Annotated in this window: 40 protein-coding genes, 1 tRNA gene and 1 other RNA gene; 23 read left to right on the top strand and 19 right to left on the bottom strand. The window is 66.2% G+C overall.

From position 1 onward, the window contains the following. Positions 1–846: 846 nt before the first annotated feature. A complete protein-coding gene (locus tag ACD584_RS20125) occupies positions 847–1,284 on the bottom strand; it encodes a hypothetical protein (protein ID WP_011037360.1) in 438 nt (145 codons plus the stop codon). A gap of 310 nt (positions 1,285–1,594) precedes the next feature. Between ACD584_RS20125 and ACD584_RS20120 the strand changes: the two genes are divergently transcribed. Then, positions 1,595–1,753 (top strand): hypothetical protein, encoded by a 159-nt coding sequence (locus tag ACD584_RS20120; RefSeq protein WP_157382683.1) that lies wholly within the window; start codon positions 1,595–1,597, stop codon positions 1,751–1,753. Between the two features lie 7 nt (positions 1,754–1,760). Then, on the top strand, positions 1,761–2,564 hold the full coding sequence (locus ACD584_RS20115) for a glutaminyl-peptide cyclotransferase (RefSeq protein WP_011037361.1): 804 nt from the start codon (positions 1,761–1,763) through the stop codon (positions 2,562–2,564). A 257-nt stretch (positions 2,565–2,821) separates the two neighbouring features. Here ACD584_RS20115 and ACD584_RS20110 read toward each other — a convergent pair whose 3' ends face one another. Together ACD584_RS20110 and ACD584_RS20105 are read right to left on the bottom strand one after the other, a co-directional pair. Next, complete coding sequence (locus tag ACD584_RS20110; RefSeq protein WP_070691330.1) at positions 2,822–3,622, bottom strand: amidohydrolase; 801 nt, start codon at positions 3,620–3,622, stop codon at positions 2,822–2,824. A 145-nt stretch (positions 3,623–3,767) separates the two neighbouring features. Beyond that, positions 3,768–4,916 carry a pyridoxal phosphate-dependent aminotransferase gene (locus ACD584_RS20105; protein WP_011037363.1) on the bottom strand — a complete coding sequence of 383 codons (1,149 nt, stop codon included), beginning with the start codon at positions 4,914–4,916 and terminating at the stop codon, positions 3,768–3,770. A gap of 196 nt (positions 4,917–5,112) precedes the next feature. Between ACD584_RS20105 and ccmA the strand changes: the two genes are divergently transcribed. The 12 genes from ccmA to ACD584_RS20045 all read left to right on the top strand — a co-directional run bounded on the left by ccmA (position 5,113) and on the right by ACD584_RS20045 (position 14,100). Continuing rightward, on the top strand, positions 5,113–5,757 hold the full coding sequence (gene ccmA, locus ACD584_RS20100; RefSeq protein WP_011037364.1) for a heme ABC exporter ATP-binding protein CcmA: 645 nt from the start codon (positions 5,113–5,115) through the stop codon (positions 5,755–5,757). Next, positions 5,754–6,449 (top strand): heme exporter protein CcmB, encoded by a 696-nt coding sequence (ccmB, locus tag ACD584_RS20095; protein ID WP_011037365.1) that lies wholly within the window; start codon positions 5,754–5,756, stop codon positions 6,447–6,449. The genes ccmA and ccmB overlap by 4 nt, the downstream gene beginning before the upstream one ends. 76 nt (positions 6,450–6,525) lie before the next feature. Continuing rightward, positions 6,526–7,275: a heme ABC transporter permease gene (locus ACD584_RS20090; RefSeq protein WP_070691323.1), complete on the top strand. Its 750-nt coding sequence runs from the start codon at positions 6,526–6,528 to the stop codon at positions 7,273–7,275. Then, positions 7,272–7,442 carry a heme exporter protein CcmD gene (ccmD, locus tag ACD584_RS20085; protein ID WP_076035661.1) on the top strand — a complete coding sequence of 57 codons (171 nt, stop codon included), beginning with the start codon at positions 7,272–7,274 and terminating at the stop codon, positions 7,440–7,442. Before ACD584_RS20090 ends, ccmD begins: the two co-directional genes overlap by 4 nt. Continuing rightward, positions 7,439–7,897, top strand: coding sequence for a cytochrome c maturation protein CcmE (gene ccmE / locus ACD584_RS20080; RefSeq protein WP_011037368.1), 459 nt, complete (start codon positions 7,439–7,441; stop codon positions 7,895–7,897). Before ccmD ends, ccmE begins: the two co-directional genes overlap by 4 nt. A gap of 123 nt (positions 7,898–8,020) precedes the next feature. Continuing rightward, positions 8,021–9,958 (top strand): heme lyase CcmF/NrfE family subunit, encoded by a 1,938-nt coding sequence (locus ACD584_RS20075; protein ID WP_076035660.1) that lies wholly within the window; start codon positions 8,021–8,023, stop codon positions 9,956–9,958. Next, positions 9,951–10,553 carry a DsbE family thiol:disulfide interchange protein gene (locus ACD584_RS20070; RefSeq protein ID WP_076035659.1) on the top strand — a complete coding sequence of 201 codons (603 nt, stop codon included), beginning with the start codon at positions 9,951–9,953 and terminating at the stop codon, positions 10,551–10,553. Before ACD584_RS20075 ends, ACD584_RS20070 begins: the two co-directional genes overlap by 8 nt. Beyond that, positions 10,550–10,984 (top strand): cytochrome c-type biogenesis protein, encoded by a 435-nt coding sequence (locus tag ACD584_RS20065; RefSeq protein WP_040941232.1) that lies wholly within the window; start codon positions 10,550–10,552, stop codon positions 10,982–10,984. Before ACD584_RS20070 ends, ACD584_RS20065 begins: the two co-directional genes overlap by 4 nt. Next, complete coding sequence (locus ACD584_RS20060; protein WP_175611444.1) at positions 10,984–11,997, top strand: tetratricopeptide repeat protein; 1,014 nt, start codon at positions 10,984–10,986, stop codon at positions 11,995–11,997. Before ACD584_RS20065 ends, ACD584_RS20060 begins: the two co-directional genes overlap by 1 nt. 121 nt (positions 11,998–12,118) lie before the next feature. After that, positions 12,119–12,193, top strand: a non-coding RNA gene (locus ACD584_RS20055) — sX9 sRNA. 128 nt (positions 12,194–12,321) lie between these two features. Continuing rightward, a complete protein-coding gene (locus ACD584_RS20050) occupies positions 12,322–13,464 on the top strand; it encodes a homoserine O-acetyltransferase (RefSeq protein WP_076035657.1) in 1,143 nt (380 codons plus the stop codon). A gap of 21 nt (positions 13,465–13,485) precedes the next feature. Then, positions 13,486–14,100 carry a cold shock and DUF1294 domain-containing protein gene (locus ACD584_RS20045; protein ID WP_014507919.1) on the top strand — a complete coding sequence of 205 codons (615 nt, stop codon included), beginning with the start codon at positions 13,486–13,488 and terminating at the stop codon, positions 14,098–14,100. Positions 14,101–14,146: 46 nt separating this feature from the next. On the opposite strand, the gene cydC is transcribed toward ACD584_RS20045, so the two are convergent. Further along, the gene (cydC, locus tag ACD584_RS20040; protein ID WP_076035656.1) at positions 14,147–15,823 is read right to left on the bottom strand and encodes a thiol reductant ABC exporter subunit CydC; all 1,677 of its coding nucleotides are present in this window, start codon (positions 15,821–15,823) and stop codon (positions 14,147–14,149) included. Further along, positions 15,820–17,553, bottom strand: a complete 1,734-nt coding sequence (cydD, locus tag ACD584_RS20035; protein WP_076035655.1) for a thiol reductant ABC exporter subunit CydD — start codon at positions 17,551–17,553, stop codon at positions 15,820–15,822. Before cydD ends, cydC begins: the two co-directional genes overlap by 4 nt. Positions 17,554–17,712: 159 nt before the next feature. Between cydD and ACD584_RS20030 the strand changes: the two genes are divergently transcribed. From ACD584_RS20030 to ACD584_RS20010, 5 genes are all read left to right on the top strand, one after another. After that, positions 17,713–19,305, top strand: a complete 1,593-nt coding sequence (locus tag ACD584_RS20030; protein WP_076035654.1) for a cytochrome ubiquinol oxidase subunit I — start codon at positions 17,713–17,715, stop codon at positions 19,303–19,305. A gap of 15 nt (positions 19,306–19,320) precedes the next feature. Continuing rightward, a complete protein-coding gene (gene cydB / locus ACD584_RS20025; RefSeq protein ID WP_076035653.1) occupies positions 19,321–20,472 on the top strand; it encodes a cytochrome d ubiquinol oxidase subunit II in 1,152 nt (383 codons plus the stop codon). A gap of 78 nt (positions 20,473–20,550) precedes the next feature. Continuing rightward, positions 20,551–20,652 carry a cytochrome bd-I oxidase subunit CydX gene (gene cydX / locus ACD584_RS20020; RefSeq protein ID WP_011037379.1) on the top strand — a complete coding sequence of 34 codons (102 nt, stop codon included), beginning with the start codon at positions 20,551–20,553 and terminating at the stop codon, positions 20,650–20,652. 62 nt (positions 20,653–20,714) lie between these two features. Further along, a tRNA-Pro gene (locus ACD584_RS20015) sits at positions 20,715–20,791 on the top strand. 85 nt (positions 20,792–20,876) lie between these two features. Then, the gene (locus tag ACD584_RS20010; protein ID WP_012438181.1) at positions 20,877–22,145 is read left to right on the top strand and encodes an MFS transporter; all 1,269 of its coding nucleotides are present in this window, start codon (positions 20,877–20,879) and stop codon (positions 22,143–22,145) included. Here the strand turns inward: ACD584_RS20010 and ACD584_RS20005 are convergent. Continuing rightward, entirely contained in the window at positions 22,126–24,039 is a 1,914-nt protein-coding gene (locus tag ACD584_RS20005) for a CocE/NonD family hydrolase (RefSeq protein WP_076035652.1), read from the bottom strand. The two genes, ACD584_RS20010 and ACD584_RS20005, sit on opposite strands and share 20 nt — an antisense overlap. Before the next feature lie 572 nt (positions 24,040–24,611). On the opposite strand from ACD584_RS20005, the gene ACD584_RS20000 reads away from it, so the two are divergent. After that, positions 24,612–25,112 carry a hypothetical protein gene (locus tag ACD584_RS20000; RefSeq protein WP_228438079.1) on the top strand — a complete coding sequence of 167 codons (501 nt, stop codon included), beginning with the start codon at positions 24,612–24,614 and terminating at the stop codon, positions 25,110–25,112. Positions 25,113–25,182: 70 nt separating this feature from the next. Here ACD584_RS20000 and ACD584_RS19995 read toward each other — a convergent pair whose 3' ends face one another. From ACD584_RS19995 to ACD584_RS19935, 13 genes are all read right to left on the bottom strand, one after another. Then, positions 25,183–26,427 (bottom strand): glutamate-5-semialdehyde dehydrogenase, encoded by a 1,245-nt coding sequence (locus ACD584_RS19995; protein ID WP_076035650.1) that lies wholly within the window; start codon positions 26,425–26,427, stop codon positions 25,183–25,185. Positions 26,428–26,594: 167 nt separating this feature from the next. Next, positions 26,595–27,749 (bottom strand): glutamate 5-kinase, encoded by a 1,155-nt coding sequence (gene proB / locus ACD584_RS19990; protein ID WP_076035649.1) that lies wholly within the window; start codon positions 27,747–27,749, stop codon positions 26,595–26,597. A 58-nt stretch (positions 27,750–27,807) separates the two neighbouring features. After that, entirely contained in the window at positions 27,808–28,068 is a 261-nt protein-coding gene (locus ACD584_RS19985; RefSeq protein WP_012438175.1) for a YciI family protein, read from the bottom strand. Next, positions 28,068–28,475 (bottom strand): cupin domain-containing protein, encoded by a 408-nt coding sequence (locus ACD584_RS19980; protein ID WP_076035648.1) that lies wholly within the window; start codon positions 28,473–28,475, stop codon positions 28,068–28,070. Before ACD584_RS19980 ends, ACD584_RS19985 begins: the two co-directional genes overlap by 1 nt. After that, positions 28,472–29,767, bottom strand: coding sequence for an argininosuccinate lyase (locus ACD584_RS19975; RefSeq protein ID WP_076035647.1), 1,296 nt, complete (start codon positions 29,765–29,767; stop codon positions 28,472–28,474). The genes ACD584_RS19980 and ACD584_RS19975 overlap by 4 nt, the downstream gene beginning before the upstream one ends. A gap of 75 nt (positions 29,768–29,842) precedes the next feature. Then, entirely contained in the window at positions 29,843–30,793 is a 951-nt protein-coding gene (gene argC, locus ACD584_RS19970; protein ID WP_076035646.1) for an N-acetyl-gamma-glutamyl-phosphate reductase, read from the bottom strand. After that, the gene (locus ACD584_RS19965; protein ID WP_076035645.1) at positions 30,790–31,401 is read right to left on the bottom strand and encodes a GNAT family N-acetyltransferase; all 612 of its coding nucleotides are present in this window, start codon (positions 31,399–31,401) and stop codon (positions 30,790–30,792) included. Before ACD584_RS19965 ends, argC begins: the two co-directional genes overlap by 4 nt. Positions 31,402–31,406: 5 nt before the next feature. Next, the gene (locus ACD584_RS19960) at positions 31,407–32,750 is read right to left on the bottom strand and encodes an acetylglutamate kinase (protein WP_076035644.1); all 1,344 of its coding nucleotides are present in this window, start codon (positions 32,748–32,750) and stop codon (positions 31,407–31,409) included. A 48-nt stretch (positions 32,751–32,798) separates the two neighbouring features. After that, the gene (locus ACD584_RS19955) at positions 32,799–33,899 is read right to left on the bottom strand and encodes an acetylornithine deacetylase (RefSeq protein ID WP_076035643.1); all 1,101 of its coding nucleotides are present in this window, start codon (positions 33,897–33,899) and stop codon (positions 32,799–32,801) included. Positions 33,900–34,143: 244 nt separating this feature from the next. Beyond that, positions 34,144–35,337 (bottom strand): argininosuccinate synthase, encoded by a 1,194-nt coding sequence (locus ACD584_RS19950; RefSeq protein WP_011037391.1) that lies wholly within the window; start codon positions 35,335–35,337, stop codon positions 34,144–34,146. A 30-nt stretch (positions 35,338–35,367) separates the two neighbouring features. Further along, a complete protein-coding gene (locus tag ACD584_RS19945) occupies positions 35,368–35,838 on the bottom strand; it encodes an OsmC family protein (RefSeq protein ID WP_016944481.1) in 471 nt (156 codons plus the stop codon). Further along, positions 35,835–36,854, bottom strand: coding sequence for an N-acetylornithine carbamoyltransferase (locus tag ACD584_RS19940; RefSeq protein WP_076035642.1), 1,020 nt, complete (start codon positions 36,852–36,854; stop codon positions 35,835–35,837). The genes ACD584_RS19945 and ACD584_RS19940 overlap by 4 nt, the downstream gene beginning before the upstream one ends. Positions 36,855–37,163: 309 nt before the next feature. Then, entirely contained in the window at positions 37,164–37,679 is a 516-nt protein-coding gene (locus ACD584_RS19935; protein ID WP_029216968.1) for a hypothetical protein, read from the bottom strand. Between the two features lie 155 nt (positions 37,680–37,834). Here ACD584_RS19935 and cysS point away from each other — a divergent pair, with 155 nt between their 5' ends. The 3 genes from cysS (at position 37,835) to ACD584_RS19920 (ending at position 41,183) form a co-directional block, all read left to right on the top strand. Further along, the gene (cysS, locus tag ACD584_RS19930; protein WP_175611443.1) at positions 37,835–39,202 is read left to right on the top strand and encodes a cysteine--tRNA ligase; all 1,368 of its coding nucleotides are present in this window, start codon (positions 37,835–37,837) and stop codon (positions 39,200–39,202) included. Between the two features lie 293 nt (positions 39,203–39,495). Beyond that, the gene (locus ACD584_RS19925) at positions 39,496–39,933 is read left to right on the top strand and encodes a SufE family protein (RefSeq protein WP_055826228.1); all 438 of its coding nucleotides are present in this window, start codon (positions 39,496–39,498) and stop codon (positions 39,931–39,933) included. Continuing rightward, entirely contained in the window at positions 39,930–41,183 is a 1,254-nt protein-coding gene (locus ACD584_RS19920) for an MFS transporter (RefSeq protein ID WP_076035640.1), read from the top strand. Before ACD584_RS19925 ends, ACD584_RS19920 begins: the two co-directional genes overlap by 4 nt. The last annotated feature ends 553 nt before the right edge of the window (positions 41,184–41,736 follow it).

Genomic DNA, 41,736 nt, shown 5'->3' with positions numbered 1-41,736 from the left:
TACAAGACGTGCAATAAAAAAACGGCCCTGCGAAGGGCCGTTTTTCGTTATCGCTTGGATCATGTCTGCGTGAATCACGCGATACATTGAAGTAAGCGCGAGACATTAACTGTGGCTCGCAGCGAACCGGCACGCGAGGCAGCTTTAGAGCGGCCAACGGAACACCGCTGTGCGGGCGCGGCCGGCTTTGTGGTTCCATCAGCACACAACCACGTTGCCAGGTGCGATGTCCTCACCGCTTGCGGGACCGTGTGGCGGCATGGATGCCGCCACCGAGACTACATGGACGTACTTGCGGCGTGTCCCGCAAGCGGTGAGGGCAACGCGCCCTCGACTAACCAAGCTTTTTTTGACTACATCCAAATGCGGCTAAGACTCGACATTTCGATTGTCTTCTCCTGTCTTGGAGTGGTTGGACAGTGCGGATAGATCACTTGCACAGCGGCTGATCTGCGGCTTGGCTGCAGGGCCCTGGCCCGCCCACCGTCGCAGGACACGCTGCAAGTACGTCCATGTAAGCTCTTCTACGGCATCCATGCCGCATAAGGTCCCGCGCGCCGGTGGGCGGGCAAGGACCAGTCCAGAGTGTCGGTGTGCATGTGCGAGCAGTGCATGCCGTGCGGCCGTCCGACTAGTTGCCGGTCTGATCAAGTTCACTCGATCCGCGCAATGTCGCTGCCATCCCGACATCATTTCACTCGTCAATCAAAGTCAGTGCGGCCAACGCACTGCCGCCATCGCTACAGACCTCTAGAGGCTTTGTTACCTATCTCTAGGTAACAAAGCCTCTCGCGTACAGATGCGCTTGTTGTGTGCAGTGCCGTCTTCAGCGCGATCTGCCGCGTCTTACTTGCGACGCTCGATCACGAAGTTGCCTACATTGACGCCCAGGTCCACACCTTCACCCGTCCCGGCCAGGGCTAGCGAGATGTCGCCTTTGGTGACGACCTGTGCGGTACTGGACTTGACCACGCCGGCATGCGCCTCGGCGGCCGCATAGGTGCCCAGCAGATCATTGAGGCTGTATGCACCGGAGAAGGTGCCGCGGCCGCCGGTGATCTTGGACTTGCCGACTGTCAGGCCACCGCCCTTGCTGGAGATCTTCACCGGAATCACCGCACCGTTGTCGCAGGTGATGGTGCCGGTGCCGCTGGCGGTCTTGTAGAACACCGACCAGCCTTCGAGATTGAACGACAGTTTGCAGTCGATGTTGCCTGCTGCCTGGGCCTGCGGCGCGAGCGTGGCGACGCCCAGCAGCGCGAACAGAGAGAACGACTTGATCATGTGCAGCTTCCGGTGATGGACGTGGCGCGAGCCTAGCAGCGCCGGTGTGGCGGCCGCGACAAGGTCCCCGCGCCGTGCAAGCACCGGTTCAGCGAATCGTTGGGGCGCGTGCAAGGCGCAGACGGCGCAGTTCACCGCGTGGCATCCCGTGCCGGTGGGCGCCGCCGTCGGAGCGAAGCGCTGGCGGCGCGAAGGCGCAAGGCCGAGCCGCCGCTGGGGGCCGTTGCTTTGTCGACTGCCCTATCGGAATCGAAGGCGTCACTGACCTCGCGTCCGGCATCTTCGATGCATAGGTGCGCTTGATGCAGCCTTGAGCAGCCGGATCGAGGGACGGTTAGTCGCCGCGCACCGGAACCAATGGGATCACTGGCTCTGCATGCCGCATCCCAACGCGCAGGTGGCTTTGCATCCAGCGTTGATCGAGCAGATCGCGGTGCGGTTGGCTTCGGTCTTGGCCGGCATGGGATGATCACCTCATGCCACGTCTCGTCCCTGCCCTGCTACTCATCCTCGCACTCCTGCCGGCCATGGCAGTTGCCCGCGACCCGGTCCCGACGCAGGGCTATCGCGTGGTCAAGCGCTATCCGCACGACACCACTGCCTTTACCGAAGGCCTGTTTTATCTGCGCGGCCATCTGTACGAAAGCACTGGCGAGACCGGGCGTTCGAGCGTGCGCAAGGTGGACCTGGAAACAGGGCGCATCCTGCAACGCGCCGAGGTGCCGCCACCGTATTTCGGCGAAGGCATCGTGGCTTGGCGCGACCGCCTGATCCAGCTGACCTGGCGTAACCACGAAGGCTTCGTCTACGACCTGGCGACGCTGACGCCACGCGCGCGTTTCCGCTATCCGGGTGAAGGCTGGGCGCTGACCAGCGATGACAGCCACCTGTACATGAGCGACGGCACCGCAGTGATCCGCAAACTGGATCCGGACACATTGCAGCAGGTCGGCAGCATCAAGGTCACCGCCGGCGGCCGGCCGCTGGACAATCTCAACGAGCTGGAATGGGTCAACGGCGAGCTGCTAGCCAATGTCTGGCTGACCTCGCGCATTGCGCGCATCGATCCGGCCAGCGGCAAGGTAGTGGCCTGGATCGACCTGCAAGCGCTGGTGCCGGACGCCGACGCACTGACCGACTCCACCAACGATGTGCTCAACGGCATCGCATTCGACGCCGAGCACGACCGCTTGTTCGTCACCGGCAAACGTTGGCCGATGCTCTATGAAATCCGGCTCACACCACTGCCACACGCCGCGGCCGGCAAGCACGCGCAGTAGCTGCGAAGCGCGGAGCGAACAGGGAGAGTCGCCCACCACTTCCGAGTGATTAGCGGCTGGCAGCCCAGGCAAGCGCAATGCAATGTCAGGCTCTAGCCGTCGCGCGCCGAAGCGGCCTACGCCTTAACGGAAACGCAGGTGTTCCACGGCGAGCCGCTTTCAGCTGCTCCAGGCGGAAGCATCCCGCAGATAAATCAGGCGTCAGCACTCCCGCCCTTGCAAATCCCCAATCCCGACTCCCCAATCCCCACTCACACCTACTCGCCCAGCACAAAGCTGTCCGCATCCAGCATCGCCGGGAAGCGCGCGCGGTGCTCAGCGAGCGCGACTGCGCTGATCGTGGTGGTCACCACCTGTTCCTGTTCGCGGATTTCCACTTGCGGCTGGCCGAGGAAATCGATCACCGCGCTGTCGCCGGCGTAGTGCAACTGGTTGCCGTCCACCCCGACGCGATTGACCGCCGCCACGAAGCACAGGTTCTCGATCGCGCGCGCGCGTAACAGTGTCTTCCAGGCGTAGGCACGTGCGGACGGCCAATTGGCGACGAACAATTGCAGATCGAAATCCAGTTGGCCCGGGCGCTCCACATCGAAGCGGTTGCGGCAAAACACCGGAAAGCGCAGGTCGTAGCAGACCTGTGGGTTGATCCGCCACCCCTTCCACTCGACGCAGAGGCGCTCGCGCCCGGCCGCATAGCGCAGATGCTCGTTGCCGAAGCGGAACAGGTGGCGCTTATCGTAGTACTGCAACGCCCCATCCGGCGTGGCCCACAGCAGCCGGTTGAACACACCGTGCTCGGTGCGCAACTGCACACTGCCGGTGATCGCCGCCCCCAACCGCGCGGCCTGAGTGCGGATCCACGCAACGGTGGGCCCGTCCATGGCCTCGGCCTTGTCGATGACCTCGTTGGAAAACCCGCTGGTGAAGGTTTCCGGCAGGATCACCAGATCGCTCTGCCCGGCCAACGGCTCCAGCAACGCGCCGTAATAGTCGCGATTGCCAGCTGTATCGTGCCAGCGGGTGCTGCCTTGAACGAGGGAAATGCGCAGGTCGTGCATGGTTGGCTCGGGAATGGGGAATCGAGGGTGGGGAACGGGAAAAGCGGCACCAGCAGGCGCGAGGTCAACGGGCAGAGATCAGGATCACGCCAGGCGATGGCTATGCTTTGCGACTCCCCAATCCCGATTCCCGAATCCCAGCTCCTCAAAGCTGCTGTAACCGCGCAATCGCCGCATCCAACGTGGCATCGTTCTTGGCGAAACACAGCCGCGCCAGGCGTTGCCCGGCCGGTGCGGTTTCGTAGAACGGCGACAGCGGAATCGCCGCCACGCCCTTCTCCACCGTCAGCCACTTCACGAACTCGGTGTCGGGCAGGTCGCTGATGGCCGAATAGTCAACCAGCTGGAAATAACCACCCGGCACCGGCAGCGGGACCAGCCGTGTGGTCAGCAGCTGCTCGCGGAAGCGGTCGCGCTTGGCCTGATAGAACGCGCCCAGTTGTTCGTCGTGCTCGGGTTCGTCGCGCAGCATCGCGGCAAACGCGTGCTGCGCCGGGCCGAAGCTGGTGAAGGTGTTGTACTGGTGCACCTTGCGGAATTCAGCACTCAGCGCGGGCGGCGCGATGGCATACCCGATCTTCCAGCCGGTGCAATGGTAGGTCTTGCCAAAGCTGGAAATCACGAACGCGCGCGCGCGCAATTCCGGCCAGCGCAGCACCGACTCGTGCCGGCGGCCGTCGAACACGATGTGCTCGTAGACCTCGTCAGACAGCAGGAAGATGTCGGTGCCATGCAGCAGCTCGGTGAGGGTCTGCATGTCGGCGGCCGAGAGCATCGCGCCGGAGGGATTGTGCGGCGAGTTGATCATCAGCAAGCGCGTCTTCGGCGTGATCGCCGCGCGCAGCGCATCCCAATCCACGGCAAAGGTCTGCGGGTCCAGTGCCACGTGCACGGCGCGTGCCCCGGCCAGATCGATGGCCGGCTCGTAGCAGTCGTAGGCCGGGTCCAGCACGATCACTTCTTCGCCCGCGCGCACCACCGCGTGGATGGCGTTGAAGATGGCCTCGGTGGCGCCGCTGGTGACGGTGATTTCGGTGTCGGCATCCACCTGCGCGCCATAGCAGCGCTGCGCCTTGCCGGCGATGGCCTGGCGCAACGCGGCCACACCGGTCATCGGCGGGTACTGGTTGTGCCCGGCGGCCATGGCCTGGCCGAGTGCGTCGACCAGCCGCTGCGGCACCGCGAAATCCGGGAAGCCCTGGCCCAGGTTGACCGCGCCGTGCTCGGCCGCCAGCTGCGACATGACGGTGAAGATGGTGGTGCCCACCTTGGGCAGCTTGGTCGTGACGGGCATCGCGCGTTTCCGGTCGACAAACAGGGGACCGCGAGTGTACGCAACCCGCCCAGCCAGTGCGCCGGGCGATGCGCAAAACAGCGTTCCCGGACACATCACACCGCATGCGCGGCCCCGGGCCGTACGCATCGCCGCTACAATGCGCGCCCTGTCCCGCCCTTCCCATGCCGTCCTGCGACGGGAGCCCGCTGCGCCGATGATCGATCCGCTCCACACTGCGCCGCCGTTGCTGGCTGCGCGCGCGCTGGCCTTCAGCCGCAACGAGGAGCCGGTGTTCGGCCCGCTGGACTTCCATGTCGATGCCGGCGAGGCCTTGCTGGTGCAAGGCGACAACGGCGCCGGCAAGACCACGCTGCTGCGCGTGCTGGCCGGGCTGCTGCACGTGGAGCGCGGCGAGATCCTGATCGACGGCAAGACCGCTCGCCGTGGCGACCGCAGCCGCTTCATGGCCTACCTCGGGCATCTGCCCGGCCTCAAGGCTGACCTCAGCACGCTGGAAAACCTGCATTTCCTGTGCGGCCTGCACGGCCGGCGGGCCAAGCAGATGCCTGGCAGTGCACTGGCCATCGTGGGCCTGGCCGGCTACGAGGATGCGTTGGTGCGGCAGCTCTCGGCCGGCCAGCGCAAGCGGCTGGCGCTGGCCCGGCTGTGGCTCTCGCCGGCCCCGCTGTGGTTGCTGGACGAACCCTATGCCAACCTGGATCTGGAGGGCATCACCCTGGTCAACCGGATGATTTCCGCGCATCTGCGTGGCGGTGGCGCGGCCCTGGTCACCACGCACGGCGCCTATGCCGCGCCGCCGGTGCGCACGCGCATGCTGACCCTGGAGGCCGCCGCATGAGCGCGCATTCGCCGCAACCCTCGCTGTGGCAGGCCGGGCGGGCGCTGGTGCGCCGCGACCTGCAACTGCTGTGGCGCCGCCGCAGCGATGCGCTGCAACCGGCGCTGTTTGCGCTGCTGATCGTGGTGCTGTTCGCGCTGGGCCTGGGCGGGCGCCCGGACCTGTTGGCGCAGGCCGCGCCGGCGGTGCTGTGGCTGTCGGTGCTGCTGGCCGGGCTGTTGTCGCTGGATGCGCTGTTCCGCAGCGATGTCGAAGACGGCTCGATGGAGCAATGGCTGCTCGCGCCGGTGCCGCTGGCCTGGTTGATCGCGGTGCGCGTGCTGTTGCACTGGGCCACCAGCGCACTGCCGCTGATCGCGGTGACCCCGTTGCTGGGCGAATTGCTGCACCTGCCACATGACCAACTGCCCGTGCTGCTGGCATCGTTGGCCCTGGGAACACCGCTTCTGAGCCTGCTCGGCGCCGTGGTTGCAGCGCTGACAGTCACCATGAAACGCTCTGGTATTCTCGTGGCGCTGCTGGCGTTGCCGCTGTATGTGCCGGTGCTGGTGTTCGGCGCCGGCAGTGTGGCGGCCAGCGGACAAGGCCAGGATGCGGTGGGTGCGTTGTTGTTGTTGGGGGCCGGCCTGGTGATCGGCGTGGTTTTGGCACCGCTGGCTGCGGCAGCCGCGATCCGTATTTCACTGAGCTGACCAATGCAGTCGATGCGGCGTTGATGCGACACTCCGCTCCGCGAGCAATTGTCATACCGAGAGCCATCGCCATCGCATGAACGTCGTCGCCCGCTGGTTCCACCACGTTGCTTCCCCGCCGATCTTCGACCGTTTTACCGCGCGCTGGGCGCCGTGGTGCTATGCGCTGGCGGCGGTATTGCTGGGCATCGGCATCTGGCAGGCATTGTTCGCGGTGCCGGCCGACTACCAGCAGGGCGATAGCTTCCGCATCCTGTATATCCACGTGCCCAGCGCATGGATGAGCCTGTTCGTGTTCGGGCTGATGGCGCTGTACGCGGCCATCGCGCTGATCTGGCGCATCAAGGTGTGCGAGATCCTGGCCATGGCCTGCGCGCCGATCGGCGCCGCCTTTACCGTGATCACCCTGCTCACCGGCAGCATCTGGGGCAAGCCGATGTGGGGCGCCTGGTGGGACTGGGACCCGCGCCTGACCACCGAATTGATCCTGCTGTTTCTGTACCTGGGCGTGATCGGGCTGTATCACGCCATCGACGACCGCCGTCAGGCCGCGCGGGCCGCGAGCCTGCTGGCAATCGTCGGCGTTGCGTTGCTGCCGGTGATCCGCTATTCGGTGGTGTGGTGGAATTCGCTGCACCAGGGCCAGAGCATCCGTCTGCTGGGCCCGTCCAGTATCGATGCCAGCATGCTGCTGCCGCTGTGGCTGATGGTGATCGGCACCAAGTTCTGGTTTGCCGGCTCGCTGCTCACGCGGGCGCGTGCCGACAACCTGCGCCGCGAAGCCGGCAAGGCGTGGATCATGCGCGATGCGGAGGGCACGGCATGAATTATCTGCCCTATGTGATTGCGGCCTACGCGGTGTTCGCGCTGGTGCTGCTGTGGGATTTGATCGCCGTCCGCTGGCAGGTGCGCAAAGCCTTGAAAGTAGCGCAGGCGCGGCGCCTGCGCGAGCGCAAACGCACACTGCCCACCGATGTGGAGCTGACCCGATGAACCCGCAACGTCGCCGCCGTCTGTGGCTGGTGCTGGCGCTGGTGCTGGCCGGTGGCCTGGCGACCACGCTGGTGGCCATGGCCCTGCAGCGCAACGTGGCGTATCTGTACACGCCGGCCGAGGTGTTGCGCGGCGAGGCCGGGGAGCATGCGCGTTTCCGTTTGGGTGGCATGGTGGAAAAAGGCTCGTTCCGGCGCGAAGCCGGCTCGCTGGAAGCGCACTTCCGCGTCACCGACGGCGACGCGCAATTGCCGGTGCGCTATGACCGCATCCTTCCCGACCTGTTCCGCGAGGGTCAGGCGGTGGTGGCCACCGGCCGCATGCAGCAAGGTGTGTTCGTGGCCGAGGACGTGCTGGCCAAGCATGATGAGACCTACATGCCCAAGGAAGTCGCCGACAAGATGGGTAGTGCGCATCGCAAGCACCAGGTCGCGCCGGCGAAGGTGACCCAGTGACGGTGACCTCCTTGGTAGACCGCGACGCACAGATCGACGGCACCGCGACTGACGGCCATACGCTGCCACGCAGACGCGCGGTATCGCCGGCCATCCGACGTTGTAGGAATGACAGGCAGGCCGATGCTGCCTGAACTCGGTACCTTCCTGCTGGTGCTGGCGCTGCTGGTGGCGCTGGTGCAGGCCGTCGTGCCGCTGGCCGGCGCACAGCGCGGGCGCAGTGCCTGGATGGCGGTTGCCCGCCCCGCCGCATTGGTGCAGCTGGCACTGATCGCTGCGGCGTTCGCGGTATTGACGCACGCTTTCCTGGTGCAGGATTTTTCGGTGCGATACGTGGCCGAGAACTCCAACTTGCTGCTGCCGTTGATCTATCGCTATTCGGCGGTCTGGGGCGCACACGAAGGCTCGTTGCTGCTATGGACGCTGGTGCTGGCGCTATGGACGGGCGCGGTGGCGATCTGGTCGCGGCAGTTGCCCGCCCAGGTGATCGCACGCGTGCTGGGCGTGATGGCGCTGGTGAGCATCGGCTTCCTGGCGTTCCTGTTGTTCACCTCCAATCCGTTCGCGCGGTTGATGCCGGTGCCGCTGGAAGGCGCCGACCTCAATCCGCTGCTGCAGGACCCGGGCCTGATCATCCATCCGCCGATGCTTTATTGCGGGTATGTGGGCTTTGCGGTGCCGTTCGCGTTCGCCATTGCCGCGCTGCTGGAAGGCCGCATGGACGCACGCTGGCTGCGCTGGACGCGGCCATGGACCAACATTGCCTGGTCGATGCTTACCGTAGGCATCGCGCTGGGCAGCTGGTGGGCGTATTACGAACTGGGCTGGGGTGGCTGGTGGTTCTGGGACCCGGTGGAAAACGCCAGCTTCATGCCCTGGCTGGTCGGAACTGCGCTGCTGCACTCGCAGGCGGTCACCGAAAAACGCGGCAGCTTTGCCAGCTGGACGCTGCTGCTGGCAATCGCCGCCTTCGCGCTGTCGCTGCTGGGGACCTTCCTGGTGCGTTCGGGTGTGCTGACCAGCGTGCATTCGTTTGCGGCCGATCCCTCGCGCGGCGTGTTCATCCTGGTGTTCCTGCTGAGCGTGGTCGGCGGCTCGTTGCTGCTGTATGTGCTGCGCGCGCCGCGGTTGTCGCAGGGCGATGACCCGCGCCGGGCCTTTGCCGGCAGCTCGCGCGAAACGCTGTTGCTGTTGAACAACCTGCTGCTGGCCTGCGCTTGCGCGATGGTGCTGCTGGGCACGCTGTACCCGCTGCTGGCCGATGCGCTGGGCCTGGGCAAACTGTCGGTTGGCCCGCCCTACTTCGGCACGCTGTTCCTGGTGCTGATGGCGCCGCTGGTGGCGCTGCTGCCGTTCGGGCCGCTGACCCGCTGGCAGCGCGACCAACCCTCGCGTCCGCTGGCGATACTCGCACCCTGGGCCGCGCTGGCCGCCGTGCTCGGGGTGCTGGCCTGGTTCGCCGCACCGCAGGGCCAGCTGAAAGCGGCACTCGGCGTGGCGGGGGCGGCCTGGGTGGTGCTGGGCACGCTGCGTTTTTTGTGGACGCGCCGCGCTGCCAAGGGGCGCAAGTTCACCGCCGAGATGCTCGGCATGGCGCTGGCACACACGGGCGTGGCGGTGTTCCTGGCCGGTGCCTTGCTGGTGGAATCGCTCAGCCTGCAGCGTGAAGTCGCGCTGGCACCCGGCCAGCAGATGGAGATCGGCAGCTACGCGCTGCACTTCGACGGGCTGGAAGAAGTCCGCGGGCCGAACTACGTCTCCGACCGCGCTACCTTGCAGGTGTTCAAGGACGACGCCGCAGTGGGCACGCTGCATGCCGAAAAACGCCGCTACGCCAGTGGCGGCCAAACCCTGACCGAGGCGGCGATCCGCCCGGGCCCGTTTGGCGATCTCTACGTCGCCCTGGGCGAACCGCTGGGCAATCAGGCCTGGGCGGTGCGCGTGCATCTCAAACCGTTTGTCCGCTGGATCTGGCTGGGAGCGCTGCTGATGGCGCTCGGCGGCCTGGTCACCGCGGCCGACCGGCGTTTCCGTCGTTCTCCGGAGTCCCTAAATGTCTGACCCCCGCACCTCCCGCCTGCCCACCGCCATGCTTGTGGGAGCGGGTATCCTGCTGCTCGCGCTGGCGGCGTTGCTGGTCTACGCCGTGGTGCGTTCGGGCAATGACGACCGCGACGCCTTGCCGTCGGCACTGATCGGCAAGCCGGCGCCGGAGTTCGCGCTGCCCTTGCTGCACGACCCCAGCATCATCGTGCATGCGCGCGAACTGCGCGGCGCGCCCTACATCATCAACGTGTGGGGCAGCTGGTGCCCGGCCTGCCGCGAAGAACATCCGGTGCTGAGCCGCTTCGCACTGACCAAGCGCGTGCGCGTGATCGGCTATAACTGGAAGGACGAGCGCGCCGATGCCTTGCGCTGGCTCGAACAACTGGGCAACCCGTATCTGCTGGTGGTCGCCGACACCGATGGCCGCACCGCGATCGACTTCGGCATTGCCGCCGCACCGGAAACCTTCCTGGTCGACGGCCGCGGCGTGGTGCGCTGGAAGTACAGCGGCATGCTGACCCAGTCCATCATCGACACGCAGCTGATTCCGGCGCTGAGCAAGATCGAGCGCTCGCCCAGCGCCGCGCCGGACCTGCACACCGCCCGATGACACGCGCCTGGCTACTCGCGTTGTTGCTGTGGCCCTGGCTGGCATTGGCCCAGCCAATGGGCGACCCCTCGCCGCTGCAGTACCGCTCGGCCGCCGAGGAAGCGCGCTTTCATGCGCTCACCGCCGAGCTGCGTTGCGTGCAATGCCAGAACCAGTCGCTGGCCGATTCCAACGCGCAAATTGCACAGGACCTGCGCCGCGAAGTGCTGGCGCTGATGCACGAAGGCCGCAGCGACGCGCAGATCCGCCAGTTTCTGGTGGCCCGCTACGGTGAGTTCGTGCTGTACCGGCCGCAGGTCGAATCGCGCACCTGGCTGCTGTGGTTCGGCCCGTTGCTGGTGCTACTGCTCGGCGGCACGGCGGTGGCGCTGGTGGTGCGGCGGCGCAGTGCGGCAGCGCCCACCACCAGCGTCGACGAGCAGGAGTGGTAATGGCGATCTTTGTCGCGTGCATCGTGGTGCTGGCGGTACTGGCTTTCGGCCTGGTGCTGCGCCCTTTGTGGCGCGAGGCGCGCGGCTTGGCCGGTGCGCTGGTGGTGTTGCTGCTGGCGGCCAGCGCCGCGCTTTACTGGCTGGTTGGCACGCCGGCGGCGATCGAACAGACCGCCGACCGCCCGGCCACGCCACGCATATTGGACGAGGCCATCATGCAACTGCGCACTGCCCTGGCGCGCAACCCAGACCAGGCCGAAGGCTGGGTGCTGCTGGGGCGGTCGCTGTCGAGCCAGGAGAAGTTCGCCGAAGCGCGCGATGCATTTGCCCGTGCCGTGGCGCTGCGCCCGGACGAGCCGGATGTATTGGTGGCCGCCGCGCAGACGCGCATGCTCGCCGACGACACGCCGCAGCCGGATCACGAGGCGCAACGCCTGCTCGAACATGCGCTTGCGGTGCAGCCCGAACACGAGCGTGCGCGTTGGTTCCTGGGCGTGGTGCAACGCCAGGCCGGGCAGCCCGCCGCGGCCAGCGCTACCTGGCTACCGCTGCTGGAGGTGGTAGACCCCAAGACCCGCCCCGGGCTGCTGGAACAGATCAATGCCGCGCGCCGCGAGGCCAAGCTGGAGCCGATCCAGGCCACCGCACCGGCAACTGCCACGGCCGGCACAGGCAAGGCGATTCGCGTGCGGGTGATGCTGGATGCCGAGTTCGCCAAGCGCGCCGGCTTGCCCGCCGACACCAGTGTGTTCGTGATTGCACGCTCCGCCGACACCCCGATGCCGGTAGCGGTGGAAAAACACCCGCTCAGCGCGCTGCCGTTGACCGTCACCCTGGATGATGGCGACAGCCCGATGCCCACGCGCACGCTGTCGTCGCTGGACAAGGTGCAACTGGTGGCCCGGCTCTCGCGCAGCGGCAATGCGATGCGCCAGAGCGACGATGTGGAAAGCACGCCGGTGACGGTGCAGTTGCCCACCGATGCGCAGGTGGAGCTGGTCATCGGCCGCTGAGTGCTGCGCGCTTGTAAGCGCATAGCACTCCGGGCGCGCGCGGAAACACTTCGGCATTCAGAGCAGCTATCAAAACGACTGCGCAGCCGCCAGGCGGGCGCGGCCGGTGCTCGGAATCCTCATGTACCCACGTACACTCCGGTTCCTCCGCGCCATCAGCAACCACCTGACCACTGCTCGCTACGTTTTGTTAGCCGCTCTAAAGCGATCACATCGCCGGAAACAGGCACCTTCAACGCAGCGCAGTGCCCACGCCCCCCCACCACGAAAGCGCGTGCCAACCGTGCGCATGCCGGCTCCCGCCATGCCGGATAGAATCACGCGATGACCGAATTCATTCCCACCGGTACCCGCTTCCACGCCCTGCCCTCGCCGTTGCCGATGAAACGCGGCGGCGTGCTGCATCAGGCCAGGGTGGCTTATGAAACCTGGGGCACGCTGGACGCGGACCACGGCAATGCCGTGTTGATCGTCACCGGCCTGTCGCCCAATGCCCACGCCGCGGCCAATGCCGGCAACCCCGAGCCCGGTTGGTGGGAAGCGATGGTGGGCCCGGGCAAGCCGATCGACACCGATCGCTGGTTCGTGGTGTGCGTCAACTCGTTGGGCAGTTGCAAGGGCTCCACCGGCCCGGCTTCGATCGACCCGGCCACCGGCGCTCCCTACCGGCTGTCATTCCCCGAATTGTCCATCGAAGATGTCGCCGACGCCGCGGCCGATGTGGTGCGTGCACTGGGCATCGCGCAGCTGGCCTGCCTGATCGGCAACTCGATGGGCGGCATGACCGCGTTGGCGTTGCTGCTGCGCCACCCGGGCATCGCGCGCAGCCACATCAATATCTCCGGCAGCGCGCAGGCGTTGCCGTTTTCGATCGCCATCCGCTCGCTGCAGCGCGAAGCGATCCGCCTGGATCCGCACTGGAACGGCGGCCACTACGACGATGCGCAGTACCCGGAATCGGGCATGCGCATGGCGCGCAAGCTGGGCGTGATCACTTACCGCTCGGCGCTGGAATGGGATGGCCGTTTCGGCCGCGTGCGGCTGGATTCCGAACAGACCGCCGAGGATCCGTTCGGGCTCGAATTCCAGGTCGAAAGCTATCTCGAAGGCCATGCACGCCGCTTCGTGCGCTTCTTCGATCCCAACTGCTATCTCTATCTAAGCCGCTCGATGGACTGGTTCGACCTGGCCGAGTACGCACCGGACACACGCGCCGACGCCGCAGCGCCAGAATCCGGCGTGCTGGCAGGGCTGGCGCAGATCCGCATCGCGCGCGCACTGGCGATCGGCGCCAACACCGACATCCTGTTCCCGGTGCAGCAGCAGGAACAGATCGCCGAAGGCCTGCGTGCCGGGGGCGCCGATGCACAGTTCCTGGGCCTGGATTCCCCGCAGGGCCACGATGCCTTCCTGGTGGATTTCGCTCGCTTCGGCCCGGCAGTGCGGGCCTTTCTTGCAGACTGCTGAGCCGCTCATGGTGGGGGATCGATGCGTTATCAGGGGCGTCTGAGCGATTGGGATGACCACAAGGGCTTCGGGTTCGTCGTGCCGCATGGCGGTGGCGAGCGTGCCTTCGTGCATATCGGCGCATTTGGGCCGCAGCGGCGGCGGCCCTGCAATGGCGATGTGCTCACCTACGCGGTGCAGCGCGATGCACACGCGCGGCTGAAGGCCACGCAGGTGCGCTGGGCAGACCGCAGCACCCAGGCCAGGACCCGGCAACGCGGCAGCGGCTTGCCGCGCAAGTTCATTGCGGTGATGTTCCTGGGCGCGATCGTCGCCGCCGTCGTGCTGCAGCGGCTGCCGTTGCTGGTGCTGCTCTGGTATGTAGCCGCCAGTGGGGTGGCTGTGCTGGCCTACGCCATCGACAAGTCTGCGGCGCAACGCAACCAATGGCGGACGCCGGAAGCCACCTTGCACCTGATCGGTGTGCTGGGCGGCTGGCCTGGCGCGTTGCTGGCGCAGGAATGGTTTCGCCATAAATGCAGCAAGGCCGCGTTCCAGCTGACGTTCTGGATCACCGCCGGGTTGAATGTCGGCCTGTTGCTGTGGGCCTGGCTGCAGCCGGGGCTGATGGCCACGCTCCGGGCGGTGCTGGACTGAGCACGGCACCGTGACTGCGAGACGCACCGGGACAGGTGCGTCTCGCTCAGGGCAGCGCTTCCAGCACCCCGTCCCGCATTCGGTAGCGCCGCTGCACCACGCCGTCGGGCACGCTGTCGTGGGTGATCATCACCAGGCTGCGCTGGCCGAGGGCGGCGGCCAGGTCAATCAACAGCGCATGTGCGGTATCCACGTCCAGGCCGTCGGTGGGTTCGTCCAGCAGCAGGATCTGCGCATCGCGCAACAGCGCGCGTGCCAGTGCAAGCCGGCGGGCCTGGCCAGCCGAAAGCGTGGCGCCGTTTTCGCCCACCCAGGTCTCCAGGCCGTTCTGGGCGGTGGCCCAGTCGCGCAGGCGCACCTGATCGAGCACGGCCCATAGCGCGGCATCGCTGGCAGTGGCATCGCCAATGGCCAGGTTCTCGCGCACGGTGCCGGCAAACACCGGCGCGTTCTGCGGCAGCCAGGCGATGCGTTGGTGCCACTGCGCCTGGGTGAACGCGCGCAGCGCGATGCCGGCGTAGTCCACCTGCCCGTCCTGCGGGTCCCACAGCCGCAGCAGCAGGGCCGACAGCGTGCTCTTGCCGCTGCCGCTATCGCCGCTGATGGCGATGCGCTCGCCCGGGCCCAGCCGCAGGTCCACCGCCTGCAGCACCGGCCGCGCGGCACCCGGCCAGGCGAAGCGCACCTGGCGCAGTTCCAGCACCCCGCTGGGCGGCACCGCGACTGGCTGCGGCGGGTCCTGCACCGAAGGCGCCTGGTCCACGATCGCCTGCAGGCGCTGCCCGGCCACGCGCGCACTCTGCAGCGCCTGCAACGCCAGGCCGGCGCCGGCCCACACCTCCAGCAAGGCCATGGTCAGGAACACCAGGCCGGCTGCCATCGCGGCGTCGATCAGGTCGCGCTCGGCCGCATCCAGCGCCAGCCACAGCATGCCCGCCAGGCCGATACCGCCGCAGAGCGCATGCAGCAGATTGCCGCCGATCAGGTGCCGCCGCTGGCTGCGGTCAGCCTGTGCCAAGGCCGTGGCGGCGGTGTCGATGCGGGTGACCCAGGTGCCTTGTGCCTCTACCGCGGCCAGATCCGCCGCGCCCTCCAGGCCCTCGAAGGCCTGCGTGCGCAAGGCGGCGCGCTGCTGGGTGCGGCGCAGCTCGCGCGCGGCGCCGCCACGTGCCACCTGCCACGGCACCAGCACGCCGATCAGCAGCCCCAGCACCACCAGCAGCCCTGCAGCCGGCGGGTAGATCAACGCGGCGGCCATCACGCCGGCGCACCACGCACCGAGCAATGCAGACAACGGTGCCAGCGCGCGCACGCTGACGCCATCGACCTCGCCGATATCGGACATCAGCCGCGCCAGCAGGTCACCGGTGCGTGTGGCCGACAGGCGTCCGGGTGCGAGCGGCAAGGCGCGACGGAAGAACCACACCCGCGCATCGCGCGCGATGCGCAAGGTGGCGTCGTGGCCGATGAGTTTCTCGCCGTAGCGCGACACGATCCGCGCGAACGTCAGCGCCCGGATCCCGGCCGAGGGCGAGAAGAAATTGAAGCCCGAGCCCAACCCGGCAACACCGGCCAGGGCCGCGGCGGTGAGAAATCCGCCAGACAGGCTGAGCAAGCCAACGCCCGCCAACGCGGTAACCAGTACCAACACGGCCGACACAAGCAACCGCCACAGGTGGCGGGTAAACACATCGCACAGGCGATCGGGTGCCGGGTGTCTCATGGCTGCTCCATCGCAACGCGCGCGCCGCGCAGATCGATCACCGTGTCGGCCCACTGCATCACTGCGGCGCTGTGCGTGGCCAGCACCACAGCGCGTCCACGCGCGAACAGCGCAAGGCTGCGCAGCAGGTCGGCCTCGGTGTCAGGATCGAGAAAGGCCGTGGGCTCGTCCAGCAACAGCACATCGGGCTCCCGCAACAGCAGCCGTGCCAAGGCCACGCGCCGGGCTTCGCCGCCAGATAACCCGAAGCCGCGCTCGCCGATCACCGTGTCCAGCCCGTCTGGCAGATGCGTGGCAAACCGCAGCACCTGCGCCGCGTCGGCCACTGCGCGCAGGCGGGCGTCGTTGGCCTGTGGATCGGCCAGGCGCAGGTTGTCGGCGATGCTGCCGTGGAACAGGTAGGGCCGCTGCGGTGCATAGCCGATGCGCACGCCCGGCCGCACGGCCAGGCTGCCGCCCTCCAACTCCAGCCAGCCGGCCAGGCCTTCCAACAGCGTGCTCTTGCCGCTGCCGCTGGGGCCAACCAGTGCGACACGCTGGCCGGCCTCCAGCGCCAGCGAAAAATCGCGCACGACCTGCACCGGCGAACCGGGCGGACGCACTGCCAGCCCACGTGCCTGCAGCAACGGCGCGTGCGCCTGTGCCGGTTCCAGCGGCCTCGCCGGCACTGCCGGCACCTGCACCGCCACCGCAGGCGGTGCAAAGCCGTGCAGCAGGCGCTCGGCTTCGGACACCGCGGCCAGCGCGTTGGCGCGGTCGTGGTAGTGCGCGGCCAGCCGCCGCAGAGGCGCAAAGAATTCCGGCGCCAACAGCAGGCAGAATATGCCTGTGCCCAGGCTCGGCAGCCCGTGCAGATCCAGCATGCCCAGGTAGCTCAACCCGAAATACAGCGCCACGATCGCCACGCTCACCGAGGCGAAGAATTCCAGCACGGTGGAGGACAGGAACGCGATGCGCAGCACTTTCAGCGAGCGTTCGCGCACGCCGTCGGCGGCTGCAGCAATGCCGCCCAATTCGGCCTCGCCACGGCCGTACACCCGCAGCAGACCCAGGCCCTTGAGGCGGTCGGCAAAGTGCCCGCCCATGCGCGCCAACTCACCCAGTTGCTCGCGGCCGGCGGCTTCGGCGCCCCACCCCACCAGCATCATGAAAAACGGAATCAGCGGCGCGGTGAGCAACAGCACCAGGCCCACCACCCAATCCACCGAGAACACCGCCAGCAGGATCAACCCCGGCACCACCAGCATTTCGGTGCGCGCCAGCTGGTAACCGACGAAATAGCCTTCCAGCGCGTCGCTATGCGCCAGGCTCAGTTCACCGAGTTCACCGCTGCGCTGGCGGCGCAACCACACCGGGCCGTGTTCGAGCAGGCGCCGTGCAATACGCAGGCGCAAGGCGTGTTTGGCGACATCGGCCACCTCGCCGGCCAGCGATTGCGCCCATGCGCCGCACAGCGCGCGACCGATCGCCGCACCCAGCAGGCCCAGGCCGACATGGCCCAGTTCCGCCAGTGGCCGGTGCTGCACCAGCACGGACTGGATCAGCCAGGCGATGGCGGCGGACTGCAGCAGCAATAACACGCCCGAAATCGTCACCGCCACGCCCGCCAGACGGCGCGCGCGCATGACCGGTGCGGCCAGCGCGTCCAGCCATTGGCCGCGCTGGCGGCGCTGCGCGGGCGTTTCGCTGGCTGGCACGCTGGGCTGGCTCACATCGCTCTCGGAAGACATCGCGGCGGATCGCAATTGTAAGTCGCCATCCCACGGCTGCGGGTTGGACAGTCTGACGCACCCATCGGTGGCCGCCTTGATTTGGATCAACGCGCCGGGCGCGGCAGGGGCAGATCATCCGCTGTGTTCCTACTGACACTCAACCAGGTCCACCCTGCCATGATCGACTCGACAGTCGTTGAACTGTCGCGGCTGCAGTTCGCACTGACCGCGATGTACCACTTTCTCTTCGTCCCGCTGACCCTGGGGCTCTCTTTCATGATTGCGATCATGGAGAGCGTCTATGTCATGACCGGCAAGGACGTCTGGCGCCGCATGACGCTGTTCTGGGGCGTGCTGTTCGGCATCAATTTCGCCATGGGTGTCGGCACCGGCATCGTGATGGAGTTCCAGTTCGGCATGAACTGGTCGTACTACAGCCACTATGTCGGCGACATCTTCGGCGCGCCGCTGGCGATCGAAGGCCTGATGGCGTTCTTCCTGGAAGCGACCTTCATCGGCCTGTTCTTTTTCGGCTGGAGCCGGCTCTCACGCGTGCAGCACCTCACGGTGACCTGGCTGATGGCGCTGGGCACCAACCTGTCGGCGCTGTGGATCCTGATTGCCAACGGCTGGATGCAGAACCCCACCGGTGCGGTGTTCAACCCGGACACCATGCGCATGGAAGTGGTGGACTTCATGGCGGTGCTGTTCAACCCGGTGGCGCAGGCCAAGTTCGTGCACACGGTGAGCGCGGGCTACGTTACCGGCGCGATGTTCGTGATGTCGATCAGTGCGTTGTTCCTGCTGCGCGGCACACACCGAGAGCTGGCCCGGCGCTCGTTCGCGGTGGCTGCGGCGTTCGGCCTGTTCTCGGCGCTGTCGGTGGTGGTGCTCGGCGATGAGAGCGGCTATGCCGCCAACGAACACCAGAAGATGAAGCTGGCCGCCATCGAGGCGATGTGGGAGACCGAAGCGGCACCGGCCAACTTCACCGCGTTCGGCATTCCCAACCAGACCACACACCGCAACGATTACGCGATCCAGCTGCCCTACCTGATGGGGCTGGTGGCCACGCGCTCGCTGGACCAGCAGATCCCCGGCATCCTGGATCTGGTCAAGCGTGCCGAACACCGCATCCGCGGCGGGCAGATCGCCTACGGTGCATTGCAACGCCTGCGTGCCGACAAGCACGATGTTGAAGCACGCAAGGTGTTCGATGCGCATTGGCAGGATCTGGGCCACGGGCTGCTGCTCAAGCGCTATCGCGATGACATCGGCAACGCCACGCCAGAGCAGATTGCACAGGCAGCTATAGACACCGTGCCGCGCGTCTTGCCGCTGTTCTGGACGTTCCGGGTGATGGCGGCACTGGGCTTCTATCTGATCGTCTTCTTCGCCGCCGCGTTCTGGTTCTCGTGCAAGCACACTTTCGAAGACAAGCGCTGGTTCCTGACGGTGGCGCTGTGGTCGTTGCCGGCACCGTGGATCGCCATCGAATGCGGCTGGTTCGTGGCCGAATACGGCCGCCAGCCGTGGGCGGTGGAAGGCGTGCTGCCCACGTTCTATGCCGCCTCCGGTCTTGCCTTGCACCAGATCCTGCTCTCGCTGGGCGGCTTCGTGGCGCTGTACACGGTGCTGCTGATCATCGAGATCAAGCTGATGCTCAACGCCATCCGCAAGGGCCCGGACGCGTTCTTTCCCGCCTTGCGTGACACCACCTCCCCTGCCCCCACGCATGCCGGCGATGCGCTGGCTGGCGCTCAACCGTAACGGTCGGAGACACCCATGGATTTCATTGGATTGGACTACACAACGCTGCGCGTGATCTGGTGGCTACTGCTCGGCATCCTGCTGATCGGGTTTGCGGTCATGGACGGGTTCGACCTGGGCGTGGGCACGCTGCTGCCATTTGTGGCGCGCACCGATGCCGAGCGCCGGATGGTGGTCAACACCATCGGCCCGGTATGGGAAGGCAACCAGGTGTGGCTGGTGCTCGGTGGCGGGGCGATCTTCGCAGCCTGGCCACCGTTGTATGCGGTGAGCTTTTCGGGCTTTTATCTGGCGATGTTCGTGATCCTGTTTGCGCTGATCCTGCGCCCGGTGGGTTTCAAGTACCGCGGCAAGCTGCCGGGGCAGCGCTGGCGCAGCAACTGGGACTGGGCGCTGTTTGTCGGCGGCTTCATTCCGGCGCTGATCATGGGCGTGGCGGTGGGCAACGTGGTGCTGGGTGTGCCATTCCATTTCGACGACAGCCTGCGCGTGTTCTACACCGGTAGTTTCTTCGGCTTGTTGACGCCCTTCGCGTTGCTGGCCGGCCTGCTCAGCGTGGCGATGCTGGTGGCGCATGGCGCGGCGATGCTGGTGCTCAAGACCGACGGCTTGGTTGCGGACCGCGCGGCGCGCTACGGCAGTAGTGCGGCCGTGCTCGGCGTGGCGTTGTTTGCAGGTGCCGGTGCCTGGGTGGCGGTCGGGTTGCCCGGCTATGTGGTGACCTCGGCAACGGTGACCGACGCGGCCACCGACCCGCTCGGCAAGACCGCCGCCCTCACCGCCGCCGGTGGCTGGCTGCACAACTACCGCAGCATGCCGGCCACCGCGCTGGCGCCGCTGGTCGGCCTGCTGGGATTGGCCCTCAACGCGGCGCTGCTGCGCGCACGCCGTGGCGGCCTGGCGTTCATTGCCTCGGGCAGTGCCATCGCCGGCATCATCCTGACCGTGGGCTTTGCGCTGTTTCCGTTCCTGCTGCCCTCTTCCAGCGCACCGGGCTCGAGCCTGACGCTGTGGGATGCCTCCAGCAGCCGGCTGACGCTGTGGATCATGTTGCTGGCCACTGCGGTGTTCCTGCCGATCATCATCGCCTACACCACCTGGGTCTACCGCGTGCTCAAGGGCAAGGTCACCGCCGAAGAGATGGCCGGCAATCCCAACGCGTATTGAGCGCACACCTGCGGGCGCTGCTGCACGGCGCACCACCGCTCGCATGCCCACACTTCAACGCAACAAGGAGCAACACCGATGTGGTATTTCGCATGGATTCTTGGCACCGGTCTGGCCGCACTGGCTGCCGTGCTCAACGGCATGTGGTTCGAGGCGCGCGAGCAAGACACACCGCATTGATAAAAAAGTTGTCTGCAGTGCTTGCCGATTTGGCATTCCCTATGTAACATACGCGGCTCCTTCGGGGTGTAGCTCAGTCTGGTAGAGCGCTACGTTCGGGACGTAGAGGTCGCAGGTTCGAATCCTGTCTCCCCGACCAAGTTTCAAAACACACAACCGGCCTCGTGCCGGTTTTGTGTTTTCAGGCGCCGCCATAATGCTGTGGTCGGTGCGGACGGTCTGTCATGTCTGGTGCACTTTCTGCCGCTGCCTCACCTTCCACACAGCGACGTGGTCGCGGAGTGGTGCTGGCTGCGGTTCTGTTGTCTGCGTTCAATCTGCGCACGGCGGTGACCTCGCTGACGCCGCTGCTGGAACGCATCGCGCATGAGTACGATTTTGGTGCCCCCACGATGGGCGCGCTGGGCATGTTGCCCACTGCCGCGTTCGCGCTCACCGGCGTGGCCACGCCCGCGTTGCTGCGCCGGTTCGGGCTGCTGCAGACCGCACTGATTGCCATGGGCCTGGCCACGATCGGTTTGCTGGTGCGCCCGCTGTTGCCGGGCACCGGCGGATTGCTGCTGGGCTCGCTGGTGGCGCTGGCCGGCATGGGCGTAGGTAACGTGGTGCTGCCGCCGCTGGTGAAGCGCTATTTCGGTGACCGCGTGGGTGGCGTCAGCACGCTGTACATCACCGTGCTGCAGGTGGGCACGCTGTTGCCGGCGCTGATGGCGGTGCCGGTGGCCGATGCCTGGGGCTGGCGCAGTTCGATGATGGTGTGGATGCTGCCGGCGCTGCTGGCGTTGATCGCCTGGGCGCTGGTGCATGCGCGCCATCGCCGCCTGGCCGCGACCGGGCCGGCGCCGGTGACGCCCACCCCGGAGGCCGAAGGCCGCGTGGCGCGCACTGCGCTGGGCTGGAGCATGGCGCTGACCTTCGGCATGACCTCGCTGGTGACCTATTCGATGTTCACCTGGCTGCCGACGCTGTTCCGCGAGGCCGGTGCCTCGCCCGCCTTCGGCGGCACCATGGTGGCGTTGTTCTCGGCGCTGGGCATGGTTGGCGCGCTGACCATGCCCGCCCTGGCGGTGCGCCTGCGCAACCCGTTCCCCATCGTGCTGCTGTGCGCGGCCTGCCACCTGGTGGCGTTCGCCGGGCTGTGGTGGGCACCGCTGGCGGCGCCGATCCTGTGGGTCACCCTGCTCGGCCTGGGGCCCAGCACGTTCCCGCTGGCACTGGTGCTGGTCAACCAGCGCAGCCGCACTGCCGCCGGCTCGGCGGCACTGTCGGGGTTTTCGCAGGGCATGGGCTACCTGGTGAGCTGCCTGGGGCCGTTCCTGTTCGGCTGGCTGCACGCCCACCGCGGCGGCTGGACCTCGCCCTTCCTGTTCCTGGCCGCCTGCATCGTGATCCAGCTGGTGGCCGCCTGGGTGGCCTGCCGCCCGCAGTGGCTGGAAGACGTATGGGCGCCGCCGGCACGCAGCGCCCGTGGCGTCAACGCACCGGCAGACTGATGTAGCTGCCCTGCCCCGGCGCCACGTACACGCGCTGGGTCGCCTTCTGATAATCGCCGGGCTTGGCGAAGAAGACATTGGGCACATAGGTCTGCGGGTTGCGGTCGTACAGCGGGAACAGGCTGGACTGCACCTGCACCATCACCCGGTGGCCCGGCTGGAAGGTGTGATTGGCAGTGGGCAGGCCGAACTGGAATGCCAGCGGCTGGTTGGCTGCCAGCGGCGCGGGCGTGCTGAAACTTTCGCGGTAGCGGCCGCGGAAGATCGCCATCGACACCGGCAGCTCGTAGCCGCCCATCTTCGGGTCGGCCGCCATCTCGTCCGGGTAGACATCGATCAGCTTGACCACCCAGTCGCTGTCGCTGCCGCTGGTGGACGCCTGCAGATGCACATCCGGCGCGCCGGCGATCTGCAGCGGTGCGGTCAGCGGCTCGGTGACGAAGGTGAGGACGTCCGGGCGGCCATCGACGAAGCGCTGGTCGTGCACCAGCCAGGTGGTCCACATGCTGCGGTCGCCGAAGTCGACCGGGCGTGGCACGAACGGCACCGGCTTGGCCGGGTCGGACACGTATTCCTCGAACGCCGGTTGCGCAGCCGTTGGCGCCTGGAACGACAGCTTGCCGCCCGCCTGCAGATACAGCGGCTTGCTCTTGGCGGCGCAGCCCTTGTCGCAGCTGCGTGGCCAGGCCTGCAGGCGGTCCCAATGGTTCTCGCCGGTGTTGTAGATGAACACGGGCGGCGTGGCGGCTTTCGGCGCGCCATCGACCAGGTACTGGTCGAAGAACGGGCGCAACACATCGTGGCGGAACTGCCGCGCGGTATCGCCATCGAAGTTCAGCGCACCCAGCGCGCTGCCGTCGTAATTGACCTGGCTGTGCCGCCACGGCCCCATCACCAGGTAGTTGAGCGTGTTGCTCTTGTCGCGCGGCTCCATCGCGGCATAGCTGTGGATGGCGCCCCACATGTCTTCCTGATCCCACAGGCCCTGCAGCCACATCGTGGGCACCTTCAGCGGCGTACGCGCCATCACCTTGTCCAGTGCCTGCTCCTGCCAGAAGCTGTCGTAGGCGGCGTGTTCGGTGAGCTTGTGCCACCACGGCAGTTGTTCCAGACCCGCCGCCTTGGCGAAGTCACCGGCCGAGCCGGCGCGCAGGAAATTGCTGTAGTCGTCATGGCCCTGGCGCGCGATGCCGGTGCCCTTGCCGCGCTGGGTCAGCTGGCCGGTGAAGTAATCGAAGTTCACCTGGCGGAACGCGCCGTAGTTGAACCAGTCGTCGCCCATCCAGCCGTCCACCATGGGGCTTTCCGGCACTGCGACCTTGAGCGCCGGATGCGGGTTGGTGAGTGCCATCACCACGGTGAAGCCTTCGTACGAGGAGCCGATCATGCCGACCTTGCCGTTGGACTCCTTGAGGTTCTTCACCAGCCAATCGATGGTGTCCCAGGCATCGGTGGCATGGTCGACCTCGCTGGGATTGAGCGCGCCACGCAGCGGCCGGGTCATCACGTACTCGCCTTCCGAGCCGTACTTGCCGCGCACATCCTGGAACACGCGGATATAACCGCCTTCCACGAACACGTCATCGCCCGCAGACAACAGATCCTTCATATGCGGCGAGGCCAGACGCTCGGTGCGGCCGCTGGCGTCGTACGGCGTGCGCGTGAGCACGATCGGCGCGTTGCGCGCGCCCTTGGGCAGCACGATCACCGTATGCAGCTTGACCCCGTCGCGCATCGGGATCATCACCTCGCGTTTGACGTAGTCGTTGGCGGCGTCGCCTGCCACGAACGGCTTGCCGGTGATATCCGGCGTCATCGGCGAGGTTTGCGCCATCGTGCTACCGGTGGCGGCAGCAATGGCGGTGGCGAGCAGGCAGGCGGCAAAACGGCGCATCGACGACTCCGAAACGTGCGGGGGCAGTCGTCAACTGTAGGCAGACGGCGGCCTGCCGGGGGAGTGTCAAAGGTCGTGGTTGCCGGGTTGGGGAACACGGAGACTGATCGCAAGGCGCCGTCCAGGCATCTGAACCACCAGAGTCCATGTATCGCTCAGTATTCCATTGGTCGCGCATCGCGTGCTGGAGGCGATGCTGATGCCCACGATTCGCACACAAGTCAATCGCTTCGCGCTTCCATTTTTCGACAGGGATGTTCTTGCACATGATGAAGCGGCCTTCAACAATCAGGTGCTCATCCATGGGTATTTGCGGTTCCGTCGATCGTGTCAATTCCGGAAGACTCACATATACCGAAAGTTCTCCAGCCCAGCAGCTGCCGGCGGGCAACACGCAGCAGCATGTCAACAGCCCCGACCAGACAAGTGGTGTGCTGGCAGGACTGAGCAGCATGAGCCCTAGCAGGAGTGTGAGCAGATCGTCTTTACGACAGCGTCCGCTCTCGCCGAGCCTCAGGGCTGTCAGCGAGGTCATGCAGTCCGTCAGGGCCCAGTACTACAAAGCGCCCCGCTTGAAATCGAGCAACAAAAAGAAAAACACTGGCTTCGAGGAGGCCGTTCGAATCCACAGGGCGACTGCAGAGATCGCCCGGATGCGACAGCAGGTGGATGACTTGGAAGAGGATGTGGTGTCGGCGGCCACGGATGGGAACGCGCACAACTGCGGTGAACTGGCGACCCTGGCCGTCCACTATTTGCAGCAAGATCACAACCAGATCGCACGCCTTGCCTTCTTCAATGGAACAGCGCACACCGCCGCGATCGTCGGCCCAGTGCCAGGCGCAGGCACCTTGCCTTCAGACATGACAGATTGGGACGCGGACATCTATGTGTGCGACCCCTGGTGCAATATCGCCTGCAGGGCAAACGACTATCCCGCCGAGTTCAAAGAAAAGATGGAAAAGTGGGACCGCGCCGGGAAACAGGTGTGGCTGTCAGGAACTGGCTTCGTTTCCCCAACAAGCGATGAATGGATAAGCACAGTGCTTGGAGGAGAAAAGAAGGCCACATGATCGAGTCGATGTCGGCAAGTGGCGCTGCACTGCACAGCGCCACACGAGTGCACAGGCAACGCATGCCATTTCAGTGGCGCACCTGCCCCTCTCCACGCACCACAAAGCGCTCCACCGTGAGCGCTTCCAGGCCCATCGGGCCATAGGAATGCAGACGCGTGGTGGAGATGCCGATTTCGGCGCCCAGGCCAAGCTCGCCACCGTCGGAAAAACGCGAGGACGCGTTGACCATGACCACTGCCGAGCGCAGCGATTGCACGAATAGTTCGGCATTGGCGTTGCTCTGCGTGGCGATCACTTCGGTGTGGTCCGAGCCGTACTGGCGAATATGCGCAAGCGCGGTGTCCAGATCCGGCACCACGCGGATCGCCAGGATCAGATCGAGGAATTCGGCGGCATAGTCGTCATCGCTGGCAGGCGCGACATCGGGCAGCAGCGCACCCGTTGCCGCATCGCCACGCAACTCCACATGGCGTTCGCGCAACGCTTGCGCGGCGGCCGGCAGAAAACGCTCGGCGATGTCTGCATGCACCAGCAAGGTCTCCAGCGAATTGCAGGCCGACGGTCGGCTGGCCTTGCCATCGACCAACAGACGCACGGCCAGGTCCACGTCCGCCGACGCATCTACAAACAGATGGCACACGCCCTTGTAATGCTTGATCACCGGCACGCGTGCGTGTTCGGCAACAAAACGGATCAGGCCCTCGCCACCGCGCGGAATCGCCAGATCGACGATATCGCTGAGTTGCAGCAGCTCCAGCATGGTTTCGCGGCGCAGATCCTCGACCAGCGTCAACGCGGCCTCGGGCACATTGGCCTCACGCAATGCGCGCTGCAGTGCGCGCGCAATCGCGGTGTTGGAGTGAATCGCCTCCGAGCCACCACGCAGGATCACCCCGTTGCCAGCCTTGATGCACAGCGCTGCGGCGTCCGCGGTCACGTTCGGGCGCGCCTCGTAGATCATTGCGATCACCCCCAGCGGCACGCGCACCTTCTGCACGACGATGCCATTGGGGCGCACATCTTCGCGCGTGATCTGCCCAACCGGATCCGGCAACTGCGCAACCTCGCGCAACGCCGCGGCGATACCGTCCAGTCGCTTGGAATCCAGCGCCAGACGATCGAGCATCGCAGTGCCCACGCCCTTCTCACGCGCCGCCTCCAGATCGCGCGCATTCGCCGCCAGGATCAACGCCGCATCGTGTTCCAGCGCAGCGGCCATCGCCTCCAGCAAGGCCTGCTTGGCAGACGACGACAGTTGCGACAGCACGTGCGCAGCATCACGGCATTGCAGGGCGAGGGTTTTGATGGTCATTGAGGGGCCGGGATTGGGGGAGTCGGGATTGGGGATTGGGGATTGGCAAAGCAGGCGACACCGTTTTATCACCACAAGGGAATCAGTCGGTGGGACACAGAGGCAACGTTTGGGAAACGCAGTACATATGTTTTTGCGAATCCCCAATCCCGACTCCCCAATCCCCGCTACAACAGCACCAGATCATCGCGATGCACCACATTCTCGCCATAGCTGTAACCGAGCACGGGCTCGATCTCGCGCGAATGGCGGCAGGCGATGCGGCGGATATCCACTGCCGAATACTGGCTGACGCCGCGCGCCAGGCAGCGTTCGCCATCGGCGTCGCGCAGACGGATCTCCACCATGTCGCCGCGACGGAAATCGCCTTGAGCAGTGGCCACACCGCCCGGTAACAGCGATGCGCCCTTGCCGGTCAGCGCCGCAGCGGCGCCGGCATCGATCAGGATCGCGCCCGGCTCCACCGGTGCATGGCGCAGCCAGTACTTGCGGGCGGCAATGCGCGTGCGTGCGGGGTGGATGCGCGTGCCACGCAGGCGATCCTGCGCAAGCCCCCGCACCACCTCGCTGCTGCGGCCATTGAACAGATAGGTTTCGATACCGGCGGCACCGGCTTTTGCGGCGGCTTCCAGTTTGGTGCGCATGCCGCCGGTGCCCACGCTGCTGCCGCTGCCGCCGGCCATCGCCAGCACCTCGGCGGTGAGTTCGGACACCTCATCGAGAGGACGCGCCAATGGATTGCTGCGCGGGTCGGCGCTGTACAAGCCATCGATATCGGTGGCGATAAACAACGCATCGGCATCGACCAGCGCGGCCACGATCGCGGCCAGATTGTCGTTATCGCCCAGCTTGAGCTCATCCACCGAGACGGTGTCGTTTTCGTTGATCACCGGCAATGCGCCCAGCCGCAACAGTTCGCCCAGCGTGGCGCGCGCATTGAGGTAACGGCGGCGGTTGCGCAGGTCGTCGTGGGTGAGCAGCACCTGCGCCACCGGGCGCTCGAAAAAGCGCTGCCACAACGCGATCAACTGCGCCTGGCCCAGCGCGGCCAGTGCCTGGCGCGCAGCGATGGCGGCGCCAGCTTCGGCTGCCTTGGGCAGGATGGCGCGCCCGGCCGCCACCGCGCCGGACGAGACGATCACCACTTCGCGCCCCGCCGCCAGATTGGCCGATACAAACTGCGCCAGGCCCAGCGCAAACCGCGGCGACAGGCCGCCGCCATCGGCCGCCAGCAGGCTGCTGCCGACCTTGAGCACTGCGCGCCGCCACGGCGGCAGCACCTGCTCGGTAAACAGCGAGGTCGCGACGACCGGCTGGGTCATGGCCGTGCCCTAGTGATTGCGGCAGCGATCACCACGTGTGCCACGCGGATGTGCAGCCTCACTGCGCGTTCCATTCGTACACCGTCAGCGTGGAGGCACCGCGCACGGCCAGGGGATCCTGCGCCACGATCTGCTGCGCCTGCGCCAGACCCTCGACATTGATCAATACGTACGCGCCACCGCTGCCGTCGCTGAAGCCCCCGGTCAACTCCAGTTGCCCGGCGGCTCGCAGCGCATCCAGAAAATCGCGATGCGGCTGCACCACATCGGCCGGAAAGTCGGGCTGGCGCATCGCCAGGACCAGATAGCGCGTGGCCATCAGTCGGCCTCCGTTGACGCGGCGCCCGGTGCCACCACGGCGGCGGTGGCCACTGGTGTGCTCGCGGCGGTCGTAAGCTCGGCCTTGCCATGCGGCGTGGAAATCACCAGGAACCGCGCCTGCTCGTCGGACAGGTTGTGCATCTGATGGGTCGAGCCGGGCGTCACATGCAGGCCCTGGCCCACCTTGAGCACGTGCTGCTCGCCATCCACCTGCAACATCACCTCGCCGGCGAGTACATAGAAAAAATGCCGTGCACGGCTATGACGGTGGCGTTGCTCCATCGCGCCGGGCGGCATGTGCTCTTCGAGCACGCTCAGCCCCGGGTCGCGCAGCAGGTGCCAGCCATCGCAGGCCTCGCCCCAGGGATAGTGCTCGGCGGTGTCGGCACTGAGGGTCGGGATCACTGCAGCGCCTCCCAGCGGGCGCGCAGCACATCCAGCTGCAGGTCGGCCGCCGCACCGGGCGACACGCGTGCGGCCAGGCTGCCTTCCGGTGTGCGTCCCTGCCCTGCGCTGTCAGACGCGGCGGCGGCCGCCTTGTAGGCATCGCGGAACGGCACCCCGGCCACGGCGGCTTCCACCGCCACATCGGTGGCGTACATGCCCGAATCGATCGCCGCGCGCAGCTTGTCCGGCCGCCATTCCAGGTTGGCCAGCAAGGCCGGCAACAGCTCCAGCGCGGCCAGGCCGCGCGCAAAGCCGTGCACGATCGCGCCCTTGCTGCTCTGCAGATCGCGGTGGTAGCCGGACGGCAGCGACAGCAGCTGTTCGATCTCGGTGCGCGCCGCTGCCACGCTGGCGTGGGTGGCGCGCATCAGTTCGATGACATCGGGGTTGCGCTTGTTCGGCATGATCGAACTGCCGGTGGTGTACTGCGCCGGCAGCGCGACAAAGGCGAACTCGCCGCTGGTGAACAACGACAGATCCCAGGCAATCCGGCGCAGGTCCAGCGTTGCGCCACCCAGCGCTTCCAGTGCAGCCAGCTCGAACTTGCCGCGCGAGAGCTGTGCGTAGATGGGCGAGACCTGCAGGCGCGCGAAGCCTAGCTCGGCGGTGGTATGCGCACGGTCCAGCGGCAGATTGACGCCATAACCGGCCGCAGTGCCCAGCGGGTTGGCGTCGACCAGCTTGAAGGTGTCGTTGGCGCGCACGGCGTTGTCGATGAAGGCCTCGGCCCACCCCGCCCACCACATGCCGGCCGAGGACACCACCGCACGCTGGATGTGCGTGTAGCCGGGCACCGGTAGCTCGGCTTCGGCCTGTGCGCGGTCCAGCGCCACCTTGGCCACCTCGGTGCTGAGCGCGGCCACGCGCTGCAGCTTGTCCTTCAACCATAGCCGCGTGGCCACCAGGATCTGGTCGTTGCGGCTGCGGCCGGTGTGGATCTTGCGGCCGGCATCGCCCAGGCGTTCAGTCAGCCGCGCTTCGATGGCCGAATGGCAATCCTCGTACTGCGCATCGAGCACGAATGCGCCGCTACGGAAGTCGCCGGCCAGCAGATCCAGCTGCTCGCTCAGCCCGCCCAGTTCCTCCAGCGACAGGATGCCGATGTGCTGCAGCCCCTGCGCATGCGCCTTGCTGGCCGCGATGTCGTACAGGAAGAACTCGCGGTCCAGGATGACGTCATCGCCGGCCAGGAAGGTCTGGATCTTGGCGTCCACCGCCACGCCGGGTTTTTGCCACAACAGATTGGTCATCGGAAAGCGTCTCGAAATAAGTCGTCCAATAGAATCCCCGCAGATGGATGTGCGGGCTTGTGCGAGGGACGCGCATCAACCAATTGCGGTCAATTCGTCCCAGCCCAGCGCCAGGTTGAGGTTCTGCATGGCCTGCGTGGCCGCACCCTTGAGCAGGTTGTCCAGCGTTGCCACCACCACCACGCGCTTGTTGCCCGGCGCCATGGTGAACCCACCGATCTGCACGCCATGGGTGCCGGCGATACGGCTCACCCACGGCGCCTCGTCCACGATCTCGATCAAGGGCTCATGCGCATACCGCTCCAGGTAGCGTGCGTGGATCTGTTCGCGCGTCAACGGCTGCTGCAGCCACAGGTTCACGGTCATGGTGATGCCGCGGAAATGCGGCGCCACATGCGGCATGAATTCCACCGGCACGCCGAGCTGCGCGGAGACTTCGCGCTCGTGCATGTGGTTGGTCAGCGCATATGGCATCAGGTTGTCGGCCAGCAACGCGGGATTGTTCTTGTCTGAAGGCGTGGTGCCCGCACCGGAATAGCCGGAGACGCCAAAGCACTGCGGCGGCCCTGCCAGTTGCTCGCGCAGCGGCGTGATCGCCAGCTGCATGGCCGTGGCATAGCAGCCGGGATTGCTGATGCGGCGCTGCCCGGCGTAGGTGTGGCGGGTAAGCTCCGGCAAGCCGTAATACCAGGCCGGATCGAAGCGGTAGTCGGCCGACAGGTCGATCAGCAACGTCTGCGGCCGGTTGGCATCGATGGCCGCCGCGAAGGGCTCGGCCTTGCCGTTGGGCAATGCCAGGATCACCACGTCCGCGGCCTTGGCAGCCACCGCGTCGGCGTCCAGGCTTTCATAGCGCAGCTCGCCCTGATAGCCATCGCTGTGCTCGGCCACGCGCTGGCCGGCGAGCTCGCGCGAGGACACGAACACCAGCTGCAACTGCGGGTGTGCGGCAATCAGCTTGATCAGCTCCGCGCCGGTATGGCCGCGTGCGCCCACAATGCCGATGGTGGTTGGTTGAACAGTCATGCGTGTGCGTCCAGGCGGAACTGCAGGTGGCGTTTCACCCCGGCCCATTCCGCATTGATGATGGAAAACACCACGGTGTCGCGTGGCGTGCCGTCGGCGTGGCGCGTGTGATTGCGCAGCACCCCGTCCTGCTTTGCACCCAGCCGCGCGATGGCCGCGCGCGAGGTGTGATTGAACCAGCTGGTCTCGAACACCACACTCAGGCAGCCGAGCGTTTCAAAGGCATGCCCAAGCAGCAGACGTTTTGCCTCGGTATTGAGGCCGGTGCGCTGCACCCGCGGCGCGTACCAGGTGTAGCCGATCGACAGCTTCGGCACCGACGCATCCAGTGCGTAGTAGCGCGTGCTGCCGGCGATCTCGCCCGCCGCATCGCGCACCACGAACGGCAGCGCAGTGCCGTCCGCCTGCGCTGCCAACGCGGCGGCGATGTAGTCATCGACTTGCGCAGCACTGGGCACGCTGGTGTACCACAGGCGCGACAACGCGCCATCGGCCACTGCCGCGCGCAAGCCATCGGCGTGGGCAGCGCGCAATGGCTCCAGCGTGACGTGCTGGCCGCGCAAGGTGGGCACCTCGCGCCAGAGCGTTTGCGATGCGGCGGCCGCCATTGCACTCACCCCAGCAAGGTGGGTTGACGCGTCGCGCAATGCGCCACGCAGTGCTGGATCTGCTCGAAGTTCTCCAGCCCGTACCAGAACACCTTCCACTTTTCCTGCTTGATGCAGCCGTCGGATTCGGCGTAGTAGAAGATGTTGACCTGGTTGTTGTGACGCGAGCGCCAGAACAGCTGCGGGGTTTCTTCGCGCATCACGTTCCAGACCGCACGGCCCAGGCCTTCGCCCTGCGCGTCGTCGAGCACGGCGAACTTGTCCAGATAGGTCAAGGTGCTCTCGCCCAGCATGCCTTCATCGGTGAGGATCACCGCGGCGCGGTAGTTCTCGCTGACGTAGGCACGCAGTAGCTTGGTGTTGCTGAAATAGTCCGGCACCAACGTGCGGCCGAAGCTGGACTCGATCAGCGAGGTGAGCCGCGGCAGATCCAGTTCGTCCCACGAGGTCGCGCGCAGTACGCGCTCGCCACGCCGCACCAACGTGCCGGAACCCTTGTGGGTGAACAGTTCCTTGGCCAGATCCGCCGGCCGGGTGATCGACACCGACGATTCCAGCGGCAGCCGATCGAGCAGATCCTTGATCTGTTCGATCTTCACCCGCATGCCGCCGTTGATCCACGGCTGCTGCATCAGATGGTCGTATTCGGTGGACAGGTTGATCGAGTCGATCAGCTTGCCGTCGGCATCCAGCAAGCCGCCGGTGCCGGTGAGGAAGATGATCTTGTACGGCTGCAGTTCCTGCACCAGTTCGTTGGCGGCAAAATCGGCGTTGACGTTGAGGATCTGCCCGCTCGGGGTTTCGCCCAGGCTGGTGATCACCGGGATCGAACCGGCCTGCAGGCTGGCCTCGATCGGCGCCAGGTTCACTGCCTTGACCTCGCCGACCAGGCCGTAGGTGTCGCGATCCAGATATTCGGCTTCAAAGACGCCGCCGGTGATCGACGTCGCACGCGCGCCGTTCTGCTGCAGCGCTTCCACCAGCTTGAGGTTGGAGGCCTGAAACACCTTGCGCACAATTGCCAGGGCTTGCGGCGAGGTCACGCGCAGGCCGTTGACGGTCTGCTTTTCGATGCCGGCGGCCGAGAGTTCGGCATCCAGCTGCGGGCCCGCGCCGTGCAGCACGATCGGGGTGAGCCCTACTTCCTGCAGGAACGACAACGACGAGGTCAGCGCCTCCAGGTCGTCGCGCAACACCGCGCCGCCCACCTTGACCACCGCAAAGCGCTTGGCGTCCAGCTGCGAGAAACGCTTCAGGTACTGGCTGATCTCCTTCGCGCTGGCCATGCTCGAAAGCAGGCGCACGATGGTCTGGCGGGTCTGTTTGTGGGGCTGTGCAGGAAGGGACATTGCGGTGATCGTTGGGAGGAATGGCCGCGCCAGGCGCGGAACGCAGGCTCAGTGCGAGCCGTTGATGATGCGGTTGACCGACTCGGCGTAGCGCTGCAACTGCACCAGCGTCACGAACTCGTCGGCGGTGTGCGCCTGGGCGATATCGCCCGGGCCATAAACCAGTGCGGTGTAGCCGCCGGCCGAAAACAGCGAGGCCTCGGTCCAGAAGTCCACCGCATTGCCGATCGGCAGGTCCAGCGCGTCGGCCACATCGCGCGCCGCCAGGCGACGCTCTTCGGCACGTGCGATGTCGCCCGATGGCAGGCTGGGGCCGCGAAAGGTTTCTTCGAAATGCGCCGCAGCCGGATCGGCAAACCCGGCAAAGGTCGCCAACAGGCCATCCACATCCATGGACGGCAGCGGCCGGAAGCCAAAGCGCAGTTCGGCCGCCGGCGCGATCATGTTGGCCTTGATGCCGCCATCGACGCGGCCGATGTTGAAGCGTAATCCGGTCAGTCCGCCGAAACGGGCGTGCGCCAGCGACTCGACATGATCCAGCGCCTTGCCGCCCCAGCGCATCGCCTGATGCAGCGCGCTGGCAGCCGGATCCTGCTTGCCGGACGCATGCCCGGCACGGCCAGCAAAGCGCATCAGCACCGAGCTGATGCCGCGATGCGCCAGCACCGCCTCGCCCATGGTCGGCTCGGCCACCAGCACGGCGTCATACGGCAAGCCACGCGCCAGAAACGCCGCGATGCAGCGCGGGTCATTGGCTTCTTCGTCGGACGAAAACAGAAACGCCGCATCGCCATCGCCGGCATTGGCGGCCGCCACCAACGCCGCGGCCGCGCCCTTGATGTCGCAGACGCCCAGGCCGATCACCCGGTCCTCGGTGCGCCGCATCACGTGCGGATCGGCGCTCCAGTGCGGCGAATCCGGCACCGTGTCCAGATGCACATTGAACAGGTACTTCGGCGTGCCACGCACCGCGTACAGGCTCACCGCCCCATCGCCATGATCGATCACTTCGACCTGGAAACCGGGCAACTGCGCACGCAGATAATCGAAGATGCCACCTTCGGCAGCGATCGCACGCGGCGGATTGCGGGTGTCGAAGGACACCAGCGTTTCCAGGTGCTCGACGGTGGCGGCGAGTAGATCGGTCATGTCTGTTTGATCAATGGTCCGAAGCGGCGGCTGGATGAAAGTGTGCAAAGCGCGGAGGCGCGCAAACGACTGGTAAATCTCATCGAAGCGATTCCTTCTCCCTCCGGGAAAAGGTGCCCCAGAAGGGGCAGATGAGGGTACGGGCGAAGCCTAGTGCACTGAACATCGCGAGAGCTTCGCTCCGTACCCTCACCCCAACCCCTCTCCCGAGGGGAGAGGGGCTTTGCCTACGTGCCGAGAAACCTCAGCGGTTGACCTGCGCGTACAGCGTAGAGCTCATACCGAACAGCTTGATGAAACCCTCGGCCTCTTCCACACCCCAGTCAGCCGACTGCGCGTAGGTCGCACCCTTGGCATTGAGCAGGTGCGGCGAACGCACCGCCACCGCATCGACGCGACCGCCACGGGTTTCCAGCGTGACTTCGCCATTGACCTTGGACTGCGACGACTTCAGGAACGCCTCGATATCGGTCTTGAGCGGGTCGTGGTAGAAGCCCTCGTACACCAGCTCCACCCACTTGCGCGCCACGTCCGGCTTGAAGCGGTTCTGCTGTTTGGTCAGCACCGCATCTTCCAGCGCACGGTGCGCGGTGAGCAGCGAGATCAGGCCCGGCGCTTCGAACACGATGCGGCCCTTCAGGCCGATCACGGTGTCGCCGGTGTACACGCCACGGCCCACGCCGTACTGCGCGAACAAGGTGTTGAGCTTGGCCAGGATCTGCGCACCTGGCAGGGCCTTGCCGTCCAGCGCCACGGCCTCGCCTTCGACAAACTTCAGCGTCACCGTCAACGCTTCGGTCGGCCACGCGCTACGCGGTGCACACCAGCCGCGTGCGCCTTCGCCCGGTGCTTCCCAGCGATCGATCTCGCCGCCGGACATGGTCACGCCCAGCAGGTTCTCGTTGATGGTGTAGGCCTTCTGCTTGGCACGCACGCCGAAGCCGCGCTCTTCCAGGTACTTCTGTTCGTAGGCGCGGGTCTGGGTGTGCTCTTTCTGGATCTCGCGAATCGGCGCCACAATCTGGTAGTCGCCCAACGCCTTTACCGCCAGGTCGAAACGCACCTGATCGTTGCCCATGCCGGTGCAGCCGTGCGCGATGATCCGCGTGCCCAGTTCTTCGGCGCGCTTGAGCGCGGCATCGACGATCAGGTAACGGTCGGACACCAGCAACGGGTACTGGCCCTGGTAGCCCTCGCCGGCCCACACGAACGGCTTGACGAAGCCTTCCCAGATCGCCGGGCCGCCATCGACGGTGACATGGCTGGCGGCGCCCAGCTCGGCGGCGCGCTTCTCGATGAAATCGCGTTCTTCGGCATCCACACCGCCGGTATCGGCGAACACGGTGTGCACGGCATAGCCGCGCTCCTGCAGGTATGGAATGCAGAAGCTGGTGTCGAGGCCACCGGAGAAAGCGAGGACGATATCTTTGCTGCTCATGACGAAGTTCCTGGGGGCAAGGGAGAAAAGTTAGTCCGTCACCACGATGCGCGGTTCGCAGCGCACCGGGAAGTTGACCGAATTGGCGATGAAACAGGCTTGATGCGCGAGATGATGCAGGGCGTCCGCGGTGGCGGGGTCGCCCGCGGAAATGGTCACCGTGGGCTTGAGCACCACCTCGCTGAAACGGCCGCTGTCAGCGTCGGTGAACATGCTGCCGATCGCATCGTCGACATAGCCGCGCACCACGATGCCGGACTCGGCAGCCAGGTGCAGGTACCACAGCATGTGGCAGGCCGATAGCGACGACACCAGCAGGTCCTCGGGATTGTGCAGACCCGCGTCGCCGCGAAACAGCGGGTCCGACGACCCGACGATCGGCGGCTTGCCGGCGATGGCAATCTCGTGCTCGCGGCCGTAGCTGCGATAGCTGTGCGTGCCCTGCCCGCGGTCACCGGTCCAGGTGACACGGGCGGCATAACGATGCGTGTGGTGGCTCACGGGCGGTTCTGACCCACCAGCGCTGCCATGATCGCCTTCTGCACATGCAGACGGTTTTCGGCCTCGTCGATTGCGATGCAGTTGGGCGAATCCATCACCGCATCGGTGGCCTTGACGTTGCGACGCAGCGGCAGGCAGTGCGAAAACACGCCGTTGTTGGTCAGCGCCATCTTGCGTTCGTCGACGATGAAATGCTGGTACTGGTCGCGGATCGGCTTTTCCGGCTCCCAGTTGCCGAAGAACGGCAATGCGCCCCAGCTCTTGGCGTACACCACATCGGCGCCGGCATAGGCACTGTCGATGTCGTGGCTGACCTGCAGCGAGCCACCGCTTTCGGCCACGTTCTGCGCCGCCCAGTCCATGTAGCGCTCGTCCAGGATGTAGTCCGGGGTCGGGCACAGCAGGGTCACGTCCATGCCCATGCGCGTGGCGATGGTCAGTGCCGAATTGGCTACCGCGGTGTTCAACGGCTTGGGATGGTAGGTCCAGGTCAACACGTACTTCTTGCCGCGCAGGTCCGGGGTGCCGAAATGCTCCTGCAGCGCCAGCGCGTGCGCCAGCTCCTGGCACGGGTGGGTAATGGTCTCCATGTTGATCACCGGCACCGGCGAATACTTGGCAAAGCTCTTGAGCACCTGGTCTTCGCGGTCCTTGGACCAGTCAACGAACTTCGGGAACGCACGCACGCCGATCAGGTCGACGTAGCGCCCCAGCACGCGCGCCACCTCGGCGATGTGCTCCTCGGTATCGCCGTCCATCACCGTGCCCAGGTTGAATTCGATCGGCCACGCATCCTTGCCCGGCTGCAGCACCACCGCATGCCCACCCAGCTGGAACGCGCCCAGCTCGAAGCTGGTGCGGGTACGCATGGACGGGTTGAAGAACACCAGCGCGATCGACTTGCCCTTCAGCTCGCTTCCCAGCTTGTTGCGTTTGAACAACGCGGCCTGGGTCAACAGCGCATCCAGTTCGGCGCGGCTCCAGTCCTGGGTGTTCAAGAAGTGCTTCAGTGACATCGATCGATCCTTTGCTGCGTACTTCTGCTGCGTGGTCCGCCGCGAGCGACGGGTTGCGCGGAATGCGCGGTTCTTGCGAGTGAAACTTTTCCCGGGCCCGAAACGAAAAAACCCAGCCGCGGGCTGGGTTTTCGAAACAGGCAGCAAAACGCTCCGGTTACCCAGCGAAAATGTGGGATTCCGGTCGGCGGGCACGCGACGTCATGCCGGAGGCCATCCGGGCGGCGCTGGTGTCGTGCTGAAAGGCGTTTGCGTGCATAGGGCGCGAATCCTCGCACGCATGCGGGCACGGCGCAACCGCCGCGGGCCTCATCGCGGCGGCGCGACGATGGCGTCGGGAATGTACGGGGTCACCGAGACCCGGATCCGCAGCCGGTTGCCCGGGTCTTCCGGCAGCCGGGAACGGTATTTGGTGCCCTTGTAGACGTAGTCCACGTCGAAGGCGATCGGCCGGCGGAACTCGCGCGGCACTTCCACCACCTTGCAGTTGCGCCGCGTGCTGGTCGGCGGCACCGCCGCCGGGGTGGCCGGCTCGGGCTGGCGCGAGAACATTTCCTTGACCGAATCCATCATTCGGTTGATGCGGCCTTCGCCGGACTCGACGGGCGCGGTGGCCACCGCAGCGGCCTGCTCGGCCTCGCACTGCTCTTCGATGCGGGTGGCGCGCAATGTCTGGTAGACCGGCTCCACGTTAAGCACCTGGGCATAGTCCAGCTTGACGTTTTCGATCACGACCACCCGGTTTTTCACGTCGGGCTCTGCCGCCTGCACCGGCAATGCCTGCCAGGCCAGCACACACAGCATGGAGAACGGGAGAAGTCGCATCAGGACCAAGGAGGCGGAGCAGAGCAATACGTAAGTGTATGGAGCTTGCGAGACCTTGGGCTGAACGCAGCCCATCCGTTGCCATCGCTTGTCTGCCGGTTCGCCGCATCGCCGCGACCGGCTAGAATCGCCCAGTTACCCTCGCCAAGATGCCGATGAGCCTGCGACTGCACAACAACCTGACGCGGCGGGTCGAGCCGTTCGCACCGCTCGATCCGTCCAGCCCCACCCTGTATGTGTGCGGGCCCACGGTCTACAACTATGCGCATATCGGCAATGCGCGTGGCCCGGTGGTGTTCGATGTGCTGGCGGCGCTGCTGCGCCGGCGCTATGGCGCACTGCGCTACGCACGCAACATCACCGACGTGGACGACAAGATCAACGCCGCCGCCCAGGCCCAGGGGGTGCCGATCTCGACCATCACTGACCGCTTCGCGGCGATCTACCGCCAGGACATGGCCGCGCTCGGTGTGGTACCGCCGGATATCGAGCCGGAGGCCACCGCGCACATCCCGCAGATCGTGGCGATGATCGAACAGCTGATCGCCAGCGCGCATGCCTATGCCGCCGAAGGCCATGTGCTGTTCGCGGTGGCCAGCTTTGCCGACTACGGCAAGCTGTCACGCCGCGATCCCGATGAAATGCTGGCCGGCGCACGCGTCGATGTGGCGCCCTACAAGCGCAACCCTGGCGACTTCGTGCTGTGGAAGCCCTCCAGCGACGACCTGCCCGGCTGGGACTCGCCGTGGGGCCGCGGCCGCCCCGGCTGGCATATCGAATGCTCGGCAATGGCCGCCGCGCATCTCGGGCCGACCATCGACATCCACGCCGGCGGCGTGGACCTGCAGTTCCCGCATCACGAAAACGAAATTGCGCAGAGCGAGTGCGCCCACGGCGGCGCCGTCTTCGCACGGTTCTGGTTGCACAACGGCATGCTCAACTTCAGCGGCGCCAAGATGAGCAAGTCGCTGGGCAACATCGAGACCGTGCACGACCTGATCGCCAAGCACCCGCCCGAAGCGCTGCGTTATGCGTTGTTGAGCGCGCACTACCGGCAACCGCTGGACTGGTCCGATGGCTTGATCGAACAGGCCAAGAACACCCTGGACCGGTTGTATGGCACGCTGCGCGACCTGCATGACGTGGCTGCAAGCGCGGTGATCCCCGCACCGGTCGAGGCCGCGCTGGACGACGACCTCAACACGCCGCAGGCGCTGGCCGAAGTGGCGCGCATCGCCGGCGAGGCACGCAAGGCCAATGACGCCGCCGACCGGGCCCGGTTGAAGGCCGAGCTGCTCGGTGCGGGCCTCGCGTTGGGGCTGCTGCAGCAGGAACCGGCCGCGTGGTTTTCGCGTGGTGCCGACGCCGGCGACGATGCCCGTATCGCCGCCCTGGTCGACGAACGCAGCGCGGCGAAAAAAGCCAAGGATTTCGCCCGCGCCGATGCCATCCGCAAGCAACTGGCCGACGAAGGCATCGTGCTGGAAGACACCCCACAAGGCTTGCGCTGGAAGCGTGCATGACTTTATTCCCTTCTCCCTCCGGGAGAAGGTGCCCCGCAGGGGCGGATGAGGGTGCGAGCGAAGCCACGTGCATCGATTTTTTTGAGGTAAGAGCGAAGCCACCCGCATCGAACTCCAGCGAAGCTTCGCCCGTACCCTCACCCCAACCCCCGCTCCGCGCCCCGGCCCGCGCTGGCGGCGCGGGCGCTCCAAGGCACGCGCGCCAGTGGCGCGCAAACCGCGCCTTCTCGCCCCGGAGGGAGAGGGGCTTTGACCGAACGACCCTGGATTTTGCGAATGATTCTGGAATTTTGATGACCACCACCCCCTTCCCGCTAGAACCCACCGCCGTCGAAGCGCAGGCCACCATCGCCGAGGAATTTTCCTTCTTCGGCGATTGGTCCGAGCGCTACCAGTACCTGATCGATCTGGGCCGCAAGTTGCCCACTTTCCCGGAACAGTGGAAGACCGAAGAACACCGTCTGCATGGTTGCCAGTCGATGGTGTGGATCGTGCCGGAGGGCAATGCCGAGCGCCTGGACTTCCACGCCATCAGCGACTCGGCGATCGTCTCCGGGCTGATCTATCTCGCCTTGCGCGTGTACTCGGGGCGTAGCGCGCAGGAGATCCTGGCCACCGAGCCGGACTACATCGCCGGCATCGGCCTGGCCAAGCATCTGTCGCCGACCCGCAGCAACGGCGTGGCCGCGATGCTGGCCTTCATTCGCGACACCGCCCGCGCCCAGCAGTGAGCACGCCCACGCCTCCCTCGCCCGCGGCCTCGCTGCGCACGCTGTTCGCCCATCCCGGCTTCGGCCTGGTGCTGCTGTATCGCGTGGCGGCGATGTTGTCGTATCAGATCGTCGCGGTCACGGTCGGCTGGCATATCTACGAAATCACCCGCAATCCGCTCTCGCTCGGGCTGATCGGCCTGGCGGAGATCCTGCCGTTCTTCTGCATCGCGCCGTTTGCCGGCTATCTGGTCGATCATCTGCCGCGCCGCCGCCTGGGCATGGTCGCAGTGCTGGGCCTGGTCGCCACCGCACTGCTGCTGTTGGCGATTACGCATGGCTGGCTGCCGGTACAAGGCGTGTGGCCGATCTATGCAGCCATCGCGCTGACCGGCGCGGCGCGCTCGTTCCTGTCGCCGGTCTATAACGCACTGTTCGCACGGGCGCTGCCGCGCGAGGCCTTCGCGCGCGGCGCCAGCATCGGCAGCGTGACCTTCCAGGCCGGCATGGTGATCGGCCCGGCGCTGGGCGGCGTGCTGGTCGCCTGGGGTGGCAAGGGCCTGGCCTATGGCGTAGCGGCAAGCGTGGCGCTGGTGGCCATCCTGGCGCTGTTCCTGCTGCGCGTGACCGAGCCGGTCAACGCGGGCCCGCGTGCACCGATCTTCCGCAGCATTGCCGAAGGCGCGCAGTTCGTGTTGTCCAACCAGATCATGCTCGGCGCGATGGCGCTGGACATGTTCTCGGTGCTGCTCGGCGGTGCGGTGTCGATGCTGCCGGCCTTCATTCACGACATACTGCACTACGGGCCGGAAGGGCTGGGCATCCTGCGCGGCGCACCTGCGCTGGGCTCGATCCTGGTCGGCGTATGGCTGGCGCGGCACCCGCTGCAGCGCAACGCCGGGCGCATCCTGCTGCTGTCGGTGGCCGGGTTCGGGCTGTGCACGATCGCCTTCGGCCTGTCGCGCCACTTCTGGCTGTCGGCGGCGATCCTGCTGGCCTACGGCATGTGCGACGGCGTGTCGGTGGTGGTGCGGCAAACCATCCTGCAGCTCGCCACGCCGGACGCGATGCGCGGCCGGGTGTCATCGATCAACGGCATTTTCATCGGCTCGTCCAACGAGCTGGGCGCGTTCTACGACGGGGTGATGGCGCGGCTGGTCGGCCTGGTGCCGGCGGTGGTGATCGGTGGCTGCGTGACCCTGGGCGTGGTGGCGACCACTGCGTGGAAGGCGCCGAAATTGCGCAAGCTGGATCTGCGCGATCTGCAGTAGCCGCTACATGCAGCGTGGTCGGGTTTGCGTGCGCCTGCTCGCGAATTTAGGGCAGCACTTACGGTCGTGCGAACAGCCGCTACTAGCAACGCTTAGCGCCGCTGGCGCCGCATGGAGAGCCACCAAGACAGCAGCGTAGCGCAACTACCGCGGCCGCTTCTTGGCGATCCGTAGATTGGCCAACGTCTCGATCAACGCATGCCCCACGTAGGAGCGCGCTCGCGCGAGGGCATTCCCGGGAACGCCTCTCGCGCGCAAGCGCGCTCCTACAAGGGCGTTGCTGTCGCGTGTGAGGCGATGCGTGTGCGACTGCTGCACAACGCGCTGCACATCCGCCTCTGGGTCGTGCTTGCAATAGCCGCTGCAGCCCGCGTACTCAACGTGGCCGAGAGTGTGCGCCGCCGATCGCGGAAGTAGGCGGCACATGCACGGCCGCCTGGACAGCCGCCGCGATCACAGCGCGGCGCGAACTACCGCCCCCGCTTCTTGGCGATCCATACATTAAGCTGACGTTTCGATCAACGCATGCCCACGTAGGAGCGCGCTTGCGCGC

The organism is Xanthomonas sp. NCPPB 2922, from assembly GCF_041520885.1.
Classification (GTDB): Bacteria; Pseudomonadota; Gammaproteobacteria; order Xanthomonadales; family Xanthomonadaceae; genus Xanthomonas; species Xanthomonas campestris.
Note: the sequence above shows the minus strand (reverse complement) of the source record. Positions and strands in the feature narration are given on the sequence as shown.

What these genes read in the sequence shown, in the direction of transcription:
- cysS (WP_175611443.1), top strand. Translation starts at nt 37,835, where the DNA reads ATGAGCCTGCGACTGCACAACAACCTGACGCGGCGGGTCGAGCCGTTC.
- cydC (WP_076035656.1), bottom strand. Translation starts at nt 15,823, where the DNA reads ATGAGACACCCGGCACCCGATCGCCTGTGCGATGTGTTTACCCGCCAC.
- ACD584_RS19995 (WP_076035650.1), bottom strand. Translation starts at nt 26,427, where the DNA reads ATGACCATCAAAACCCTCGCCCTGCAATGCCGTGATGCTGCGCACGTG.
- ACD584_RS20125 (WP_011037360.1), bottom strand. Translation starts at nt 1,284, where the DNA reads ATGATCAAGTCGTTCTCTCTGTTCGCGCTGCTGGGCGTCGCCACGCTC.
- ACD584_RS20105 (WP_011037363.1), bottom strand. Translation starts at nt 4,916, where the DNA reads ATGCCCGTCACGACCAAGCTGCCCAAGGTGGGCACCACCATCTTCACC.
- ACD584_RS20005 (WP_076035652.1), bottom strand. Translation starts at nt 24,039, where the DNA reads ATGCGCCGTTTTGCCGCCTGCCTGCTCGCCACCGCCATTGCTGCCGCC.
- ACD584_RS20065 (WP_040941232.1), top strand. Translation starts at nt 10,550, where the DNA reads ATGACACGCGCCTGGCTACTCGCGTTGTTGCTGTGGCCCTGGCTGGCA.
- ACD584_RS20045 (WP_014507919.1), top strand. Translation starts at nt 13,486, where the DNA reads ATGCGTTATCAGGGGCGTCTGAGCGATTGGGATGACCACAAGGGCTTC.
- ACD584_RS20075 (WP_076035660.1), top strand. Translation starts at nt 8,021, where the DNA reads ATGCTGCCTGAACTCGGTACCTTCCTGCTGGTGCTGGCGCTGCTGGTG.
- ccmE (WP_011037368.1), top strand. Translation starts at nt 7,439, where the DNA reads ATGAACCCGCAACGTCGCCGCCGTCTGTGGCTGGTGCTGGCGCTGGTG.
- ACD584_RS19960 (WP_076035644.1), bottom strand. Translation starts at nt 32,750, where the DNA reads ATGTCCCTTCCTGCACAGCCCCACAAACAGACCCGCCAGACCATCGTG.
- ACD584_RS19950 (WP_011037391.1), bottom strand. Translation starts at nt 35,337, where the DNA reads ATGAGCAGCAAAGATATCGTCCTCGCTTTCTCCGGTGGCCTCGACACC.
- ACD584_RS20010 (WP_012438181.1), top strand. Translation starts at nt 20,877, where the DNA reads ATGTCTGGTGCACTTTCTGCCGCTGCCTCACCTTCCACACAGCGACGT.
- ACD584_RS20090 (WP_070691323.1), top strand. Translation starts at nt 6,526, where the DNA reads ATGAACGTCGTCGCCCGCTGGTTCCACCACGTTGCTTCCCCGCCGATC.
- ACD584_RS20050 (WP_076035657.1), top strand. Translation starts at nt 12,322, where the DNA reads ATGACCGAATTCATTCCCACCGGTACCCGCTTCCACGCCCTGCCCTCG.
- ccmA (WP_011037364.1), top strand. Translation starts at nt 5,113, where the DNA reads ATGATCGATCCGCTCCACACTGCGCCGCCGTTGCTGGCTGCGCGCGCG.
- ccmB (WP_011037365.1), top strand. Translation starts at nt 5,754, where the DNA reads ATGAGCGCGCATTCGCCGCAACCCTCGCTGTGGCAGGCCGGGCGGGCG.
- ACD584_RS19965 (WP_076035645.1), bottom strand. Translation starts at nt 31,401, where the DNA reads ATGGCGGCCGCCGCATCGCAAACGCTCTGGCGCGAGGTGCCCACCTTG.
- argC (WP_076035646.1), bottom strand. Translation starts at nt 30,793, where the DNA reads ATGACTGTTCAACCAACCACCATCGGCATTGTGGGCGCACGCGGCCAT.
- ACD584_RS20115 (WP_011037361.1), top strand. Translation starts at nt 1,761, where the DNA reads ATGCCACGTCTCGTCCCTGCCCTGCTACTCATCCTCGCACTCCTGCCG.
- ACD584_RS19975 (WP_076035647.1), bottom strand. Translation starts at nt 29,767, where the DNA reads ATGACCAATCTGTTGTGGCAAAAACCCGGCGTGGCGGTGGACGCCAAG.
- cydX (WP_011037379.1), top strand. Translation starts at nt 20,551, where the DNA reads ATGTGGTATTTCGCATGGATTCTTGGCACCGGTCTGGCCGCACTGGCT.
- ACD584_RS20060 (WP_175611444.1), top strand. Translation starts at nt 10,984, where the DNA reads ATGGCGATCTTTGTCGCGTGCATCGTGGTGCTGGCGGTACTGGCTTTC.
- ACD584_RS20070 (WP_076035659.1), top strand. Translation starts at nt 9,951, where the DNA reads ATGTCTGACCCCCGCACCTCCCGCCTGCCCACCGCCATGCTTGTGGGA.
- ACD584_RS19955 (WP_076035643.1), bottom strand. Translation starts at nt 33,899, where the DNA reads ATGACCGATCTACTCGCCGCCACCGTCGAGCACCTGGAAACGCTGGTG.
- ACD584_RS19925 (WP_055826228.1), top strand. Translation starts at nt 39,496, where the DNA reads ATGACCACCACCCCCTTCCCGCTAGAACCCACCGCCGTCGAAGCGCAG.
- proB (WP_076035649.1), bottom strand. Translation starts at nt 27,749, where the DNA reads ATGACCCAGCCGGTCGTCGCGACCTCGCTGTTTACCGAGCAGGTGCTG.
- cydD (WP_076035655.1), bottom strand. Translation starts at nt 17,553, where the DNA reads ATGTCTTCCGAGAGCGATGTGAGCCAGCCCAGCGTGCCAGCCAGCGAA.
- cydB (WP_076035653.1), top strand. Translation starts at nt 19,321, where the DNA reads ATGGATTTCATTGGATTGGACTACACAACGCTGCGCGTGATCTGGTGG.
- ACD584_RS19985 (WP_012438175.1), bottom strand. Translation starts at nt 28,068, where the DNA reads ATGGCCACGCGCTATCTGGTCCTGGCGATGCGCCAGCCCGACTTTCCG.
- ACD584_RS19940 (WP_076035642.1), bottom strand. Translation starts at nt 36,854, where the DNA reads ATGTCACTGAAGCACTTCTTGAACACCCAGGACTGGAGCCGCGCCGAA.
- ACD584_RS20110 (WP_070691330.1), bottom strand. Translation starts at nt 3,622, where the DNA reads ATGCACGACCTGCGCATTTCCCTCGTTCAAGGCAGCACCCGCTGGCAC.
- ACD584_RS19935 (WP_029216968.1), bottom strand. Translation starts at nt 37,679, where the DNA reads ATGCGACTTCTCCCGTTCTCCATGCTGTGTGTGCTGGCCTGGCAGGCA.
- ACD584_RS20030 (WP_076035654.1), top strand. Translation starts at nt 17,713, where the DNA reads ATGATCGACTCGACAGTCGTTGAACTGTCGCGGCTGCAGTTCGCACTG.
- ccmD (WP_076035661.1), top strand. Translation starts at nt 7,272, where the DNA reads ATGAATTATCTGCCCTATGTGATTGCGGCCTACGCGGTGTTCGCGCTG.